The following is a 55,570-nucleotide window of genomic DNA, read 5'->3' as shown; positions in this document are numbered from 1 at the left end:
GGAGCGGGTGCACCAGGGCTTGGGCGAGATGCAGCTGCTGGCGCAGGGCGTGGGCGACCTGAAGCGGGTGCTGACCAACGTGAAAACGCGCGGCACCTGGGGCGAGGTGCAGCTGGAAATGCTGCTGGAGCAGGTGCTGACGCCGGAGCAGTATGCCAAGAACGTGGAGACGGTGGCGGGCAGCAACGCGCGCGTGGAATTCGCGCTCAAGCTGCCGGGCCAGGTGGCGGGCGGCGCGCCGGTGTGGATGCCGATCGACGCCAAGTTCCCGAAAGAGCAGTATGAGCGCCTGCTGGAGGCGGCCGAGCGGGCCGACGCCGAGGGCGTGGCAACGGCCGGGCGCGAGCTGGAGCGCGCCGTACGCGGCGAGGCCAAGACCATTGCGGAAAAATACCTGGCGCCGCCGCAGACCACCGATTTCGCCATCCTGTTCCTGCCGACCGAAGGCTTGTACGCAGAGGTGATGCGCCGGCCGGGCTTGGCCGATGAACTGCAGCGCGTGAACCGGGTCAGCATCGCCGGCCCGTCCACCTTGATGGCATTGCTGAACAGTTTGCAGATGGGCTTCCGCACGCTGGCGCTGGAGAAGCGCTCGTCGGAAGTGTGGCAGGTGCTGGGGGCGGTGAAGACGGAGTTTGGCAAGTTCGGCGACGTGCTGGCCGCCACCAAGCTGACCCTGGAAAAGGCCGCGCGCAACATCGAAACCGCCGAAGTGCGCAGCCGCCAGATGGCGCGCAAGCTGAAGACCGTGGAAGCGCTGCCCAGCGAAGCGTCCCAACTGATGCTGGGGCCGGACACCGATCATGACGCGGCGGACAGCTAGCTGGCGGCATGCTCGGCGGCTTACGCGGGGCAGGCCCCGCTAACCCGCCCTACGACGCACGAAGAGTAGGGCGGGTTAGCGGTGCAGCCGCGTAACCCGCCAGTGCAGCCAGCGGCTCGAACCAGCCCGTCGAACAGCACCACGTCCACCATATCGCCCGGCGCAGCGTCACCCTGGCTTGCGGCCAGGATCACCATGCAGTTCGCCTCCGACATCGAGCGCAAGATACCCGATCCTTGCGCACCCGTGATGCGCACTTCCTGCTCGCCGTTGCCATTGACGGCCACGATGCCGCGCTGATACTCCGTCCGCCCCGGCTTCTTGCGGATGGCAGTCGCGCTGCGCGCGCGCATCACCGGCAGCGCCTGTTGCGCCGCGTCGGCCCCCATCATCTGCAGCAGTGCGGCGCGCGCGAAGAAGTAGAACGCCACCATGGCCGCCACCGGATTGCCCGGCAGCCCGAACAGCAGGGCGCTGTGGCCGTTGGCCGCGATGCGGCCGAACGCCAGCGGCCGGCCGGGCCGCATCTCCAGCTTCCAGAACGCCACGTCGCCCAGCTCCGCCATGATCTGGCGGATGTAGTCGGCCGCGCCGGTCGATACGCCGCCGGTGGTGAGCACCACGTCCGCATGCGCGCAGGCGCTGCGCAGCGCGGCGCGCAGCGCGTCCGGGTCGTCCTTCACGCTGCCCATGTCGATGGGTTCGCAGCCGAGGCGCTGCAGCATGCCGAACAGCGTGTAGCGGTTGCTGTCGTAGATGCTGCCTGCGTCGAGCGGCTCGCCGACGGAGCGCAGTTCGTCGCCGGTGGAGAAATAGGCCACGCGCAGGCGGCTGTGCACGGCCACCTCGGCGATGCCCAGCGAGGCGATCAGGCCAAGGTCGGCCGGGCGCAGGCGCTTGCCTTTGCGCAGCGCGGGGGGAGCCTGCAGCCAGGTCCTCGCCACGGAAGCGGCGGTTGGCGCCGGGCGCGATGCTGCCGGGCGCCACGGTGACGCTGCCGTCGCCCACGGCGGCGGCCAATTCCTGCGGCAGCACGGTGTCCAGCCCGGCGGGCATGACGGCGCCCGTCATGATGCGCACGCATTCGCCGGGGCCGGCCGGTACGGCGGCGGGGCGGCCGGCGTAGGCGGTGGCCACGACCTTGAAGGTGGTGGGCGCGTCCGGCTTGAGGTCGGCGCCGCGGAAGGCGTAGCCGTCCATGGCGGAGTTGTCGTGCGCGGGGACGTCGATGGGGGAGATGATGTCGACGGCCAGCACGCGGTCCAACGCATGGCGCAGGCCGACTTTCTGGGCCAGCGGCGTCGGGGAGTGTCGGTGCATCTGCTGCACCAGGCCGCGGATGATGGCTTGCGCCTGTTCGACCGGCATGGCGTCCGGCGTGTAGCCGGCGGTGCCGGCGGCAGCGGCGACGGCCGCCAGCCCGGCAGCCGCGCCAGGCGCACCAGGCGCACCAGGCGCACCAGCCGCAGCTTCGGCGCCGTGGCCGCGTGCGGCCAGCGCTTCCATGTCCTTCAGGTCGCCCAAGGTGTTGATGTTGCGGAAGGCGGCGCCATCGCTGAACATCACTTCGGCCACCCGCACGGCTTTGTACCAACCGTCCATGCGGCGCGCCCCGCTGTCGAGATAGGCGCTGAGCTGCGGCAGCACACTGGTTTTCATCAGGCTGAACACGGGATGCACGCGCTGATAGCTGTCGCCGCTTTCGTCGGACTCGGTGGTGACGGCCACGGCCAGGTCGGCGTCCTGCTCGCGCAGGGCGGCGTGCAGGCGTTCGGCCAGGTCGGCGGGCAGGAAGGGTGAGTCGCAGGGAGCGGTCAGCAGCAGGTCTGTGGTGCAGTGCCGCAGCGCCGTTTGCAGGCCGGCCAGCGGGCCTTCGAAGCCGCTCAGCTCATCGGGCCACACCGGCACGCCCATCGCTTCGTAGACCGCCTGGTTGCGGTTGGCGCTGATGGCCACGCTGGCCACTTGCGGCGCCAGGCGCTGCAGCACGTGCGCGGCCAGGGTGCTGCCGTGGAAGGGCTGCAATCCTTTGTCGACGCGGCCCATGCGGGTGCCGCGTCCGCCGGCAAGGATCAAGCCGGTGATGTTGCCGGTGACGCTGTTTTTCACGCTCAAACTATCCCCCGATATATGACATCTCGACTTTTTTGGTGATGCCCGCCGTCTGGCTGGTGCGCAGTTCCGAGTAACGGTCGCCGCGCGCCTGCCACAGGTGGCTGACGGCGCCGGCGATCTGCTCGTCGCTGCTGCCATCGCGCAGCAGGGCGCGCAGGTCGTGTCCGCGCGTGGCGAACAAACAGGTGTACAGCTTACCCTCGGTGGAGAGGCGGGCACGGGTACAGTTTTGGCAGAAGGCCTGGGTTACACTCGAAATCAGGCCGATCTCGCCCCTGCCGTCGCGGTAGCGCCAGCGCTCTGCGGTTTCGGCGGCGTAGTTGGCGGCGATGGGCTCGATCGGCAGCTCGGCGCCGATGCGGCGCGCCACCTCGGCCGACGGCACCACCTCATCCAGCTTCCAGCCGTTGGAGGCGCCCACGTCCATGTATTCGATGAAGCGCAGGATGAACGGCGTGTTCTTGAAGTAGCGCGCCATCGGCAGGATCTCGTGGTCGTTCATGCCGCCCTTGACCACCATGTTCACCTTGATCGGCCCCAGGCCCACGCGGTGCGCCACGTCCAAGCCGTGCAGCACGTCGGCCACGGCGAAGTCCACGTCGTTCATGCGCTTGAAGATGGCGTCGTCCAGCGCATCCAGCGACACGGTCACGCGCTGCAGGCCGGCGTCCTTCAGCGACTGGGCCTTTTTCGCCAGCAGCGAGCCGTTGGTGGTCAGCGTGAGGTCGAGCGGCTTGCCGTGCACGGTCTTCAGCTCGGCCAGCATGCCGATCAGCTTTTCGATGTTCTTGCGCAGCAGCGGTTCGCCGCCGGTCAGGCGCAGCTTTTCGACGCCGTGCGCGATGAAGATTTTCGCGATGCGCGTGATCTCTTCAAAACTGAGCAGGGAGGAGTGCGGCAGGTAGTTGTAATCCTTGTCGAACACTTCCTTGGGCATGCAGTAGACGCAGCGGAAATTGCAGCGGTCGGTGACGGAGATGCGCAGGTCGTGCAGGGGACGGGCGAGCTGGTCCCGCAGGTCGCCGGTGGGCGCTTGCAGGACGGCCGGCACGACAGCCGCTTGCGAGCGGTTGTCGGTAAAGAGGATGATTTTTTCGGACATGCGGATACGATAGCACGATGGCACCCGGCATGCTGCTGCCGCTTGCATACTCGCAATAACAATGCACCACAATGAAAAGGGGAAGCGCGCGGCTTCCCCTTTTTAGTTGGCTACCCGGCCATTAACGGCGGGTGTCTACCTGGATCAGCGGCTCGTCCACTTGCGGCGGCAGCGGCTTGCGCTCGCGTGGCACGCGCACCGGCGTCGCGGCAGCTTGCGACGCGGCTTCCTGCGCTGCGCGCAGCTTGGCCGGGTCGGTGGCTGCCAGCGTCAGGCCGGCGGCTTCCAGGATCGCGTTCAGGTCGGCAGGCTTGGCGGCCGGGGCCGGAGCTGCTGCCGGAGCTGGAGCGGATGCCGGAGCCGGAGCCGGAGCCGATGCGGCGGCTGGTGCGGCTTCCACTGCGGCTTCAACTGCCGGGGCGCTTGCGACTGGCGCGGCTGCCGGCGCTGGCTCGGCTGCTGCGGGAGCGGCCTCTGCTGCTGGTGCGGCTGCCGGCTCGGCGGCCGGTGCAGCTGGTGCTGCTTCGGCGGCTTGCGGTTTCTGCTCGAAAGCGTACTCGGCTGCAGGAGCAGGCTCAGGCGTCACTGGGGCAGCTTGCGCTGCGGCAACGACTTGGGCGGCAACTGCGGTGGCCGGTGCTTCAGCTGCCACCGGGGCGGCAGCGGCGGTTTCCACCGCAGGCGCCGGCTCGGCTGCAACTTCGGCTGCAGCGTCGGCTACAACAGCAGCCTTGGCTGCGGCCGGAGCGGCTTCCGCCGCAGGCACCGGCGCATCCACGGCCACGGTCGGATCGACCGGAGCGGGAACGGCGACCGGGGCTTCAGCCACGGCGGCGCTGGCTTCGGCGGCAAGCGGTGCTGCCTCAGCGACGGTCGGATCGGCCGGTGCTGCGATGGCAACCGGTGAAGCTACCTCAGGCGCTGCTGCCGGAGCGGCTTCGCCTTCGGCCGGGGCCACGGTGAAGCTGATCACTGGTGCGGATTCGCCTTCGGCCAGTTCCGCGCCCTCGACGCCCTCGGCGCCTTCGCGCTCGCGGCGGTTGCGGTTGCGGCCGCCACGGCGGCGGCGGCGGCGCGGCTCTTCGCCGTCCAGCGCTTCGCCATCCTCGCCTTCAGGGCCGGCGTTCGCTGGTACCTTCACTTGTGCTTCGCCCGCCGGTGCGGCGGCTGCTGGCGCGCCGGTCAGGGTCACGGCTGCGGCGGCTGCGCCTGAGGTCAGCGCCAGTTCGTCGGCTTTCACCTCAGCAACTGGAGCCTTGTCGCCGCGCGGTTCGCGCGGTGGACGCGGGGCGCGCTCCGGACGTTCGGCACGCTCAGGACGCTCGGCGCGTTCCGGGCGCTCGGCGCGCTCAGGGCGTTCAGCACGCTCCGGACGCTCGGCACGCTCAGCGCGCTGGGCCGGGGCGTCGGCCGGCTGGCCTTCACGCGGTTCGCGCGGTGGACGCGGCGGACGGGCTGGACGGCCTTCACGGGCTTCGGCCGGCTTGGCTGCCTCGTCGGCGCCCGAGCGCACGCCCGGTTCGCGTTCTTCACGCTCGCGGCTGCCTGGCTTGCCGCTGCGGCTGCGGCCGCGCGGGCCACGGGCGTTGCGGTCGCCGCGCTCGGCGCCCGGCTTGGCAGCCGGGGCTGGTGCGGGCGCTGCTGCCGGCTCTTCCTTCTTCGGCGAGAAGAAGGAGAACAGCCTGGCGAAGAAACCTTGTTCGGCTGGCGCGGCCAGTACCGGCGCGGCCTTGACCGGTTCCGGTGCAGGCTTGCGCTCCACCACTGGGGCAGGCTGGGCCGGGGTAATGGTCTTGACGACGGCTTCCTGGCGCGGCTTGGCTTCTTCCTTCTGGCGCTTGTTGTAGGCCATATCGGTTTCGGCTTGCTCGGCCATGGTGTAGCTGGCGGCGTGGTCTTCCAGGCGCGGATCGTCGTGCTTGATGCGCTCCAGCTTGTAGTGCGGCGTGTCCAGATGCTTGTTCGGGATCAGGATCACGTTGATGCGGTGGCGGTTCTCGATCTTCAGCACTTCGCCGCGCTTTTCGTTCAGCAGGAAGGCTGCCACGTCCACCGGCACTTGCACGTGGATGGTGGCCGAGTTTTCCTTCATCGCCTCTTCCTGGATGATGCGCAGCACCTGCAGGGCGGACGATTCCGTGTCACGGATGTGGCCGGTGCCCGAACAGCGCGGGCAGGTCACGTGCGACCCTTCGGACAGCGAAGGACGCAGGCGCTGGCGCGACAGTTCCATCAGGCCGAAGCGGGAAATCTTGCCCATTTGCACGCGGGCACGGTCGTGGTGCAGCGCGTCCTTCAGGCGCTGTTCCACTTCGCGCTGGTTCTTGGCCACTTCCATGTCGATGAAGTCGATCACGATCAGGCCGCCCAAGTCGCGCAGGCGCAGCTGGCGGGCCACCTCTTCGGCCGCTTCGCAGTTGGTGTTGAAGGCGGTGGTCTCGATGTCCGAGCCGCGCGTGGCGCGGGCCGAGTTCACGTCCACCGACACCAGCGCTTCGGTGTGGTCGATGACGATGGCGCCGCCCGATGGCAGCGGCACGGTGCGCGAGTACGCGGTTTCAATCTGGTGTTCGATCTGGAAGCGCGAGAACAGCGGCACGTCGTCGCTGTAGCGCTTCACGCGGTGCACCATGTCCGGCATCACGTGGCTCATGAACTGATGAGCTTGTTCGTAGATAACGTCGGTGTCGATCAGGATTTCGCCGATGTCCGGCTGGAAATAGTCACGGATGGCGCGGATGACCAGCGACGATTCCTGGTAGATCAGGAAGGCGCCCGAGGCGGCCTTGCCGGCGCCTTCGATGGCGCGCCACAGCTGCATCAGGTAGTTCAAGTCCCACTGCAGCTCTTCGACATTGCGGCCGATGCCGGCAGTGCGGGCGATCACGGACATGCCTTGCGGCAGGTCCAGCTTGTCCATGGTTTCGCGCAGTTCCTGGCGTTCTTCGCCTTCGACGCGGCGCGATACGCCGCCGCCGCGCGGGTTGTTCGGCATCAGGACCAGGTAGCGGCCGGCCAGCGAGATGAAGGAGGTCAGGGCCGCCCCTTTGTTGCCGCGCTCCTCTTTTTCCACCTGCACCATGATTTCCTGGCCTTCGCGCAGGGCTTCCTTGACGGAGGCGTTGCGCACGTCCACGCCTTCGCGGAAGTAGCTGCGCGCCACTTCCTTGAACGGCAGGAAACCGTGGCGGTCTTCGCCGTAGCTGACGAAGCACGCTTCCAGCGACGGCTCGATGCGGGTGATGACGCCTTTGTAGATGTTGGACTTGCGCTGCTCACGGCCAGCGGTTTCGATGTCGATGTCGATCAGTTTCTGACCGTCGACGATGGCAACGCGCAACTCTTCTTGCTGCGTCGCATTGAACAACATGCGTTTCATTTTTATTAACTCCGCGGCCCGAAGGCCATCTCTTGCCGTTCCCTCGGGAACGGCGTGATACCAGGGATATACGCGGGAGTAAGGAGGCGGAGGGGTTTTGCCTCGTCATGCGGCGCAGCAACGCGGTAGCGTTGCGGCCGCAAAGGGCGCATGAGGCCGAGCGTCATGCCGAGTGTGCGCACTGCTTGCAACTCATCCAGCAGGCCAGCGGCCGAGGTGAGTCGGCCGGGGCGGGCGGGGCAGGCAGGCGTGCGCAAAGCGTCGAGCCATGGCATCTTGTATGGTGCCTGGCGAAAACGGCAAGCGTAATCAGCTTCATCAACCAGCGAGCAACGACTGTGTGCTTGCTCGCCGGACTTATCCTAACAATCCAGCCAATCTAATCCCAGCACCCGTGCCCGCTACCCGATGGCGACAGTGGTCGCCACCCTGATGACCGCACGAGTGTGCGTATACATTTATTTCCACTGAATTTGCTAAATAAGCGAGGCCAGCGGTACGCCCCTGTGTAAAATGTGCTTTTATTCTTACACGTACAGCAGCTTAAACTGCGGCAAAACGATTATATATTCAAAATGAAGGACTTAGAGAGATTTTCTGGGAAGAACGGCCGAAACATGGTCCAGAATGCGGCGCAAAAGCCGCAAGCCGCCGTCCCCACACAGGTCCTGCCGCAAGCACAATTCCTGACGATAGGCGAAGAAGACGCCGGCCAGCGCATCGATAACTACCTGTTGCGTATTTGCAAAGGTGTGCCGAAAAGCCATATCTACCGCATCCTGCGCTCGGGTGAAGTGCGTGTGAACAAGGGGCGCATCGATCAATTGTACCGCCTGGTACAAGGTGACGTGGTGCGCGTGCCGCCCGTGCGCGTGGCGGAAAAGGCCGAATCGAACGTGCCGGCCGCCGAGTTCGACATCATTTTCGAGGACGCGCACCTGCTGGTGATTGACAAGCCGGCCGGCACCGCCGTGCATGGCGGCTCGGGCGTGTCCTTCGGCGTCATTGAGCAGCTGCGCGCCTCGCGCCCGGACGCCAAGTTCCTGGAACTGGTACACCGGCTGGACCGGGACACGTCCGGCCTGTTGTTGCTGGCCAAGAAACGTTCGGCGTTGACCAATCTGCACGAGCAGATGCGCGACGGCCTCACCGACAAGCGCTACCTGACCCTGGCGGTGGGCGACTGGAAAAATGCCCGCCAGCATGTGAAGTCGCCGCTGAAGAAGTATTCCACCGCCGACGGCGAGCGCCGCGTGTCGGTGTCGCCGGACGGCTTGCCGTCGCACACGGTGTTTACCTTGCTGAAAAAATATCAGCAGTTCGCGCTGCTGGAAGCCGAGCTGAAAACCGGCCGCACGCACCAGATTCGCGTTCATCTGGCATCTTCGGGCTTCCCCATAGCAGGTGACGACAAGTACGGCGATTTCGCACTCAACAAGGCGCTGCAGAAAGCCGACGCGACGCGCGGCGCGCTCAAGCGCATGTTCCTGCACGCCCATCAGATTACGTTTACCCACCCGGAAACGGGCAAAACCATGACACTGAACGCGCCGCTGGCAGCCGAATGCGAGCGATTCTTGGTAAGCTTGGGTAAACCATTGAATTCATAAAGAGGAGCCGGCGGCAGGCAGCGCCGGAATACATGGCAAGAAAGCAATTTGATCTGATCGTGTTCGATTGGGATGGCACGTTGATGGACAGCACATCGACGATCGTCCGTTGCATCCAGGCCGCCGCCAAGGATCTGGGCCTGCCCATTCCGGGCGAGGAGGCAGCCTCGCACGTGATCGGCCTGGGCCTGTACGAGGCCATGCAGGCGGTCATGCCCAACATCGATCCCAAATACTATCCGCGCATGGTGGAGCGCTACCGCTACCACTACCTGTCCAAGGATCACGAGCTGACGCTGTTCAAGGGCGTGGGCGAAATGCTGCAGGAGCTGTCCCAGCAGGCGTATTTCCTGGCCGTGGCCACCGGCAAGAGCCGCGTCGGCCTGAACCGCGCGATGAACGCGGCCGGGCTGCTGTCGATGTTCGACGCCACCCGCTGCGCCGATGAAACCTTCTCCAAGCCGCATCCGGCCATGCTGCAGGAGCTGACCCGCGAGCTGGGCCAGGACCTGAAGCGCACCGTGATGATAGGCGACACCAGCCACGACTTGTTGATGGCCAACAACGCCGGCGCGGCGGGCGTGGCGGTGGAGTACGGCGCCCACCCGGTTGACCAGCTACAAGCCTGCAATCCGATGTACTCGGCCAAGACCGTTGCCGAACTGCACCAGTGGCTGAACGAGAACGCCTGATGAGCGAGAGCGTGGAAATCCTGATCTGCGCCGCCGACGCGGTGCAAGACCTGGGCCGCGGCGTGCGCTTTCCGGTCACGGCCGGCGGCGAGGACGCCACCGGCTTCGTGGTGCGCTACGGAGGCAAGGCCTACGGCTATCTGAACCGCTGCGCCCACGTGCCGATCGAACTGGACTGGAACCAGGGCGAATTCTTCGAGTCGAGCAAGCTGTACATCATGTGTTCCACGCACGGCGCCGTCTACATCCCGGATAGCGGCCAGTGCGCCGGCGGTCCGTGCCGTGGCGGCCGGCTGCGTCCCATCGCCGTGGTTGAGCACGACGAACAACTTTACTGGCAGCCGGACGACTACATCCGGCCCGCCCGCGCCTGAGCGGCGCCCCCATCCCGAGTTAAGATTCCATGAGCGACAATACAAGCGACACCAATAACAGCGGCGCGCCCGCAACCCCGGCCCCCTCCGTGGCCGGCTTGAACTGGGAACGCGAGGTGCTGGAGAAGCTGGTGCTGTCCACCGTGCGGGAACGCCGCGCCAACCGGCGCTGGAGCATCTTCTTCAAACTGATGACGTTAGTGCTTATATTTGTCGCGATCGCCGCTTATTTCGACTTTACCTTCCCCGGCAGCGACTCCGAAACGCTGGGCCGCCACACGGCCCTGATCGAGATTGAAGGCGATATCGAGACCGAAGGCAGCGGCTCGGCGGCGGTCGTCATTCCCGCGCTGAACAAGGCTTTTTCCGACCACGGCTCGGTGGCGGTGGTGCTGCACATTAACAGCCCGGGCGGCAGCCCGGTGCAGGCCGGCATGATCGTCGACGAGATCCGCCGCCTGCGCAAAGGTTATCCGGCCAAGCCGCTGTATGTGGTGGTCAATGAAATCTGCGCCTCGGGCGGCTATTATATTGCCGCCGCCGGCGACAAGATCTATGTCAACAAGGCCAGCATCGTCGGCTCCATCGGCGTGCTGATGGACGGCTTCGGCTTCAACGGCATCATGAACAAGGTCGGGGTGGAGCGCCGCTTGCTGACGGCGGGCGCGGACAAGGGGTTTATGGACCCGTTCACGCCGCTGAGCGAGAAGCACCGCGCGCACGCGCAGACCATGCTCAACGAGATCCATGCCCAGTTCATCGATGTGGTGCGCACCGGGCGCGGCAAGCGCCTGAAGGAAACACCGGAAACGTTCTCCGGCCTGTTCTGGACCGGCGCGCGCGCCATCGACATGGGCCTGGCGGACGGCCTGGGCACGGTGGACACCGTGGCGCGCGATGTCATCCACGCCGAAGACATTGTCGACTACACCCAGCATGAAGGCTTGCCGGAGCGCGTGCTGAAGAAATTCGGCGCCGCCATGGGGGCAGGCGCCATGAAGGCAGCCGTGCACAGCGCCGCGCCGGCCGTGCGCTAAGTGCGTCCGCGCACAGTACAACATTGACAATACTGCTTGATTTCTACTTGTATTCTTTACGAGGTGGGCTATATTGGTGTTGTAGTTCTTTCCTAGGGAGGCCGCATAAACAGCTTAACTCGTTGTCTGCACAAGTTTGCCGTAAGTCAGAAACGAACTACTCAACCGCATCGCTGATGCGGACCCGAGAGAATTTCAATTCCTCGCATTGAGTCCCGTAACGGGACATGAGAACGGCGGCGTCATTGCCGCTGTTTTCATTTCTGAATCCGCCGTCCGCCAGCCAGTCCATGAAGTGCTGCTGGGCAGCCGCGTGCCAGTCGGCCTGCGGCATTGCGGCCGGGGCCATGCCGGCCGCGTCCAGCCGCCAGCGTTCCACGCCGAGGCGCGTGGCGTGCGCCGCCAAGTGGCGGCTTGCCGATTTCTGCGAGCTCATCTTGCATCCTTTCCGACAGCACTAGGGAAATTCCTACAGTGGAGCCAGTGTAGCCGAGCAAAATGCGCGGGCTTTGATCTGCGTCAAGCTGTGTTTGAAATCTGGTAAAGTCTCGCCCTATGAGCAAATTATCCTTAGACCGCATCCTGCAATCCCAGGGTTTCGGCACGCGCAAATACTGCCGCGCCCTGATCGAAGACGGCGAAGTCAGCATCGCCGGCGAAGTCCACGACAACTATAAAGCCAGCATCGAGACCGATGGCCTGGTGCTGACCATTTTCGACGAAGAGTGGGTGTACCGCGAACACCTGTACATCGCGCTGAACAAGCCGGCCAACTACGAGTGCTCGCGCAAGCCCAGCCACCATCCCGGCGTGCTGACCCTGCTGCCCGAACAGTTCAGCTGGCGTGAGGTGCAACCGGTCGGCCGGCTCGATCACGACACCACCGGCATGCTGCTGATGTCCGACGATGGCCCCTTTATCCATGCACAATCGTCGCCGAAGCGGCACGTTCCCAAAGTCTACCAGGCCACCACGCAAGAGCCGGTGACGCCGGAACTGGTGGCCCAGCTGCTGGCCGGCGTGCAGCTGCACGATGAACCGGCACCGCTCGCGGCCCTGGTGTGCGAGCAGCGCGGCGAGCACCAGCTGGAAATCGTGCTGGAGCAGGGCAAGTACCACCAGGTCAAGCGCATGCTGGCGGCCGCCGGCAACCACTGCAGCGCGCTGCACCGCTCCGCTATCGGCCAGCTCCAGCTGGCGTCCCTCGGCCTGGAAGAGGGCGAATGGTGCTACCTGTCGCCCGAACAGCTGGCGCTGCTGGCCCCTGCCTGACCCTGCCTGACCCTTTCCGACCCCGATTTTTCCCCACAGTAATATCAAATAGCCGGGCTTTTGCCGCCTTCCTCCATGGATGGCGGCGGCAGGCGCGCAGCGATAATTGCTCCTGATATCACGGCAATTGCGGGCGGGAGCGCGGCATGGCAGAAGAAAGCGAAAGCGAAAAGACAGAACCGGCGTCACAGAAGCGCCTCGAGCAGGCGCGTGAAGAAGGCGACGTTCCCCGATCGCGTGAAGTCGCCACGTTCACCGTGCTGATGACGTCCGGCGCCATGCTGTGGATGTTCGGCTCCAGCCTGGTGCGCGACCTGTCCTCGGCCATGGTGTCCGGCCTGGCGCTGAGCAAGGAACAGATCTACAACTCCGATGTGCTGCTGGCCCGGGTCGGCGTGGACGTGGGCCGCGTGCTGCTGGCCTGCTTGCCGCTGGGCGTGGCCGTCATGGTGGTGGCGCTGATCTCGCCGCTGCTGGTGGGCGGCTGGCTGTTCAGCGGCAAGGCCATCACCCCCAACCTGATGAAACTCAATCCCATGCGCGGCCTGGGCAATATGGTGTCGACCAATGCGCTGGTGGAGCTGGTCAAGGCCATCGCCAAGACCATTGTGGTCGGCTTCGTGGCCTACCTGGTGGTCATGAAGCAGAAAGACGCCGTGATCGGCCTGGCCATGGAACCGTTCAAGCTGGGCAGCGCCCACATGCTGGACATGCTGGGCATGAGCTTTTTGTTCATCGTTGGCGCGCTGGGACTGATCGCCGCCATCGATGCGCCGTACCAGATGTGGCACTACGCTAACAAGCTGAAGATGACGCGCCAGGAAATGATCCAGGAATCGAAGGAATCCGACGGCAATCCGCAGATCAAGGGCAAGATCCGCCAGCTGCAGCGTGAGATGGCCAAGCGCCGCATGATGGCCGACGTGCCGACCGCCGACGTGGTGGTGACCAACCCGACCCACTACGCGGTGGCGCTGAAGTACACCGAAGGCTCGGGCGCGCCCAAAGTGGTGGCCAAGGGCACCGACGAGGTGGCGGCCAAGATCCGCGAACTGGCGCGCGAGCACAAGGTGGCCATCCTGGAAGCGCCGGCGCTGGCGCGTGCGCTGTACAAGCACAGCGACATCGGCGACGAGATCCCGCAGCGCCTGTACGCGGCCGTGGCCGAAGTGCTGGCCTATGTGTTCCAGCTGCGCGCCTTCAAGCCGGGCGGCCGCTACCCCGACCGTCCAAGCAAGCTGGACGTGCCGAACGACATGGACCCGAACCACCCGGACTACGAAGCGGCCAAGCTGGCCAAGCAGCAAGCCTTGCAGAACAAAACCGATAACAAAACGGATAACGGAGCACAGCAATGAACAGCATCAGACTGCCAGAATGGATGAGCCGCACCTTCGGCGGCATGAGCAGCGCCGGCAGCAAGAGCCTGGCCGCGCCGGTGCTGATCATCATGCTGCTGGCGATGATGGTGTTGCCGCTGCCGGCCTTCGTGCTGGACCTGTTCTTCAGCTTCAACATCGCGCTGTCCATCATCGTGCTGCTGACCGCGCTGTACACCGTCAAGCCGCTGGACTTCATGGCCTTCCCGACCGTGCTGCTGGTGTCCACCATGCTGCGCCTGGCGCTGAACGTGGCGTCCACCCGCGTGGTGCTGACCGAAGGCCACACCGGCGCGGCGGCGGCCGGCAAGGTGATCGAAGCCTTCGGCCACTTCCTGATCGGCGGCAACTACACGGTCGGTATCGTCGTGTTCATTATTTTGACCATCATCAACTTCACCGTCGTCACCAAGGGTGCCGGCCGTATCGCCGAAGTGGGCGCGCGCTTCGCCCTGGACGCGATGCCGGGCAAGCAGATGGCCATCGACGCCGACCTGAACGCCGGCCTGATCGGCGAAGCGGAAGCGCGCAAGCGCCGCAGCGAAGTGTCGATGGAAGCCGAGTTCTACGGCGCCATGGACGGTGCCTCCAAGTACGTGCGCGGCGACGCCATCGCCGGCATCCTGGTCACGGTGATCAACATCGTCGGCGGCCTGCTGGTCGGCCTGATCCAGCACGACCTGGCTTTCGGCGAAGCGCTCAAGACCTACACCCTGCTGGCCATTGGTGACGGCCTGGTGGCGCAGATCCCGTCACTGGTGATCTCGATCGCAGCCGGTATCGTCGTCTCGCGCGTGGCCAGCGAGCAGGACATCGGCACCCAGGTGATCGGCCAGCTGTTCGCCAAGCCGCAAGTGCTCTACATTACCGCCGCCATCATCGGCGGCATGGGCCTGATTCCCGGCATGCCCAACCTGGTGTTCCTGCTGCTGGCGGGCGTGCTGGGCGGCGCCGGCTATCTGATGGACAAGCGCGCCAAGGAACGCGCCGGCGGCGGGGGCGGGGCGCCCGGCACGCCGGCCGCCGAAGCGGCCGCGGCCGCGGCGGCGGCGGCAGCGCCCGCGCCCGAGCAGGAAGAAGCCAGCTGGCAAGACATCCTGCCGGTCGACACGCTGGGCCTGGAAGTGGGCTACCGCCTGATCCCGTTGGTCGACAAGACCCAAGGCGGCGAGCTGCTCAAGCGCATCAAGGGCATCCGCAAGAAGTTCGCGCAGGAAGTGGGCTTCCTGGCGCCGCCGGTGCACATCCGCGACAACCTGGAACTGAAGCCGTCCGCCTACCGCATCGCGCTCAAGGGCGTGGAAGTGGGCGCGGGCGAAGCGTTCAACGGCCAGTTCCTGGCCATCAACCCTGGCATGGCCAGCGGCACCTTGCCCGGCCTGGTGACCGAAGATCCGGCCTTCGGCCTGCCCGCCATCTGGATCGACGCCAGCCTGCGCGACCAGGCGCAGACCATGGGTTACACCGTGGTCGATGCCGGCACCGTGGTCGCCACCCACCTGAACCACCTGATCACCACGCACGCGTCCGAGCTGCTGGGTCGTGCCGAAGTGCAGGCGCTGCTGGACCACCTGGGCAAGGAATCGCCCAAGCTGGTGGAAGACCTGGTGCCGAAGATGCTGTCGCTGTCGACCCTGCAGAAGGTGCTGCAGAACTTGCTGTCCGAAGGCGTGCACATCCGCGACATGCGCTCGATTATCGAAACCCTGGCCGAGCACACCGTGCACACGCAGGACCCGAACGAGCTGACCGCGCTGGTGCGCATCTCGCTGGGCCGCGCCATCGTGCAGCAGCTGTTCCCGACCGGCGGCGAGCTGTCGGTGATGACCCTGGACAACCGCCTGGAACGCCTGCTGATGCAGGCGCTGGCCGCCAGCGGCCCGGACGGCGCCGGCATCGAGCCCGGCCTGGCCGACACCATCGCCCAGCAGGCGCAGGCCGCCGCCGCGCAGCAGGAAGCGCTGGGGCTGACGCCGGTGCTGCTGGTGCCCGGCCCGCTGCGCACCTTGCTGTCGCGCTTCCTGCGCCGCGCGCTGCCGCAACTGAAGGTACTGTCGCACGCCGAGATCCCGGAAACCAAGACCATCCGCGTCACCGCCCTGGTCGGCGCGCAGTAAAGAATAAGGGGCGGTTTTCGCCCCTGTTCCCCCGATCGTTTCTCCTGTGCACCAGTAATAATGCAAGCATGAGAGTGAGCCGCGTCCGACTTGAAGTCGCGGCACTCGTGTAACAGGGGAAACCGGTCATGAACGTCAAAAAATTTACTGCACCTACATCGCGCGAAGCGCTGCGCAAAGTACGCGAGGCCCTGGGGCCGGATGCGGTGATCTTGTCGAACCGTCCTACCGATGGCGAAGTGGAAATCCTGGCCCTCGCCAACGACGACGCCGCTTCGCTGGCGCTGCCATCCCCGGACTCGCCGATGGCGCGTCCCGAACCCTACCTGGATTTGCCCGAGACGCCGTCCTACCTGGCGCCGCTGGCGCCGGCCGCCGCCATCGCGCCCGCGCCTGCGGCGCGCCCCGCACCGCGCATGGCGGCACCGGCGCCGCGCATCCCCGTGCCGGCACCTGCCCCGGCGCCCGCGCCGTCGCTGGACATGGAGCGCATCAGCGCCCTGGTGGCCGACGCCGTCAACAGCGCCAAGGCCAACGCGGCCGCCGAGATGAGCGGCATGATGAACGAGATCCGCGCCATGCGCGGCATGATGGAAACCCAGCTGGCCGAGCTGTCCTGGGGTTCGACCCAGCAGCGCGAGCCGCAAAAGGCCGCCGTGCTGCGCGAACTGCTGGCGGCCGGCTTTTCGGCCAGCCTGGCGCGCTACCTGATCGACAAGCTGCCGGCCAGCCGCGACGCCGCCGACAGCCTGCGCTGGATTAAAACCGTGCTGACCCGCAACCTGTCGGCCATCGCCAACGAGGACGCGCTGATCGAGCAGGGCGGCGTGTTCGCCCTGGTCGGCCCCACCGGCGTCGGCAAGACCACCAGCACCGCCAAGCTGGCCGCGCGCTGCGTGATGCGCCACGGCCCGGACAAGCTGGCGCTGATCACCACCGACGCCTACCGTATCGGCGCCCACGAACAGCTGCGCATCTACGGCAAGATCCTGGGCGTGATGGTGCACTCGGTGAAGGACGAGGCCGACCTGCGCATCGCGCTGAAAGAACTGAAGAACAAGCATACCGTGCTGATCGACACCGTCGGCGTGAGCCAGCGCGACCACATGGTGGCCGAGCAGGTGGCCATGCTGCAAGGCACGGATGCCAACGTCAAGCGCCTGCTGTGCCTGAACGCCACCTCCACCCAGGAAACCCTGAACGAAGTGGTGCGCGCCTACCAGGGCAGCGGCCTGGCCGGCTGCATCATGACCAAGCTGGACGAAGCCGCATCCCTTGGCAACGTGCTGGACGTGGTGATCCGCCAGAAACTGAACATGTTCTACGTGTCCAGCGGCCAGCGGGTGCCGGAGGACCTGCACCTGGCCGACCCCGCCGCCCTGATCGAGCGCGCCTTCCGCCTCAAGCCGGGCAGCGCCGCCAGCCAGTACGCCGACAGCGAACTGCCGCTGGTGATGGCCGCCGCCGGCCATGCGGCCAACGCAGCCAATGATTTCGCGCTGCGCGAGGTGCGCCTTGGCTAACTTCGATTTCGACCAGGCCGAAGGCCTGCGCCGCATGCTGGCTGGCCCGCAGCCGCGCATCGTCACCTTCCTCTCCGCCACCCCGCAGGACGACAAGGGTTCCATGCTGGTCAACCTGGGCGCCTCGCTGGCGCGCGCCGGCAACGACGTGCTGCTGGTGGATGCCTGCGCCAGCGCGCACGGCGTGGCCTCGCGCCTCGGTGTGGATGACGGCGCCAGCCTGCTGGACGTGGCGCGCCAGGAGTGCGGCCTGAACCAGGTGATCCACCAGGTGCCGCAAGGCTTCGGTGTGGTATCCATGACACGCGGCGTGGCCCGCTCCGGCCCGGACGAGACGCGCCGCCTGGCCAAGGCCTTCGACGTGCTGGCCAAGCAGACCGGCCTGGTGATCGTGGACGGCGAGTTCGACGGCGAGGCATTCCCGGTGCCGGTGATGGCCAGTTCCGACATCGTGGTGCAGGTCTCGAACAGCGCCACCTCGATCAAAAACGCCTACAGCATGATCAAGCGCCTGAACCACGAACTGGGCCGCCGGCCCTTCGGCATCGTGGTAACGGGCGCATCCGAGGCCGAAGCAAAGGTGGTTTACGATAATATGGCGCAAGCGGCGAGCCGATACCTGGCCGTGACCCTGGTTTCCATGGGTTCGGTGCCGGCCGACGAGTACCTGCAGCGCGCGGCGCGCCTTGGGCGCGCGGTGGTCGATGCGTTTCCGCTGGCCGGTGCATCGGTCGCGTTCCGGCAACTGGCAGGCCGTTTGGCGCTGGCCGGTGCGCCTCAATTCCGTACGGGGAGTAGCAACCATTTTAGCGTCTGAGAAAAACTAGAACGATATGTACACGGCCAAAGGGAAAGCGGACAAGAACTCGCTGCTGACGGAGCACATGCCGCTGGTGAAGCGGCTGGCCCACCATATGAAGGCCAAATTACCACCCAGCGTAGAGGTGGACGACCTGGTCCAGGCCGGCATGATAGGCTTGCTCGATGCTATCAACCGCTACGAAGAAACCCACGGCGCCCAGTTTGAAACCTATGCGGTGATGCGCATTCGCGGCGCCATGCTCGACGAGCTGCGCAACAGCGACTGGATGCCGCGCAGCATGCGCCAGGACATGCGCAAGATCGAAACCGCCATGGCCACGCTGCAGCAGCGCCTGGGCCGCCCGCCGAGCGAATCGGAAGTGGCCAAGTCGCTCAAGCTGTCGCTGGCCGACTACCAGGAAATGCTGTCCGAAGGCGGCGGCCACCAGCTGATCTACTACGAAGACTTCCGCGACGACGAGGGCGGCGAAAGCTTTCTCGACCGCTTCCACAGCGACGAGGACGCCGACCCGCTGCGCGCGCTGCTCGACACCGATTTCCGCCAGGCCGTGATCGACGCCATCGACGCGCTGCCGCCGCGCGAGAAGATGCTGATGGGCTTGTACTACGAAGAAGAATTGAACTTGAAGGAAATCGGCGCCGTCATGGGCGTCTCCGAATCACGCGTATCGCAGCTGCATACGCAAGCGGTAGCGCGGCTGCGCGCCTCGTTACGGGAGCAGGCATGGACTGGGCCAGCATAGCAGGACTGATACTGGGCGTGGCCGGCGTGCTGATCGGCCAGGGCCTCGAAGGCGGCAAGCTGAGCTCGCTGCTCCAGCCGGCCGCGTTCGCCATTGTGGTGATCGGCACCCTGGGCGCGGTGCTGCTGCAGACCAGGCCGGCCACCTTCGTGCGCGGCCTGCGCATGGCGCGCTGGATCGTGGCGCCGCCGCCGGACAGCCGCATCACGCTGGCGCGCGAGATCGGCGCCTGGAACGCCACCGCCAAGCGCGACGGCATGCTGGCGCTGGAGCGCCACATGCTGGCCTCGAAGGACAAGTTCAACGTCAAGGGCCTGCGCCTGATCGTCGACGGCATCAATCCCGACAAGCTGCGCAACCTGCTCGACACCGAGATCAGCGCCTACGAGGCGGCCGAGCGGCAAGCGGTGCGCATCTGGGAGTCGGCGGCCGGCTACTCGCCCACGATCGGCATCCTGGGCGCCGTGCTGGGCCTGATCCAGGTGATGGAAAACCTGGCCGACCCGGCCAAGCTGGGCTCGGGCATCGCCATCGCCTTCGTCTCCACGATTTACGGCGTGGGCCTGGCCAACCTGGTGTTCTACCCGATCGCCAACAAGCTCAAGAACATCGTCACGCAGCACGTGCACCAGCAGGAGATCGCCGCCGCCGTGTTCTACGACATCGCCACGGGCGACCACAGCCGCGTGATCGACGAACGCATCGCCACCCTGCTGCGCGAGTACCACTGACATGCAGCGCCGCGCCCGCAGGAAGTTCGACGACGAGCCGGAAAACCACGAGCGCTGGCTGATCTCCTACGCCGACTTCATCACCCTGCTGTTCGCCTTCTTCGTGGTGATGTACTCGATCGCCGCCGTCAACACCGGCAAGTACAAGATCTTCTCGGACGCGCTGGGCGACGCCTTCGGCGGCCAGGGCTCGGCCAAGCCCATCAACACGCAAGTGCAGAACCTGCCCCATCCCCAATCCCGCGCTGCGCCGGCGCACCGAGCTGTTGCGCAAGGAAAAGGAGCAGATGACCAAGCTGGCGCAGGACCTGCTGTCGACGCTGGCGCCGCTGGTCAAAGAGGGCAAGGTGCGGGTCACGCAGAACAGCCGCGGCGTGAGCGTGGAAATCAACGCCAGCGTGCTGTTCGACCCCGGGGCGGCCGTGCTGACGGCCAGCTCGCGCGAAGCCTTGCGGGCGGTGGCCGTGCTGCTGAAAGAAGACCCGCATGCCGTGCAAGTCGAAGGCCACACCGACAACCAGCCCATCCGCAACAACAACTTCCCCTCCAACTGGGAGCTCTCCGCCTCGCGCGCCGGCGCCGTGGTGCGCCTGTTCATCGACGCCGGCGTCGCCCCGGCGCGGCTGACGGCAGTCGGCCACGCCGACAACTACCCCGTTGCCCCGAACGACCAGCCCGAAGGCCGCGCCCGCAACCGCCGCGTCGCCGTCACCATCCTCTCCGGCATCCCCGACCCCGCCACCGAAGTCCCCACCACCCCCCCTTGAAAATGGGGTCAGGGTTAATTATCCGAGCAACTATTTCCTGAAAAATGGGGCCAGGGTTAATTTTTCGGGAAACTATTTCCCAATTAATTAACCCTGACCCCATTTTTTTTGCGGCGGCGCCAGTGCCAGCCGAAGCCTGCGCCGGCTATGCCGAGCAGCAGGCCGCTGATGGGGGCCGGTATCGGCAGACTGGTTTCGGCGGCCGCCGCCGTGCCTTCGCGCAGCTCGGCCGGGAAGGGGCGCGGCGGGACGGGGACGATCTGCCACTGGGATTCGTCCTGCGGCGCGCGCGCCAAATATTCGTCGATGGAGAACACGGGCGCGGAGCCGAACGCGCGGCTCGATGGCACTTGCGGGATGCGCACCAGTACCAGCGCTTCCACGTCGGCCTGCAGCTGCTGCTCGTAGGCGCTCAGCGGGCGGCCGGGGGCCGGGCTGTCCAGCAGCGTCAGCAGGTCCTGGCCAAGCGCGGCGAAGGCGACGGCGGGGTAGAGCCGGGTCTGCTCTTCGGTGAAATAGTCGTAGGCCTTGCGCCCACTGGCCAGGCTGAGGTCTTTGGCGGCCTTGTAGCCGTAGGCGCCGATGGCTTTCAGGCGACTGGTCGGGCCTTGCTCGGGCACGTGCCAGCCGAGTGCCTTGAACACGTCCATGCTGATGCCGGCGCAGTTGGCGGCGGCGTGGCGGTAGCTGAATTCGTGCCGGTAGAAGCGGCGGAAGGTGGCCTGGATGCGGCTCTGGTAGGCCTGCGCGGTGCGCGCGTCGCGCAGCACGGCCACCAGCATGGTCGAGGGCCGGTAGTATTGCTGGCCGCTGTTGAGGTCCATCAGGTAGTTGTCCATCGGAACCATGGCGGCAATGATGCCTTTCTCGCTGTAGCTGTCGAGGTTGTAGAAGTTGTTGACCATCCAGTCGGCCCATTCGCCGCGCTGGCCCAGGCGGCCGGTGGCGACGGCGAAGTGGCCACCGTAGGCTTCGTCGTCGTCGCCCTGGGCGCCGTTGAGCATGATGGCCAGCACGGCTTTGCCGGCCCAGTCGCGTACGGCGCCGGGCTGGCGTTCCCAGACCAGGCGCGTGGCGTAGCTGCTGCGCGCGCCGCCGTTTTCGCGGCGCACAAAGGCGGTCAGGCTGTCGCTGGGCGAGAGCGGCTGCGGGCGCAGCGCGGCGGCGTCGATGGTGTAGTCGCGCGGCCAGATGGTGCGCGCTTCGAAGACGGGCTGGCCGGACTGCTCGCGCAGGGTGCCGCGCACGCGCACGTCGCGCTGGCGGAAGAAGTCCAGCGTGCTGGCGTCGAAGTAGGAACGGTTGGAGGCGATCTTGGGCGCCAGCCGCATGGGCAGCGGCGCTGCGCCGGCCGCGTGCAGCGCCTGGCCGGAGGGCGCCAGGCGCGCTTGCGGCACCAGTTGCGGCGCGCCCAGCCAGACCAGGTCGGGCAGTGCGGGGGCCCCGGTGCGCGATGGCTGGTGTGGCAGGGCCAGGCCTTCTTGCTGGAAGTACCACAGGGCTTGCCCGGGCGCGCAGCCGTCGCAGCGGCCGTCGCCGTAGCGGAACTGGCTGCCGTCGTAGAGGCCGAGGCGCTCGCCGTCGAGCGCGGCCGTCACCGGCACGGCTGGCGCAGGTGTGGCCGCGGCCGCTGCGGCGAGGGTCAGCGCCAGGGCGCCGGCGGCAAGGGAGGTAAATGTTTGCATGAATGCATTATGCGAGTCTCCGCATAAAATGCATCAGCGCAACTGACGAGAATCAATGATGATTGATGTGCATCAACCGGCCAGGAAGCCGCGGCGCGGCGTGGCGGAGGTGGGTTGGCCGCTGGGGCCGTAGAAATTGCCTTGGGTCTGGGGGCGCAGCGCTTGCAGCGCGCCCTGGGTGTGACTGAGGTGCTTGCTGATGAGGGTGCCGTTCACGCGGTTCAGTTCTTTGGCCTGGCGCGTCTGTTCCAGCACCTGGGTCCACAGCGGGGCGGCCGCGGCGTCGCCGCTGGCGGCCAGCCAGGCTTCCATGCCGGCTTCTTCCGCCTTGTAGCCTGCCGCGCCCAGCGCATTGTGGCGCTGGCTGGCCAGCACGGCCATGTCGTTGACCAGGGAAGATTTCCGTGGCGTCAATGCCGTCAATCCATCGATGTCCGCCGCCAGCAGTTGCTGTTGTTCCTGCTTCAACACTTCCAGCAGTTCGGTAATAACGCGCTGTTCTTCGCGCAGGCTGGACATGGGCGTGACGGAGTGCATGATTTACCTATCTTTTACGTGAGTGCAGCAGATCCTTGACTGTCTCCAGCAAGCCGTCCGCCACTTTTTCCGAGTTGACCTGGAACTGCCCATCGGCAATCGCAAGCTTGATGCGTTCTACTTTTTTCGTGTCGAACACGGCGCTGCTGCCGGCGGCGCTGCTGGCGGCCATGGCCTGGCCCTGGGCCGACAGTTTTACGCTGTCGGTGCTGATCGGGGCGGTGCTGGCCTTGTCGGCGCCGCGCGCGGTGGTGTTCGTCGCAGGCGAGGCCGGCAGGCCGGGCGTGCTCTTGACTGAGTCGTTAATTTTCACAGCAATATCCTCATCTGTTTGGGGTATAAAAACCCCGGGATCTGAGTCATTAACGGCGCCGTGACCATAAACTTTAGCGATTTCAGAACGCTACTTCCACCAATCCTCCGGCTTTCGCCACCCCGCTGACCTGCTGTCCGCCAGCGGTCCGCACCTGCACCATCTGTCCTTCGGACGCGGTGGCGACCGCGCGCGCCTCGGCCGACACGCGGAATCCGGCGCCGCCCGACACCAGCCGCACCAGTTGCCCGGCCTGGATCACCGGCTTGCTGCGCAGCGTGTCGAGCCGCATCGGCGTGCCGGCCGCCAGGGACGCGTTGCTGCTGCGGCCGACCACCTGGCTGATGTCGGTGGCTATGCCTGCTGGCAAGGTTGTCAAATCGCCCTTGACCAGCACCAGCTGGCCCGCTTCGATGGCCTGGCCCTGGGCCAGCGGCACGGCGCTGGCCACGTAGTCGGCCTGCACGGTCACATTGGCTTGAATATACACCGTCCACGCGGCAGGGGCCGCACAGCGCACGCCCACCGTGGTTTTGCCCCAGGCGCGCGCGCCGGGCATGAAAAGGTCTGCAGCTGGGGGCAGGGGGCCAGCGCCATGCGCTGGTCGATGGCGCCGACGCTGACGGCCACCGTACCGGGCAAGCCCACCGTTTGCGTCTGCAGGAACTGCTCCACGGCTTGGCGCACGGCGCCCAGGTCCTGGCGCGCCGGCGCGGCCGGCGGCTGGGCCGTGGCGTGGGCGGCGGCGCTCAGCAGTAATAAGGCGGTGATCAGTGTGCGTGTCATGGCGGTTCCCTTCGAATGTGGCCATGATAGCCGCCGCGCGCGTGGCCGAAGCGGGGAATAAGACGGCAAATCCGGGGCTGCTCCCACGATCAAGCAGCCGTGCCCGTCCGTATCATCGATCCTGTCACCAATAGAAAGTGGGCGGGAGGTTGCGATGTTAGGGAAACTGGACGAATTCATGCGCTTTAACGAGACGGCCCTGAGCCTGCGCTCGCAGCGCCAGACCGTGCTGGCGTCTAACATCGCCAACGCGGACACGCCGAACTACAAGGCCAAGGACATCGATTTCACGGCCGCGCTGACCAGTGCCATGGCCGGCGCGGCCCAGCCTTTGAAGACGACAGCGGCCAAGCATTTCCCTGTCCCCCAGCAAGGAGCTGGCACGCTGCCCGACGGCACGCCGCTGCAATACCGCGGCATCGTGCAGGGCGCGGTGGACGGCAACACGGTGGACATGGATGTGGAACGCAACCAGTTCGCCGACAACGCGCTGCGCTACGAAGCGGGCATTACGCTGATCAATTCCCAGATCAAGGGCTTGATGGCGGCGATCCAGGGAGGTCAATAATCATGTCGCTGTTTAGTATTTTCAATGTTTCCGGTTCGGCCATGAGCGCGCAGGCGCAGCGCTTGAACGTGGTGGCCAGCAACCTGGCCAATGCCGACAGCGCCACCAGCGCGAGCGGCGAGGCCTACCGTGCCAAGCAGGTGGTGTTCGAGGCGCAGCCGGCCGCCAATGGCGGCGCGTCCACCGGGGTCAAGGTGCAGCGTGTGATCGAGGATCCGTCGCCGCTCAAGCAGGTGTACGACCCCAAGCATCCGATGGCCGATGAGAAGGGCTATGTCAGCATGCCCAATGTGAACGTGGTGGACGAGATGGTCAACATGCTGTCGGCCTCGCGCTCCTACCAGACCAACGTGGAAACCATGAACGCGGCCAAGACCTTGCTGCTGAAGACGCTGACCATCGGTCAATAAACATAGAATAGAAAGAGAAATCGATGCCTACTGCCGCCACTACCGCCGCACCCGTCAGCGACGTGCTGCTGAATGCCGTCAACCCGAAAAAAGCCGCCGCCACCGACAGCGTGCAGGCCGATACCGACAAGTTCATGACGCTGCTGGTCACGCAGCTGAAAAACCAGGACCCGATGAGCCCGCTGGACAACGCGCAGATCACCAGCCAACTGGCGCAGCTGTCCACGGTGACCGGCGTGAACAAGCTGAACACCACGCTGGAGTCGCTCAAGTCGAGCTACCAGTCGGCCGAGAACGTGCAGGCGGCCGGCATGATCAACCACGGCGTGCTGTCCGAAGGCAAGAATGTCGGCTTGGCGGACGGCAAGGCCATCCTGGGCATCGACCTCGGCTCGCCGGCCGACACGGTGGACATCGTCATCAAGACCGCCGCCGGCAAGGAAGTGGCCACCATCCAGCTGGAAGACCAGCCGGCCGGCACCCTGCCCATCACCTGGGACGGCAAGCAGGCCAACGGCACCACGCTGCCCAACGGTAACTACGTGTTCAGCGTCGAAGCGCGCTCCGGCGGCAAGGTCCTGAAGGACGCCATTGGGCTGCAGTTCGGCGTGGTGGCCAGCGTGTCCACCGGCGCCGGCGGCGTCAAGCTGAACGTGCCCACGTCCGGACAGCTGAGCATGTCCGACATCAAGCAAATCCTGTAACCACTCTGTAACCACTTCGTCACCCACAACGCATAGGGGAAATCATGTTCCAACAAGGACTCAGCGGCCTGAATGCCGCAGCCAAATCGCTGGACGTCATCGGCAACAACATCGCCAACGCCAGCACCGTGGGTTTCAAGGGCTCGCAAGCGCAATTCGCCGACCTGTACGCGAACTCGCTGAACGGCGTGAGCGGCAATAACGCCGGCATCGGCGTGTCGGTGTCGCGCCTGGCGCAGCAGTTCACGCAGGGCAATATCGAAACGTCCAACAACCCGCTGGACATTTCCATTAACGGCGGCGGCTTCTTCCGCACCACTACGCCCAGCGGCGGCGTGCAGTACAGCCGCAACGGCCAGTTCCAGCTCGACAAGACCGGCACCATCATCAATGCCCAGGGCAATGCGCTGACCGGCTACCCGGTGACCAAGGACGGCGTGGTGCTGCAGGGCGCGCCCGGCCCGATCAAGATCGACACGGCCGACCTGGTGCCGGTGCAGACCACCAAGGCCAACTTCGAGCTGAACCTGGACTCGCGCAGCAAGGTGCCGGAGAAGGTGCCGTTCAACGCGCTCGACCCGCTGACCTATAACAAGCAGACTGTGCTGGACGTGTATGACAGCCTGGGCAATGCGCACGTGATGTCCACTTTCTACGTCAAGACCGACGCCAACACCTGGGACGTGTACGTGGCCAGCGACGGTGTGGAGCAGGCGGCAGCGGCCGTGGCTGCCATCGTCAACAACGACGCCACGCTGAAACCGCTGCGCGCGGACTATCAGGCTGCCGTGCTGACCGGCGACCCGGCCGCGATCGCCGCCGCCAACACCGCCTATTCGCTTGCCGCCGGCACGCTGATGGCGGCCGAGCTGGCCGGGCTGCCCAACGTCAGCCAGGCCCAGATCGACAGGCTGAATGCCGCCTTCAACGGCCCCACCGACGTCGGCGCCATAGTCGGCACCAATCCGGACAAGATCAACGAGGCGCTGGCGGCCGCGGTGTCCGCGCCCGCCAGCAAGGTGGGCACGCTGGTGTTCGACCAGAAGGGCTCGATCAGCACCACCGCCATGGCAGGGTTGACCCCGCCGCAGTCGCTGCCGATCAGCATCACCCTGCCGATTTTCCCGGATACCGGTTCCATCGAGCCGCTGGTGATTGAAACCTCGTTCACCGGCACCACCCAGTACGGCACGGCCACCAGCGAGAAGGCGTCCACGCAGGACGGCTACTCGTCCGGCCACCTGGAGCGCTTCGCGGCCGGCGCCGACGGCGTGATCCTGGGCCAGTACAGCAACGGCAAGTCGCGTCCGCTGGGCCAGATCGTGCTGGTCACCTTCGCCAACCCGGACGGACTGACCCCGCTGGGCAACAACGCCTGGGCGGAAAGCTCGGCCTCGGGCACGCCGCAGGTGGGCACGCCTGGCACCGGCGGCAACGGCCAGCTGCGCTCGGCCTCGGTGGAAACGTCGAACGTGGACCTGACGGCCGAACTGGTCAACATGATCACGGCGCAGCGCGTCTACCAGGCCAACTCGCAGACCATCAAGACCCAGGACCAGGTCCTGCAGACGCTGGTCAACCTGCGTTAATAAGATAAGGGAAGGCAGCCATGGACCGCCTCGTCTACACCGCCATGACCGGCGCCAGGCATATCCTGGAGCAGCAGGCCACCACGTCGAACAACCTGGCCAACGCCACCACCACCGGCTTCCGCGCCCAGCTGGACTCGTTCCGCGCGGTGCCGGTGCAGTCGGAGGGCTTGCCGACGCGGACCTTCGTGGTCGATTCCACCGTTGGCGCGGACTTCCGCGCCGGGCCGATCCAGACCACCGGGCGCGCGCTCGACGTGGCCTTGCGCGGCGATGGCTGGATGGCGGTGCAGGCGGCCGACGGCACCGAGGCGTACACCCGCAACGGCAGCCTGAAGGTCAGCGAGAACGGCCTGCTGCAAACCACCAGCGGCCAGACCCTGATGGGCGAGAACGGCCCGGTCGCCATTCCGCCGCAGACCGAGGTGGCCATCGCCGCCGACGGCACCGTCAGCGCCATCGACACCAGCCAGACCAAGCCCGGCCCGGCCAACGTGCTGGGGCGCATCAAGCTGGTCAATCCGGACACCAAGGGCCTGGAGCGCGGCACCGACGGCCTGTTTCGCCAGAGCAGCGGCTTGCCTGCCGCGCCGGACGTCAACGTGCGCTTGGTGGACGGCGCGCTCGAGGGCAGCAACGTCAATCCGGTGGATGCCATGGTCAACATGATTTCGCTCGGGCGCCAGTTCGAAACGCAAATGAGCTTGCTGAAGAATGCCGAGAATAACGCCGCGAAAGCCACCCAGATCCTCGCTTTGACTTAACGCTGCCCCCTGCATAATGGTGGCGTGGAAAAAGCTCCGGCTGCCACGCCATTAAGGGAGAAAGCAAATGATACGATCGCTGTGGATAGCCAAGACCGGCATGGAAGCGCAGCAGACCGCGCTGGACACGGTTTCCAACAATCTGGCCAACGTCAGCACCAACGGTTTCAAGAAATCGCGCGCCGTGTTCGAGGACTTGCTGTACCAGAACGTGCGCCAGCCCGGCGCGCAATCGTCGCAGCAGACGCAGCTGCCGTCCGGCATGCAGGTGGGCACCGGCGTGCGCCCGGTGGCCATCGAGCGCATCCACACCCAGGGCAACCCGCAGGCGACCGGCAACGATAAAGACCTGATGGTCAACGGCAACGGCTTCTTCAACGTGCTGCTGCCCGACGGCACCACCGGCTACACCCGCGACGGCTCCTTCCAGCGCGACAGCAACGGCCAGATGGTGACCTCCAGCGGCTTCGTGCTGCAGCCGGCCATCACCATCCCGATCAACGCCAACAGCATCACCGTGGGCCGCGACGGCACCGTGTCCGTCACCCTGCCGGGCCAGACCGCGCCGCAGCAGATCGGCAGCATCCAGCTGTCCACCTTCATCAATCCCACCGGCCTGGAATCGAAGGGCGAGAACCTGTACGTGGAAACCGGCGCCTCCGGCGCGGCCCAGAACAACACGCCCGGCACCAACGGCACCGGCGTGATCCTGCAGGGCTACGTGGAAACCTCCAACGTCAACGTGGTGGAGGAGATGGTCAACATGATCCAGACCCAGCGCGCCTACGAAATCAACAGCAAGGCCATCACGACCTCGGACCAGATGCTGGCCAAGCTGTCGCAGCTGTAAGGAGTGCTCCCATGAAAACGTACGCTACCGTTGCGACTCTGCTGGCGCTGGCCGGCTGCGGCACCGCGCCGACCTCCATCGTGCAGGGCGAGACCACCGCGCGCCCGCTGACGCAGGCCCAGATGGCCGCGCCGACCAACGGCGCCATCTTCCAGGTGCAGGCTTACCGTCCGCACTTCGAAGACCGCCGCGCGCGCCTGGTGGGCGACGTGATCAACATCGTCATCACCGAGCGCACCTCGGCCGGCAAGAACGGCGCCAGCGCCGGCGGCAAGTCGGGCAGCGTCAACTTCAAGGCGCCGGGCCAGCTGGCCGGCACGTTCGGCAGCCAGATTACCACCAGCGCCGACAACAAATTCGCCGACAACGCCAGCCAGAGCGCCAGCAACACCTTCACCGGCACCATGGGCGCCACCGTGGTCGAGGTCCTGCCGAACGGCAACCTGATCGTGGCCGGCGAGAAGCAGATTGCGCTGGACAAGGGCGTGGAGTACATCCGCTTCTCCGGCATGGTCAATCCGGACACCATCGGCAGCGGTAACACCGTGGCCTCGACCGCCGTGGCCGATGCGCGCGTGGAATACCGCACCAGCGCCAAGATCGACCGCGCCGAAATGAACTCCATGGCGGCCCGTTTCTTCCTCAGCGTCCTGCCTTTCTGATCATGAACAAATCGACCCGACTCCTCGCCGCCGCGCTGGCCGCCCTGTGCGTGCTGGCCGGCGCCGCCCCGGCGGCCCACGCCGAGCGCCTGAAAGACCTGGCCAGCGTGGCCGGCGTGCGCCAGAACCAGCTGATGGGCTACGGCCTGGTGATCGGCCTGGACGGCACCGGCGACCAGACCACCCAGACCCCGTTCACGGTGCAGACCGTGATGTCCATGCTGCAGCAAATGGGCATCACCCTGCCTGCGGCCAACACCTTGCAGCTGAAGAACGTGGCTGCCGTCATGGTGACCACGTCGCTGCCGCCGTTCGCCCAGCCGGGCCAGCTGATGGACGTGACCGTCTCGTCCATGGGCAACGCGAAAAGCCTGCGCGGCGGCACGTTGCTGATGACGCCGCTCAAGGGCGCCGACGGCCAGGTGTACGGCATGGCGCAGGGCAATGTGCTGGTGGGCGGCGTGGGCGCGCAGTCGGGCGGCGCCTCGGTGGTGGTGAACCACCTGAGCGTGGGCCGCATTTCCGGCGGCGCCACGGTCGAGCGCGCCGTGCCGAGCGCGCTGGGCGAGGGCAACCAGATCCGCCTGGAACTGAACACCACCGATTTCTCCACCGCCAGCCGGGTGGTGGACGCCATCAACGACAAGTTCGGCGCCGGCATCGCCTACGCGCTGGACGGCCGCGTGATCCGCGTGCAGTCGCCCTCCAGCAGCGACCAGCGCGTGGCCTTCATCGGCACGCTCGAAAACCTGCAGGTGAACCCGGCCCAGATGGCCGCCAAGGTCATCATGAACGCGCGCACCGGCTCGGTGGTGATGAACCAGGCCGTGTCGCTGGAAACCTGCGCCATTTCGCACGGCAACCTGACGGTGTCGGTCTCCACCGATACCCAGGTCAGCCAGCCGGGGCCGCTGTCCGGCGGCCAGACCGTGGTCACGCAAAATCCGACCATCGACATCAAGAAGGACAGCGGCAAGGTGATGCTGGTCAAGGGCGGCGCCCAGCTGTCGGACGTGGTCAAGGCGCTCAACGCCATCGGCGCCACGCCGCAGGACTTGCTGGCCATCCTGCAGGCAATGAAGGCCGCCGGTTCGCTGCGCGCCGAACTCGAGATCATTTGAGGACGCCGCCATGATACGCCAGAGCCCGAGCGCGGTTCCCGCCTCAAACGACCTGAGCAACACGCTGGCGGCCGACGTCAAGGGCGCCGGCGCGCTGCGCAAGGGCGCCAACGCCGGCTCGCCGGAAGCGCTGAAGGGCGCGGCCACCCAATTCGAAGCCATGTTCATCAACATGATGATGAAGAGCATGCGCGAGGCCTCGCCCGGCGAAGGCATGCTGGACAACCAGCAGACCAAGATGTTCACGTCCATGCTGGACCAGCAGACCAGCCAGAACCTGGCCAAGAAGGGTGTCGGCCTGTCCGACATCCTGGTGCGGCAGTTGTCGAAACAGAACGAGCAGGCGCTGGCGCTGGGCGCCGAGCCGGCCGCGTCGGACGCGTCCGGCATCCACAACGCCGGCAACGTGGCCAGCGCGGCGGTGGCGGCAAAACTGCAGCGCGCCATCGAGGCGGCCGGCGGCGCGGCGGCGGCGTCCAGGGCCGAGGCCCAGGCCGGCGTGCCCGGCGGCAGCGCGGCCGCCATGGACAGCGGCAAGGGGTCCCAGGCGGCCCATGTGCGCGCCTTCCAGTCCAAGCTGGGCAGCCACGCCGACGAGGCCGCCAAGGCCACCGGCATCCCGGCCAAGTTCATGCTGGGCCAGGCCGCGCTCGAGAGCGGCTGGGGCAAGCGCGAAATCAAGGGCCGCGACGGCAGCAACAGCCACAATCTGTTCGGCATCAAGGCCGGGCCGGGCTGGAAAGGCAAGACGGTCGAGGCCGTCACGACCGAATACGTGAACGGCAAGCCGCAGCAGCGCGTGGAGCGTTTCCGCGCCTACGACAGTTATGCGGATAGTTTCAAGGATTACGCGAAGTTGCTTACTGATAACCCGCGCTACGAAAAAGTCCTGGCCAGCGCCGGCGACGCCAGCAAATTCGCACACGGCCTGCAGAAAGCCGGCTATGCCACCGACCCGCAGTACGCCAGCAAACTGACGCGCATTATCCAGCAATCGCTTGCCTGAATTGCCTGAAGCATAACAAAGGGCGCACTGTTGCCCACATGAATTTCAAGTTTTGGCAGCCGCTGCCGTAGACTAACCAGATAAAGAAAGTAAACACCATGTCCAGTCTTCTCAGCATCGGCAAAAGCGGCTTGCTGGCGGCACAGGTAGGCCTGTCCACCACGGGGCACAATATCGCCAACGCCAACGTGCCGGGATACAGCCGCCAGACCGTTGTGCAGTCCAACACGCCGCCGCAGGGCAGCGGCAACTTTTTCATCGGCACTGGCACCGAGGTCACCCAGATCAAGCGCCAGTACGACGATTTCCTGACCAAGCAGCTGCTGGGGGCGGAAACCAATGCCGCCAGCCTGAACAGCTTCTACGCCCAGGTCAGCCAGATCGACAACTTGCTGGCCGACAGCACCTCCGGCCTGTCGCCGGCGCTGCAGGATTTCTTCAAGGGCGTGCAGGACGCCACCGCGAACGCGGCCACGGACGCCTCGCGCAGCGCCATGCTGTCCACCGCCAACACGCTGGCGGCCCGCTTCCAGGGGCTGAACGACCGCCTCAACGAGATCAGCGACGGCGTCAACAGCCAGATCACGGCCACCGTCACCCAGATCAACTCCTATGCCGAGCAGATCGGCAAGCTGAACAACGACATCGCCGGCCTGACGGTGGACCCGTCCAAGGCGCCGAACGACCTGCTGGACCAGCGCGACCAGCTGATCAGCGAGCTCAACAAACTGGTCAAGGTCAACGTGGTCAAGGGCGACTCGAACACGCTGACCGTGTCCATCGGCACCGGCCAGCCGCTGGTGATCGGCAACCGCAATTTCGAACTGGCCACCACGCCTTCGCTGACCGACGTCAGCCGTGTGACGGTGGGGTATTCGACCGGCAACCAGATCTCGCCGCTGCCCGAGGGCGCGCTGAGCGGCGGCCAGCTGGGCGGCCTGCTGGAGTTCCGCAGCGGCGCGTTGGACCGCGCGCAGAATGAGCTGGGCCAGGTGGCAGCCGGCCTGGCGGCCAGTTTCAACGCGCAGCACAAGCTGGGCCAGGACCGCAACGGCGCGCTGGGCGGCAATTTCTTTGCCGATATTAACGCCTATGTCGGCGTGGACAGCCGCAACTCGGACCTGAGCACGGCCGTCATCAGCGGCGTGGTGAAGGACGCCAGCGCGCTCACCACCAGCGACTACGACCTCAATTTCGACGGCACCAACTACGTGCTCACGCGCGCCTCGGACGGCCAGGCCACCATCCTGACCTATCCGCAGACCACCGGGCCGCAAATGGTGGACGGCGTGGAATACACGCTGAGCGGCACGCCCGAGCCGGGCGACCACTTCCAGATCCGTCCGACCTTCCAGGCGGCGTCCGATTTCAAGGTGGCGCTGACCGACGTCGGCAAGATCGCGCTGGCCGCGCCCATCGTCACCAACGCGCCGCTGGCCAACACCGGCAACGGCAAAATCACCCCGGGCACGGTGGATGCCAACTACCTGACGCCGGGCAATCCGCTGACCGGGCCGGTCACCCTGAGCTACGACGCCGCAACGGGCGAGCTGAGCGGCTTCCCGGCCACGCAGGACGTGGTGGTGACGGCCAACGGCGTGAGCACTACCTATCCGGCCGGCACCAACGTGCCCTACACCGACGGCGCCAGCATCAGTTTCGGCGGCATCAACATCGCCATCAGCGGCACGCCGGCCAACGGCGACACTTTCTCGGTCGCCCCCAACACCGGCGGCACGCGCGACAACCGCAATGGCGCCTTGCTGGGCGACCTGCAATCGAAGAATATCCTGAACGGCGGCAAGACCACCTACCAGAGCGCCTACGCGTCCATGGTCAACTTCGTCGGCAACAAGACCAGCGAAGTGATGATAGGCGCCAGCGCGGCGGAAGCGGCGGTCAAGCAGGCGTCCAACGCGCAACAGAGCGTGTCGGGCGTTAACCTGGACGAGGAAGCGGCCAACCTGCTGCGTTACCAGCAAGCCTACCAGGCCTCGGGCAAGGTGATGCAAATCGCCAGCACGCTGTTCGACACGCTGCTGAGCCTGGGCAACTAAGTATGAGAAGCAAGGAAGAGCGATCATGAGCATGCGCATCAGTTCCAAGACCATCTTTGACAACGGCGTGGGCCAGCTCGGCACGCTGCAGTCATCGCTGGCCAAGACCCAGCAGCAGCTGGCCACCGGCCGCCGCGTGCTGACCCCGGCCGACGACCCGATCGCCTCGGCGCGCGCGCTGGAAGTGACGCAGTCGCAATCGATCAACACGCAACTGGCCACCAACCGCTCCAACGCGCGCGCCTCGCTGTCGACCGAGGAAGTGGCGCTGAGTTCGGCCACCGCCTTGTACCAAGACATCAAGAAGCTGGCAGTGGACGCCGGCAACGGCACCATGACCAATAAGGACCGCGAATCGCTTGCGGTGGAGCTGGAAGGGCGGCTGCAGGATCTACTGGGTATTGCCAATACGGCGGACGGCTCTGGCGGCTACATCTTTTCCGGCTTCAAGGACAGCATTCCGTTTTCGCTCACCCCCACTGGGGCTGCCTACCAGGGCGACCAGGGCGAGCGCGTGCTGCAGGTGGGATCGTCGCGCAGCATCAGCATCACCGATTCGGGCACCGCCATTTTTGAGAACAACAACACCGGCAACGGCAGTTTCAAGACCGGCGCCGATCCGGCCAATTACGATCGCGGCGGCACCGGCATTATTTCGCCGGGCGCCGTGACGAACGCCAGCGCGCTGACCAACCACCAGTACGCCATCAACTTTACGGTGGTGCCGGCCACGCCGGGCGTGCCCAAGGTGACCACATACACGGTGATGGACCTGACGGCGGGGACGCCGGTACCGCCCGCGCCGGACCCGGCCGACCCCATCCCCTATGTGAGCGGCCAGAGCATCAGCTTCGACGGCCTGCAGTTCGAGATCAAGGGCGATCCGGCGGACCAGGACAGTTTCACAGTGGACCCGAGCGACAAGAAATCCGTGTTCGAGACCATGAAGGAGCTGCTGGCGGCGCTGCGCCAGAACGGCGAAGGTCCGGCGGGCCAGGCACGCCTGAGCAACGTGCTGAACCAGGTGAATTCGAATATCGACAACGCCTCGGACAACCTGCTGTCGGTGCGGGCCTCGCTGGGCGCGCGCCTGAAAGAACTGGACTACCTGGACAGTTCCGGGGACGACCTGAACATCCAATACGCCACCACCTTGTCCAACCTGACGGAAGTGGACACCATCCAGGCCATTTCCCTGTTCACCCAGCAGCAGATCAACCTGGAAGCGGCGCAGAAGTCGTACAAGACGCTGACAGGCTTGTCGCTGTTCAATTACATCGGCTGATTACATCCCCTGGCCGCGCGGCGCGGCCGGCGCCGGCTGCGGCGGGCGCGGCTCGCGCTCGGCCCAGCTGCGCGGGAACTGCCGTGCGCTCTCTATGCCCTGGTTGAACAGCTTCTCCAGCGGCGTGGCCATGTAGGGCAAGGTCATGGCCAGCACCAGGAAACCGATACCCAGCGTGATCGGGAAGCCGATGCCGAACAGGTTCAGCTGCGGCGCGGCCCGCGTCAATATCCCCAGTGCCACGTTGGTAATGAGCAGCGCGGCCACGATGGGCAGCGCCAGTTGCATGCCGGCGCTGAACACCCGTCCGCCCCAGTCCGCCACATGCTTGAAGCCGCCGCCGGCGACCGGCACGCCGGACACCGGCAGCGTCTGGAAGCTCTCGGCCAGCGCCGACAGCAGCACCAGGTGGCCGTTCACCGACAGGAAGGCCAGCGTGGCCACCAGCGCCAGAAACTGGCTGATGGCCGACGAGCGGCCCTGGGTGTTGGGATCGAAGAAGGTGGCAAAGCCCAGGCCCATGGTCAGGCTGCTGATCTCGCCGGCCATCTCAATGGCGGCCAGCACGATGCGCAAGGTGAAGCCCATGGCCACGCCCACCAGCAGTTCCTGCACCAGGATCAGCAGGCCGGCATAGGACATGGGGTCGGCGGCCGGCATGGCCGGGACGGTGGGCGCGATCACCATGGCCAGCAGCACGCCCAGCGCCACCTTGACGGTGGTGGGCACGGCGCGGTTGCCGAACACGGGCGCGGCGGAAATCAGGCCGAGGATGCGCGTGAGCGGCCACAGCAGGGAGGCGATCCACGTGTTGATGTCGGCGGTGGAGAGCGTAATCACCGGGCGCAACCGCTAGTTGACCAGGCCGGGGATGCCTGTGAACACATTGCGCATATAGTCCAGCATGACCGACAGCATCCACGGCCCGGCCACCACCAGCGCCACGAACACACCCACCAGCTTGGGGATGAAGGACAGCGTGGCTTCGTTGATCTGGGTGGCGGCCTGGAAGATGGACACCACCAGGCCGATCACCAGCGCCACCAGCAGCATGGGCGCGGCCACCATCAGGGTCACCTCCATGGCGATGCGGCCCATCGTCATGACGCTTTCGGGTGTCATGCGCGCTCCTTCATCAGTAGAAACTCTGGGCCAGCGAGCCGATCAGCAGTTGCCAGCCGTCCACCAGCACGAACAGCATCAGCTTGAAGGGCAGCGAAATGACGGCGGGCGACATCATCATCATGCCCATGGACATCAGCACCGACGCCACCACCATGTCGATGATGAGGAAGGGGATGAAGATGGCAAAGCCGATCTGGAATGCGGTCTTCAGTTCGCTGGTGACGAAGGCGGGGATCAGCACGCGCAGCGGCACGTCTTCCGGGCCTTGCAGCGCCGGTGTGCGCGACAGCTTGACGAACAGCGCCAGGTCGGCCTGGCGGGTCTGCCTGAGCATGAAGGACTTGAGCGGCGCGGCGCCTTTCTCCAGCGCCTGCTGCATGGTGATCTTGCCGTCCTGCAGCGGCAGATAGGCTTCGCCGTAAATCTTGTCGAGCACCGGCCCCATCACGAACAGGGTCAGGAACAGCGCCAGGCCCACCATCACCTGGTTGGGCGGCGCCGACTGCGTGCCCATGGCCTGGCGCAGCAGCGACAGTACGATGATGATGCGGGTAAAGCTGGTCATCATCAGCAGCGCGGCCGGGATGAAGGTCAGCGCCGTCATCAGGATCAGCGTCTGCAGCGACAGGCCGTAGTTGGTGCCGCCGCCGCCGGCCGGGGTGGCCGTGAAGGCCGGGATGGTCGGATCGGCGCCGGCCCACAGCGGCACGGCCGCCAGGCCCGCCGCCAGCAGGCACTTCAGGACGGCGGCGGACTTGCCTTGCTTATTTGCCATTACGTTTTTCTATCGTCTGTTTGAACCATTCGGCGAAGTTGGCGCCGGGCAGGGCGCCGGGCGCGCCCGTGGCGTTGTCGAACGCGGCAGCGTTTTCCTGGCGCGGCAAGGTGGCCAGCGAGTTCATGCGGCCGGGCGAGGCGCCCACGACGATCCAGTGCTCGCCCACTTCCACCACCAGGATGCGCTCGCGCGCGCCGACGCTGAGCGCGCCGACCAGCTTGACGTTGGCGCCGCCGGTGATGGTTTTCGGGCCGAAGCGCTTCAGCAGCCAGGCCAGGCCGACCAGCAGGGCCAGCACCAGGATCAGCGAGAAGACCGTAGTCAGCAGGCTGCCGGTGGCGGTGGGCGCCTGTGCCGGGTCGATGCCGGCCGGGGCAGGGCGGGCGCCGGCCAGCGCGGCTTGCTGTTCGGGCGTGGCGGCCGGCAGGGAGGCAGGGGCGGCCGGCGCCGTGGCGGTCGCGTTGCCGGCGTTGGCCATGCCGGTGGTGGCCGCAGCGGTGGTCGCCGCGGTGGCGGCAGCGGCGGCGCTGCCCGCTTGCGCGGCGGCGGGCAGGGCGGCCGGGTCGGGCGCGGCGGCGGGCTTTGCGGGGGACGAAATCGAACCGGAGGCGGTTTGCGCCGCCAGCGCCGGGGTTGCGGCGAACACGGCGGCCGCAGCCAGCGCGGCCAGGGCGGCCGTGGACGCGGCAAACGGGAAAGCAGGCTTCATTTATTCAGTTTTCGGATGCGTTCGGAAGGCGTAATGATGTCGGTCAGGCGGATACCGAACTTGTCGTTCACCACCACCACTTCGCCCTGGGCGATCAGGCAGCCGTTTACCAGCACGTCCATCGGCTCGCCGGCCAGGCCGTCCAGTTCCACCACCGAGCCCTGCGCCAGCTGCAGCAGGTTCTTGATGGCGATCTTGGTGCGGCCCAGTTCCACCGTCAGCTGCACCGGGATATCGAGGATGAAATCGATATCGTTGTGCGTCTCGGTCTTCGAAGGCTGCTTGGAAAAGTCCTGGAACACGGCCGCCTGCGCGGCCGCCTGCTGGTTCTGCAGCGCCTCGGCTTCCGCCTTGGCCTGCTCGGCGATCGCGGCGCCCCAATCATCATCCAAGCTTTGATCGTCTTGATTATCCGACATGTTTCTCTCCAGAATTACTTAGTATTATCGGCGTTCGCCAGTAATTTCTCTACTTTTAATGCGTACTGGCCGTTCAGCACCCCGTAGGTGCAGTCCAGCACCGGCACGCCGTCCACGGTGGCCTCTATGCTTTCCGGGATATTGAGCGGGATGATGTCGCCCACGCGCATGTTCAGGATTTCGTCGAACGACACCTTGGCCGTGCCCAGCGAAGCGACCAGCTCCACCTCGGCGATCTGGATCTGCTGCGTCATCAGGCGTATCCAGCGCTTGTCCACTTCCAGCGCCTCGCCCTGCAGCGAGGAGGTCAGCGCGTCGCGGATCGGTTCGATCATCGAATACGGCATGCAGAAGTGGATCTGGCCGGACACCGAACCCAGCTCCACCGTGAAGGTGGACGCCACCACCACCTCGTTCGGCGTGGCGATGTTGGCGAACTGCGTATTCATTTCCGAGCGGATGTACTCGAATTCCACCGGGTACACCGGCTCCCACGACTTGGTGTAAGCCTCGAACACGATATCGAGGATGCGCAGGATGATGCGCTGCTCGGTCTGCGTGAAGTCGCGGCCCTCGACGCGGGTGTGGAAGCGGCCGTCGCCGCCGAACAGATTGTCCACCAGCAGGAACACCAGGCCCGGGTCGAACACCATCAGCGCGGTGCCGCGCAGCGGCTTCATGTGCACCAGGTTGAGGTTGGTCGGCACCACCAGGTTGCGGATGAACTCGCTGTATTTGGAGACCCGCACCGACCCCACCGACACCTCGGCGCTGCGGCGCAGGAAGTTGAACAGGCCCACGCGCAGCAGGCGCGCGAAGCGCTCGTTGATGATCTCGAGCGTCGGCATCCGGCCCCGGACGATGCGCTCCTGGGTGGCCAGGTTATAGGTTCTGACTCCCGCGACTTCTTCCGGCGCCGCAGCGTCGTCCTGGTCGCCATTGACGCCCTTTAAAAGGGCATCAACTTCTTCCTGGGAGAGAAAATTATCAGCCATGGCTTTCTACTGGTTGGGCTTTGCTAATACGGGTTACTGAATGATGAAGGAGGTAAACAGCACCTCCGTCACGTCCTGCTGCGGGCCGCGGTCTTCGAACGGCGCGCGCACCTGCTCCATGATTTCGGCGCTCAGCTGCTGCTTGCCTTCGGGCGTGTTGATCTCGGACGCCTTCTTGCTCGACAACAGCAGCAGCAAACGGCTGCGCACCTTGGGCATATTGTTCTTGATGACTTCCACTTCCTCCAGGCCGCCCACCTGCAGGGTGAAGGCCAGCTGCAGGTACTGCTCGCCGTTTTCCGGCTGCAGGTTGACGGTGAACGGTTCTATCGTCACGTACACCGGCGGGCCTGCCTTGTGCGAGGCGGCTTTCTTTTGCTTGGTGGGCGCTTCGTCGCCGCCCTTGAGCATGAACCAGGCGCCGCCGCCGCCGGCTGCGGCCAGCACGGCAACCAGGCCGAGGATCAGCACCAGCTTCTTCGAATTGGCCGGAGCGGCAGCCTCTGCCTTAGGTTCCGCTTTTAATTTTGGATTCGCTTTCAAAGTTACCCTTGCAGCTCAAGTGGATCATGTCGCCATTATGGCACGCCTTGGGTGCCGGTCAGGATGGTCAGGCGAAGGTATCGACCATGCCGAGCGCGCGCTGGCGCGGCGCCGGCGCAACAGGTGCGCCATCGTCGCTGCCGCTGTCGCCGCCCATGCCGGCGCGGCCGCCCCGGCCGCCGCCTTGCTGCGCCGACCGGGCCTGCGCCTGGTCGAAGCCGTTGTTTTGATCCGACATGCCGGCCGACACGGTGGCGTTGCCCAGCTGGATGCCGGCCTCGCTCATCATTTCACGCAGGCGCGGCATGGCCGCTTCCAGCGCGGCGCGCACTTCCGGCTGGGCCGAGGTGAAGCTGGCGCTGGCCGAGTCGTTCGACACGTTCAGCACCACCTGCAGCGGGCCTAGGTCGGGCGGATTCAGTTCCAGCGTGGCGCTCTGCTCGCCGCCGCCCACCATCCACACCACTTTCTGGCCCACCTGCTGGTCCCAGGCCGAAGTGCCCACGCGCGCCGGCAGCTGGTTCGATGCGGCCGGGTTGGCTGCGCTGGCGGCCTGGGTGGTGGCCAGCTGGGCTTGCGCGGCGGGCGCCACGGTGGGCTGCGCGGCGGCGGCTGGCGCGGCGTCCTCCAGCAGGGCGGCGAAATCGGTTTTGGCGTCGCGCGCGGCGGCCGGCAGGGCATCGGCGCCCGGCTGGGCGCTGCCGGCCCGGGCTTGCGCCGCGGCGTCCGGCGCGGCTTGCGCGCGGCCGCTGCCGGCATCGGTTGCGTCTTGCGGCTGCGCGTCGGCCCGGTGCTTGGAGGCAGCCTCCAGCGCGGCCTTGATGGCGGCAGCGTCGATGGCCGATGGGGCTGCGTCGGCAGTCTGTGTCTCCAGCGCGATGGCGCCATCGGCCTGCGCGGCGGCCGCTTCCGGCTGGACCTGTGCGGCGTCCGGCAGCAAGCCTGCAAGCGCATCGGCGGGCTTGGCGGTGGCGGTGGCGCTTGCGGTTGCGCCTGCGGCGCCGGCGTCCGCCGCGCTGGCGCTTGCCGGGGCAGCTTGCGGATTGAAGGCTGCCATCAGGGCCAGCATGGCGGCCATCGGATCGGCCGCGGCTTGCGCTGCCGCGGCTTCCGCTGCGGCTGCATCGGCGGCGCCGGCGGCAGCGTCACCGCCTGCTGCTGTGCCGCTGTCCTGGCCTGCCTGGGCATGTGTGCTGGCGTCCGGCGGCGCGCCGCCTGCCGCCTGGGCCGCGCCATTGGCGGCGCCGGCCGGCTGGCCGTCCGTGGCTGCGTCGGCCGGACGGGCGGACGGGTTCGCGGCGGTGCCGGACTTGGCGGACGCCGCCGAAGCATTGGCCGCGTTCGCGGACGCAGTGGCGGCGTTGGCATTCGCGGATGCGTTGGCCGGCTGCTGCGGCGCTGCCGGCTTGGCTTGCGCGGCGGAACGGGCCTGCTGGTTCTGGCTGGCGGCGCGGCTGGCGTTTTGCTGCTGGGCCGGCTTGGCCGGGCTGGCCGCGCCGGCCGGCGCTGCCTGGCGCATCCACGCCTGGCGCTGCTCGATCTGGCGCGTCAATGCCTGCTGGAACTGGTTGTCCGGCGCCGGCGACGCGGCCCTGGCCGCTGGCGCGCCGGAATTCGCACCGGTGCCGGTGGTGGTCGTGATGAGCGGTGTCTGCATGTTGGCGCCGTATGGTGATGTACTTGAATTAACGTTTATAGAATGATTGCCTTGCGGCGTGTTCGTCCATGGCCTTCTGGTCGCGCTTGGCTTCCTGCTTGAGCGCCTGCGCCTGCGCGCGGTCGTTCAGCGTGGAGTAGGACATGCGCTTGCGCTCCGCGTCCTGCCACATGCATTTCTCCTGCTCGCCCTTGCGCTGGCTGTGGCGCAACACTTCTTCCTGGCCTTTGATCGCGGTGTCCAGCTTCTCCATGAAAGCCTGGAAGTTGCGGTAAGCCATGGGCGTGATGCCGGCCAGCTGGCTGGCTTCGAAACGCTTGCCGTATTCGTCGCGGTAGCCCACCAGCATGTTCAGTTTCTCCTCGGCGTCCGCTACCGCCTTCAGGGCCATGCCCAGGCGCTTGGCGGCGTCGTCGGTTTCGCGGCGGGCCAGTTCGATCAGTGTTTCAAGTTGAGATTGGGAGGCCATGATGGTTCATTATAGGCTTCCGGCGTAGCCGTCAATCAATCGAACAGAGCGGACAATTGCCCCAAACTCTCGAGCATATCGACGCGCTCCGTGATCTGTTGTTGCAAAAAGTGCTCAATACTTTCATGCAAGCTGATGGCCTGGTCCAGTACCGGATCGCTGCCGGGACTATAGGCGCCCACGGCGATCAGGTCGCGGCTGCGCTCGTAGCGCGAGAACAATTGCTTCAGGTGGCGCGCGCGGGTCTGGTGCTCGTGCGAGGTGATCGAATGCATGGCGCGGCTGATCGATTGTTCGATGTCGATGGCCGGGTAGTGGCCCGCCTCGGCCAGGCGCCGGTTCAGCACGATGTGGCCGTCCAGGATGGCGCGCGCCGAGTCGGCGATCGGGTCCTGCTGGTCGTCGCCCTCGGTGAGCACGGTGTAGAAGGCGGTAATCGAGCCGCCGCCCATTTCGCCGTTGCCGGCCCGCTCCACCAGGATGGGCAGCTTGGCGAACACCGACGGCGGATAACCCTTGGTGGCGGGCGGCTCGCCGATGGCCAACGCGATTTCGCGCTGCGCCATGGCATAGCGGGTCAGCGAATCCATGATCAGCAGCACGTTCTTGCCCTGGTCGCGGAAATACTCGGCGATGGCGGTGGAGTAGGCCGCGCCCTGCATGCGCATCAGCGGCGGCGTGTCGGCCGGGGCCGCCACCACCACGGAGCGCGCCAGGCCTTCCTCGCCCAGGATCTGCTCGATGAATTCTTTTACTTCACGTCCCCGTTCGCCGATCAGGCCCACCACGATCACGTCGGCCTCGGTGTAGCGCGCCATCATGCCCAGCAGCACGGACTTGCCGACGCCGGAGCCGGCGAACAGGCCCATGCGCTGGCCGCGTCCCACGGTCAGCATGGCGTTGATGGAGCGCACGCCCACGTCCAGCGTTTCCACGATGGGCGCGCGGCCCAATGGATTGGCCGGGCGCACGTTGATCGGCGCGCTCTCGGTGGTGTGCAGCGGACCGAGGTTGTCCAGCGGACGGCCGGCGCCGTCCAGCACGCGGCCCAGCAGTTCCGGGCCGACCGGCAGGTGGCGCGCGCGGTCGCTGGGGCGGCGGCGCGGGTGCGTGACGCTGCCGGGGCGGGGAATGGTCGGTTCGATGGGGAACACGCGGGTGCCGGGCACGATGCCTTCGACGTCGCTTTGCGGCATCAGGAACAGGCGGTCGCCTTCAAAGCCCACCACTTCGGCTTCCACCTTGCCGCCGGACGGCAGTGGCACGGTGCAGGCGGCGCCCACCGCCAGGCGCAGGCCCACGGCCTCCATCACCAGGCCTGCCACGCGCGTGACGCGGCCCGACACTTGCATCGGCTCCACGAACTCGGTCAGTGCGGCGCAGTCGTTCAGGTAGGCGCGCCAGCGGCCGGCATGCAGATTGGGTTGGGAGGCGCCGGCCATGTCAGTCCAGCCAGCCCACGTCTTTGCCCAGCGCATAGGTCAGGCGCTGCCAGCGGGTGGAGGCCTGGGCGTCGATCTGGTTGCTGGCGGTGTCGATCTTGCAGCCGCCGCGTTCAATCTGAGGGTCTTCGATGACGCGCCAGCCGCCCTTGTCCAGCTCCTCGCCTATGCCTACGCGCACGGTTTTCGCGTCCTCCGGGTTGAGCATGAGCAGCGCGGGCTGCTGCAGCACCGGCAGGTATTCGATGGCTTCGCGCACGATGGGCAGGATCAGTTCGGGCTTGACCTGCAGCGACTGCTTGAGCATGCCCTTGGCCAGCTGCAGCGCCAGTTCCAGCACCTCGGCCGAGATCAGCTGGTCGGCGTCCTGCAGCGCGGTGCTGAAGTTGCCGGCCAGCTCGCGCAGCGGCGCCAGTTCCAGGTCGGTGGCTTCCTTGCCCAGTGCAATGGCGTCCGCATGGCCCTCGGCGTGGCCGGCCGCGTAGCCCTTGTCGTAGCCGTCGATGCGGGCCTGCTCGCGGATGGCGGCCAGTTCTTCCTCGGTGGGGTAGTCGGGAGGAGGCGGTTCCTGTTCCAGGTATTGGTCCTGCTCGGCCTCCGCGTGCACGGGCGGCGGCGCCAGCGCGGCCTGCGCGGCCGCTTCCGCTTCGCGCGCGGCCACCGCACTGGGGCGGAAGTCGCCAAAGGACTTCATTTCCCAGCGCTGGAAGGCGGTCTGCTGTTCTTTCGGTATCTGTGCCATGTAACTCTATCAACTTAGACGAAGGAATCTTCGCCTTTGCCGCCCAGCACGATCTGACCTTCGTCGGCCAGACGGCGCACGATCTGTAGGATCTGCTTCTGCTGTGTTTCCACTTCGGACAGGCGCACCGGTCCTTTCGATTCCAGGTCTTCGCGCATCATTTCGCTGGCGCGCGCCGACATGTTCTTGAAGATCTTGTCGCGCAGGTCCTGCGAGGCGCCTTTCAGCGCAATGATCAGCATTTCCGACTGCACTTCGCGCAACAGCAGCTGGATGCCGCGGTCGTCGATGTCGATCAGGTTGTCGAACACGAACATCTCGTCCATGATCTTCTGCGCCATGTCGTTGTCGTAGTTCTTGATGTTGTCCATCACCGAACTTTCCTGCTCGCCGCTCATGAAGTTCAGAATCTCGGCCGCCGCGCGCACGCCGCCCAGGGTCGATTTCTTGATGTTTTCATTGCCCGACAGCAGCTTGGTCAGCACGTCGTTCAGCTCGCGCAGCGCGGCCGGCTGCACGCCGTCCAGGGTGGCGATGCGCAGCACCACGTCGTTGCGCAGGCGGTCCGTGAAGTGTCCCAGGATTTCGCAAGCCTGGTCGCGCTCCAGGTGCACCAGGATGGTGGCGATGATCTGCGGGTGCTCGTTGCGTATCAGTTCGGCGACCGATTGCGAATCCATCCACTTCAGCGATTCGATGCCGGAGGCGTCCTTGCCGCCCAGGATGCGCGACAGCAGCACCGACGCCTTGTCGTCGCCCAGCGCCTTGGTCAGCACCTGGCGGATGTACTCGTCCGAATCCAGGCCCACGGTGGAGGCGGCCGCCACCTGATCGCGGAAGTCGTCCAGCGTGTCGACCACTTGCTCGTGCGGCACGTTTTTCATCGTGGCCATGGCCGCGCCCAGCTTCAGCACCTCGCGCGGGCCGAGGAATTTCATCACCTCGGCCGCTTCGCTCTCGCCCATCGCCAGCATCAGGATGGCCGCTTTTTGCAGTCCGGTAGAATCAGTCATTTGCGCCTATCCATGCTTTGATGACGTTGGCGACGATGCGCGGATCGTCCGCGGCCAGTTTCTTCGCCAGCGCCAGGTTGTCGCGGTATGTCCGCGCGGTATTTTCTTCCATTTTAGCCATTTCCTCGGCCATGATCTCTTCCGGCGTCGGCCCCACCGGCTCCTCGATGACCGGCTCTTCCGGTTCAGGCTCGGGCTCGTTGATCTCGTCGATCTTCTTGAACACCGGCCGCATCATAGGCCGCACGATGCGCAGCAGGATGTACAGCAGGATCAGCGCGGTGATCAGGAACTTGGCCAGCTCCTTGGCCAGCGGCAGGTTGGCCGGGTCGCGCCACCAGTCCAGCACCACCGGCGGCTCGAAGGGCTTGTCGACGCCGTCGAACGGCGCGTTGGCCACGCTCAGCGAGTCGCCGCGCTCCTGGCTGTAGCCCATGGCTTCCTTCACCAGGCTCTGGATCTTGGCCATTTCCTCCGGCGTGAACGGCTTGATGGTGACCTTGCCGGTCTTGGCGTCCACGATGCGGCGGTAGTTGATGACCACGCCCACCGTCATGCGCTTCAGGCCGGCCATGGCCTTCTGCTCGTAGCGCACGGTCTTGTCGACTTCGAAATTGGTGGTCGATTCCTTGTGGTTCGGCAAGCCGTTGGCGGCCGTTGCCGTGCTGCCCGGCGGCGTGCCCGGCGCCGGGGCGGCGCCCGGCGGCGTGGTGGTCAGCGGCGCGGTGGCCGTGCCAGGCGGCTGGTTCGACAGCGCGCCCGGCACGCCGTTCGGATTGGCGTTGCCGGCGCCGTTGGTCTCGCTGCTCTGCTGGCTGCGGATGGCGGACGCTTCCGGCGGAGAATTCGGCTTGTACGACTCGGCCGCCTGCTCGACGGCGGCGAAGTCCACGTCGGCCACCGCCTCGGCGCGCACATTGCCTTCGCCGACGATGGGCAGCACGATGGATTCCACCTGCTTGATCACCTGCTTCTGCAGTTCTTGCACGTATTTGAGCTGGCTGGCGTCCAGGTTCTTGTTGGCGCCGGCGCCGTTCTTGTTGGTGTCCGACACCAGGTTGCCGGCCTGGTCCACCACAGTCACGTTGGACGGCATCAGCTGCGGCACTGACGAGGCCACCAGGTGCACGATGGCCTGCACTTGCGCCGGCTCGATCTGGCGGTTGGGATGCAGGTGCAGCATCACCGAGGCGGTCGGCTTCTGCTGCTCGCGCACGAACACGCTGTCCTTGGGCATGGCCAGGTGCACGCGGGCCGAATCGACCGCCGCGATGGACTGGATCGAGCGCGCCAGCTCGCCTTCCAGCGCGCGCTGGTAGTTCACCTGTTCGAGGAATTGCGACACGCCCAGCTTCTGGTTCTCCATCAGCTCGAAGCCCACGTTGCCGCCCTTGGGCAAGCCCTGCGCGGCCAGCTTCAGGCGCGCGTCGTGCACCTGCTCGGTGGGCACCAGGATGGCGGTGCCGCTTTCCGAGAACTTGTGCTTGATCTGCATCTGGTCCAGCGCCGCCGTGATGGCGCCGCCGTCGCGGTCGGTGTAATTGGAGAACAGCACGCCGTAGGCGGGCGGCTGGTTCCACAGCCACAGCGCGATGATGATGGCGATCACGCCGGCCGCGCCGGCGCCCATCATCACCCGTTTGCCCAGCGTGGTCTGGAAGAAGGGCGGCTTGGCCTCGGGCTGGGCCGGGTCCGCTGCTTCGTCGATCTCGATTTGTTCCGCTGCTGCTGCCATGGCTGGTGTGTATTCGTTGGTTTGAGGGAATGCGCCTGTTGCACATTATGGTGGTAAGCAGCCTCCGCCAATCGCAGGAAAAGCAGGCTGTTTACCGGCCTGCTTCTGGCAGCGGCTTGCCATGTGGACAGGTATTCTGGCAGCACTGATCATTGCGCCGCCTATTGTAGCGCGGCATCACCGCATGATTGTTCCGCGGAAGCAACAAATTTGGAGTTCACAATGAAAACAAGCGGCCTGGGCATAGACAGCAGCAGGATACAAGCGATGATGGAGCAGCTCAAAGCGCACGCGGCCAAGCCGCAGGCCAGCGTGCCGGCCATCCAGACCGAGGCGCCGGCGGCCAAGGTGCAGTTCTCGGACGCGCTGAAGGACGCCCTGGACGCCGTCTCGGCCAGCCAGAACAAATCGCAGGAGCTGGGCAAGCGCTTCCAGATGGGCGACGACTCGGTCAGCCTGTCGGACGTGATGGTATCGATGCAGAAAGCCAGCATCAACTTCCAGGCCACCATCCAGGTGCGCAACAAGCTGGTGTCTGCCTACCACGACATCATGAACATGCAGGTGTAAGAATAGTTGCCCGAAAATGGGGTCAGGGTTAGTTTTCCCGCAGGGAGAAAACTAACCCTGACCCCATTTTTTTAGCCGAGGCCGGCGATGCGGGCGTTGCGTTCGCGCTCCAGCTTGGTGATGTAGCGCTGCACGGCGTTGAGCGCGCCGCGCGCCATGTCGGTGAACTGGCAGCCGAGGCGGCGGTTGGATTTGTTGTTGAGCAGGGTCATGTCGAGGCAGTTGCGGATCTGCAGGCCGGTGACGATGGGGCCGACTTCCGGCAGCTCGATGCGGCAGTCGCCGTATTGTTTGCCGATGCTGTCGCCCAGCAGTAGCTTGTTGTCGAGGATGGCGATGCCGCCGCAGCTGATGTCGGCCAGCGGGAAGCTGCTGCTGCCGCCGCCCATCTCGGCCGGCAGCGGGATCACCACCCGCACCGGGTTGCTGACCGGCGTGCTCATGCGGTAATACTCGCGCCGCTGCAGGCGGATCAGCGTGGTGGGCACGGCGATCTTCAAGGCCGGCGCGCCTTCGAAGGTGCATTTTTCCACCCGCGCGCTGGCGAACAGGATGCGGATCTTGTCCAGCGTGGTTTCATAGGACAGCGACCTGGCGCCCAGGATGCGCTGGTTTTGCTCGGCGTTGATGGAGCAGTCGAGGATGACGCTGTTGCTGTCGGCGTCCACTTCCAGGATGGAGGTCACGCAGACGTCCGATTCGCCCTGCACCAGCATGCGGATCAGCTGGTTTTTCTCGCCTATGCTGCGCAGCAGCGCAATGATCTCCCTGCGCGATTCCACCTCGAAGTCGTGCCAGTTTTCCAGGTCCGCGTCTAGTCTGTTTGGTTGCATTATTCTTCTTGGTCTCTAAGTGGAGAGCTGGTATCCGGGGCCGGGGGCGGGGGCTGGCCGGACTTTTGCGCCGATTCAATATGATATAGCCACGCTAATAGTTCCGCAATTGTCCGGTAGAGGGCCGGCGGGATTTGCCGATCCAGGTCCACATCCATCAGCAAGGACACCAGTTCCTTCGATTCGTGGATGTGCACGCCGTGCTCGTTGGCCACGTGGATGATTTGCTCGGCCACCAGGCCGCGCCCCTTGGCCACCACCTTGGGGGCGGCTGTATCGTTCTTGTAGGTGAGGGCGACCGCGCTTTGCAGCGGGCGGCGCGGGGCGTCATTCGCCATGACCGGCTCCGGGCAGGGCGGCGACGGGCGGCACGGCGCCGGCGTCCGCGCCGACTTCTGCGCCGACGTCCGCCGCCGCGGCGCCTTCGGGCGCAATGGTCAGCGAGGCCAGCGGCGAGCCGGCCGCTTCCATGGCCTGCTGCAGCTGGCCGGCCCAGGCGCGCAGGGTGGCGGCGCTGTCGTCGTCGCCGGTCTGCACCTGGATGTGGACTTGCTCGCCCACCAGCGTGACGGCCGCCGAGATCTTGCCCAGCAGCGGCAGGCGGAAGCGCACGCCGCTGCGCCACACCGGCTCCGGCTCGCGGCCGTCGGCCTGTTCCTGCGGGCTGCCTTCGCGCTGGTCGCGCTGCACTTCCCATTGCAGGGGCTGGCCCGGCCAGGCCTGGCCGTTCCACAGGACGCGCTGCTGCTCGTGCGCGTGCAGCTGCTGGTTGATCATTTGCGCCGCGCTCAGGTCCGGGCCGGCCAGGGCGGCGCGGGCCAGGGTTTCGCTGGTCTGGGGGCCGCCGGCCTGGGGCTGGGCGGCGTGCGCGCGCTGGTTCTGCGGCTCGCGCATCAGTTCCTGCAGCGGACGCCTGCCTTCGGCCCACTCGGCCACGTGGGATTCGTAGAACAGGCCGCTTTCGCCGAGGGCGTTTTTCAGGCTGTGCGTGAGCTGGTCGGCGTCCGGCACGCCGGCCGAGATCAGCGGTGTTTTGCCGTTGATGGTGGCGGGAACGCCGGGCGCGTTGTAGGCGGCCGCCAGCGCGCTGGCGATGGTGCGGGCCGCGGGACTCAAGGTGGCGGCGGGGGCGTCGCGGCCGAGGTCGGGCAGCTGGTCGGACGGCGTGAGCGGGGCGCGGCCGAGCAGGGCGGCCGCCAGGCTTTGCGGGCGTACCTGGGCGGCGGCTTGGCCGGCTGCTTGCGCTGCGGATTGGGCCAGGGATTGCGCTGCTGACTGTGCTGGAGCCTGGCCTGCGCCGGACCCGTCCGCGCCCGGCTGGGCGCCCAGGCCAGCGCGTGCCTGCGCGGCGCCGGCGGCCGCGTTGGCCGCCGCATTGGCCGCATTGGTCGCCGCATTGGCCTGGTTGGCTGCGGGATTGGCGGCGCCGGGCTGGCGGCCGGACAGCGTGGCGGTGTCCTGCGACGGCAGGCGGCCTTGCGGCGCGGTCTCGGCGTTGTCGCCGGGCAGGCCCGATTCGGTATAGAGCTGGGCAGTTTGCGCCTGGGCGCCGGTGCCGACCTGGAAGGTGGGACGGGGCGTGACGGAAACCAGGGTCAGCGGCACTTCGGCGCCGACCTGGGCGCCGCCGGGCAGCAGCATGCGGGCCGAGTTGCCCGCCACCCGCACCAGGTAACTGCCGTCGTCATATTTGGAGAGGACTTCGCCCTTCAGCGGCTGGCCGACCAGGCCGCTGAGCGCGCGCTGGAACGCGGCCTGGCGCGCATCGCTGACGGGGACGGCCGCCGGCGCGGGAGACAGTGCGCCGACTGGCCTGACGCCGGTGGCGTCCAGACGCGGCGGCAACATGGTGGCTCCCTATCCCGGCTTAGACGCTGCCGTAGGCGTTGACCAGGCGCCTTTCGGTGCCGGTGCTGTTGATCAGGGCCGACAGTTGCGCCATCCACGGCATGGCCAGGTCGCGGATCTGGCGGTCGGCGTTCAGCATCTGGCGGATCAGCTCGACCTTGCGCTCGCGTTCCGCGCCCTGCATCGGGCGCGGATCTTCCTGGCCCTGCAAGGTGCGCACGTGGCTGGCGCAGCGCTGTTCCAACACCACCAGTTCGTCCCATTCGCCGCGCATGGCGTGCGCCAGCATCTGTTCGGTCAGCGATGCCATGTCGGCGTACACGGATAAAACTTCTTGATTCGTCATCATGGGTCAGGCGCTCGCGTATTTGCTCATGTGGGTGGGGGCGGCGGCGGACGGATGCGCCGGGGTGTCGCCAATCTGGTTCCAGGCGTCGCGCAGTTCGATAAGCAGGCGCTGCACCTCCTCGAGGATGGCCGGATCGTTCTTCAGGTTGGCCGTCAGCAGGCGGCCGCTCATGTATTCGTACAGTGCATCGAGGCCTTCGGCGATTTCTCCGCCCACCTTCTTGTCGAGCGCGGCGCGCAGGCCGCTGTCGATAATCATGATGGCCTTGGAAATGGCCTTGCCTTTTTCGCTGATATTGCCCGAACGCATATTCATCAGGGCGCAGCTGATCGATACCAGCGCGCCGTCAAACAGCATGACGATCAGTTTGTGCGGGCTGGCGGCTGCTACGCCGGTTTCCATGCCCACTTTTGCATAGGCGTTCACGCCGGTTTGCCTTGATCCGAACATACTCTATCTCCTGTCTGTGTGCTATTTGCTCAGGGCCGCGAACTGCTGGGCCAGGAACGATGCTGTGGTGGTCAGGCTGGACAAGGTGCTGTCGAGCGCCGTGTACTGCTTGCGGTAGCGCGCCTCGATATCGACCAGTTTGGCACTGAACGCGTCCTTCTGCTTGCCGATGTCCTTGACCGAATTATTCAGGCCGGTGGTGCGGCCGGAGATGATGCCGGCGGCGCCCAGGTAGCTCTTGGCCAGGTTGTCCATCTGGTAGGCGTAGCCCTGCGAAAAGCCGATGGTGCCGCGGCTGCCGATGGTGTCGCCCTTGATTTCCAGCTTCAGGCCGGCCGTGTCTGCGCCCGGCGCTCCGGTCAGCGTCTGGCCGTCGCCGGTGGCGGCATAGCCGCCAATGGTGCCGGCCACGTCCACGCCGTCGACCGAGGCGGCCGCACCGAAAATGTCGGACACGGCGGTGCCGGTGTCGCTGGTCAGCGTGATGTTCGATTTGGCGCCGTACTTGGTCGAGGCCACGTCCAGGGTGCCGTCGTCCTTGACCGTCACGGCCACGGTGGCGCCGTTGTCCGAGAAGCGGGTAGTGCCGTTGATCGAGGCCTGCAGCAGCGTCGCCAGCGCTTCCGGCGTGTAGCTGCCGGCGGCCAGCTTGACGCTGGCAGTGTTGGCGCCGGTGCTGGGCGTGGTGTCGTTCAGCTTGACGGTCCAGGTGGTATCGGCGGCAATCACCGTGGTGGCCGGCAGCGCCGCGGCGCTGGTCAGCTTGCCCTGACTGGCCAGACGGGTGATTTCCACCCCGTAGTCGCCAGCCTTGGTTTGCGCGGTGGAGCTCAGGAAGGTCACATTGCTGTCGCTGGTGCGGCCGACGGCGGCAAACAGGCCCGCGATATCGCCGAAGTTGCTGGTGATGGCTTTTTGCAGCTTGCCTGAATCGAGCGCCAGCGAGCCGTCCTTCTGGAACGCGATACCGACTTGGGACAGCGAGGTCAGCTTGCTGCCTTCCAGGCCGGTGATGGCGCTGGTCAGCTGCTTGCGCAGCTGGGTTTGCAGGGTCTGCACCGTGGAGTCGCCCAGCAGTACGCCGCCGGTCTTGGTTTCCGCGTTGTAGCCGTTCAAGCCTTTGATCTGGTTGTTCAGGTCGTTGTACGCCTTGACGAAGCCGTTGATCGACGTGGTCAGCGTAGAGGTGTCGCGCGCCACCGTCAGGCTGGCGCTGCCGATTTTGTTGGCGGTCAGCGAAATGCCTTCCAGCGCGCCGGTAATGGAGCTGCTGCCGCTGGTGACGGGGATGCCGTTCACCACTGCCTTGGTATCCTGGGCGGCGGTTTTCTGGCTCAGGTTCTGCACCCCGGCCGGGTCGTAGGCCAGCAGCGCCACCACGGCCGGGTCGGCGGGATCGGCGCCGTCGCCGGTCAGCGTGATCTTCATGTTCGAATTAGCCCCGGTGGCGCTGGAGTTGAGCACCAGGTGGAACGGGGTGCCGGTGCTGCCGTCGGACACGATGGAGGCGGTGACGCCGAAATTGGCCTTGTTGATGGCGTCACGGATGCCCTGCAGCGTGTTGTTGGTGCTGTCGATCACGATGTTGCCGCTGCTGCGCGTGCCATCCTGCGTGAAGGCGGCGCCCTGGTAGCTGCCACCCACGCCGGCGGTGAGTCCGGCCGCGGCCGGGTTGCTGCCACCCACGTTGATCTGGGTGCCGCTGGCCGACACCAGCGAGATCGAACTGGCCGCGATGGCGTTTGAACCGGTGTTGGCGGTGCCGCTGTTGTTGATGCCCCCGGTGACGGCACCGGTCACGGTTTCGGTGACGGCCAGGTTGGAGCCGTCTGCGTTGCTGAATTTCAGGTCGCCGGCAGCGGCCGTGCCGGTGAAGGTGATGTTGGCGTTGGCCAGCGCTTGTGTCACGCTGTTGCTGCCGCCCAGCAGGCTGTCGATCGAGGCCGCGTCGATGGTGTCGCCGGTGCCGGCGTTCTGGCTGAGCAGGTTGACGCCGCCGACGCTCAGCGTGTAGCTGCCGCCACCGGTGCCGGTGTCGACCGCGCCGAAGCTGGACACGCCGCCGCTGCCGAACAGCGTGGCGCTGGTGACGGTGGCCGCTGCCGTGGCCGACACGCCGGTGGTGGTACTTTTGGCATTGATGGCGTCGGCCAGCAGCTTGGCGCTGCGGGTACTGCCGTCGGTAGCAATAGCGGTGCCGTTGATGCTCAGCGCGCCGGGTGTGATGCCCCCGGTCAACACGCCGCTGCCCAAGGTACTGCCGCTGACGCCGAAGCTGCCGCCGCCCAGGGTGCCGAGCTGGATATTGATGGTGGTCTTGCCGCCCACGCCGATGGTGGTGGCGGCGGTCTTGTAGCCGCCCGAGGCCAGCGTCTGTGCCTGCGCGATCTGGCTGATGTCGACTTTGTACGTGCCTGGCTGGGCCTTGGAGGTGGCGCTGCCGCTGAGGATGGCGGCATCGCTGGAGGTGCTGCTGAGCGCCTGGAAACTGGACAGCGAAGTCAGGCTGGTCAGCGAGCTCTGGAACGTGCCCAGCGCGCCCGACAGGCTGCCGAAGGCGGTGACCTTGGCCAGGTAGCTGGCGGTCTTCTTGTCCATATTGGCCAGCGGCGCCGATTCCACGGACATCAATTTGGAAATGATGTCGTTGACGTTCAGTCCGTTGGACCCGATGCCGGGTGAAGAAATGCCCACGATGTGCTCCTAGCGAAAACGATAGATTAAGTGATTATCGGCATATTCAAAGAGGACTTGAGAGGGGGAAACCCGGGCCAGTTCGGAAGACGCTGAAAAAAGCGGCAGACGCGGCGCGGGCGCGCAGGGTCAGTCTACGCACCATGCTGCCATGGTGGAAAAAAAAACGGCGCGCCACAGGGGCACGCCGTCTGGCTGCTAGGCGGTCTGGCTGATCAGCAGGCCCTTGGTGGTGTCCAGCGACTTAGCGATCTGCAATGCCTCGGGCGAGGGGATCTGGCGCAGCACTTCCTTGGTGGTCTGGTCGACCACCTTGACGATGGTGCGCTTGCTGTCGTTGTCCACGGAAAACTCCAGGCCTTGCGACTTCGCCTGCGCCGATTTGTTCAGCTCGGACACGGCCTGGTTGACCTGCTCCAGCGTGGGCGCCGGTTCGGCTCCCCGCACGGCGGCGGCCGTTTCCAGCGGCGCGGCGGCGGGCGCACGGCCCAGCGCTTGCGGCGCCGTGCCGTCGGTGCCGGTGACCGGCCGCTCCGCGCCGCGCGCCGGCGAGGCCGCGCTGATGGAATCGATAGTCATGATGCTTCCTTTGTGAAAAATCCCCGGCGGACAAAGTCAGCCGGGGAACCAGTTGTCAACGATGGCTAACCATCAACTACGCGGTTTAGCCACGCAGCAGGGACAGCACGCCGTTCGGCAGCGAGTTCGCCTGGGCCAGAATCGCGGTGCCGGCTTGCTGCAGGATCTGGCCACGGGTCAGGCTGGCCGTTTCCGCCGCGAAGTCGGTGTCCTGGATGCGGCTACGGGAGGCCGACAGGTTTTCCGTGGTCGTCTGCAGGTTCGAGATGGTGGAGGCGAAACGGTTCTGGATCGCACCCAGCGCAGCGCGGTTGCTGTTGATCTGGTTCAGCGCTGCATCGATGGTCAGCAGGGCCTTGTTCGAGCCGTCTACCGTGCTTACGTCCAGCTTGTCCACCGATTCCAGGTTGGAACCGACGTTCGCGCCGCCAGCGATCACGTTCGAACCGCTGATCGAGAAGCCGCTGTCGGACGAGAATTCCACACGGCCGCCGATGGTGATGTCGGCCGAGGTCAGTGCCACGGTGGTGCTCGAAGCTGCACCGCCGATGTCGGCGCCGCGCACCAGGGCGTTGGCCAGGCCGGCGTTGTTGGCGCCCGGGGTGATGTGGATGTCGTCGCCGGTGATGTTGTCCAGTTGCAGCTCTTTCAAGCCGGTGGCCTGGTCGATCTTCACGGAGGCGGTCACGTTGGTGCTGCCGCTTTGCGCGTTGATGGCCTGGGCCAGTGCCGACAGGTCGCCGTTCTTGACCGAAGCGGAGATGGTGACAGCCGACGAATTCGAGCTCTTCAGGTCGAACTGGATCGGACCGTCGGCCACCACGCCGCTGGCGTCGGTACCGATGTATTGCAGGGTGGCCGTGGTTTTCGCCTGGGCGGTCACGCCGCTGGTGCTGCTCAGCGCATTGACTTTCTCGGCGATGGCGCGGGCGCTGTCCTTGGCCTTGGCGATCACGGTCGAGGTCACGCCGGAGCCCGAGTTGATGGTCATCGTTTCATCGGCGGTCAGCAGGTTGTCCGCAGTGGCGGTCGCTTGCGACAGCGAGGTGGCGGTGTCGGTTGGACGAATGGTGTTGTTGCCCAGGTCCGAGGCCTTGGCGCTCTGCACGCCGATGTTGATGGTCTGGTTGGAGTTCGCGCCCACCTGGAACTGGGTGTTGGTCAGCGAGCCGTCCAGCACGTTCTGGCCGTTGAACTGGGTGCTGGTGGCAACGCGGTTCAATTCCGACGACAGGGCCGATACCTCGTTCTGGATCGACTTGCGGTCCGAGGCGGAGTTCGAGCCGTTGGCCGACTGCACGGCCAGTTCGCGGATACGTTGCAGCAGGTCGCCGGCGGTGCTCAAACCACCTTCAGCCGTTTGCGCCAGCGAGATGCCGTCGTTGGCGTTGCGCGCTGCTGCAGTATTGCCCTTGATCTGCGAAGTGAAGCGTTCCGAAATTGCCAGGCCCGCTGCGTCGTCCTTGGCGCTGTTGATGCGCAGGCCGGACGACAGGCGTTGCAGCGAGGTGCCCAGAGCGGATTGCGACGAATTCAGGTTGCGTTGCGAGTTCAGCGAGGCAATGTTGGTGTTGATGGTTTGTGCCATGATGTGTTTCTCCGAAACTTGTACTGCTAGTTGGGCTGCATGCTCATTTCACTTTGGCCCGCCTCGCTGTTCCGAGACGATCAAGCCGCTGTTGTGTTCAGTAACGGTTGCCCCATGGGAAAATTAAGGGAGAAACAGGCGCTAAATTTTTTCGTTTCACCCTCAAATTCGCCCAGCAGTACACGCTTAAGCGGCGCGTTTCGGGCGAA

Annotated in this window: 54 protein-coding genes and 2 pseudogenes (1 of these 56 running past the window's edge); 25 read left to right on the top strand and 31 right to left on the bottom strand. The window is 66.0% G+C overall.

The window, feature by feature from the left end; all coding sequences use genetic code 11:
- A protein-coding gene (locus ACFJI2_RS20140; RefSeq protein WP_377701590.1) for a DNA recombination protein RmuC crosses the window boundary here: on the top strand, positions 1 to 823 show its 3' portion. The gene continues 443 nt to the left of window position 1, outside the view; the window shows 823 of its 1,266 coding nt (coding positions 444-1,266); its start codon lies beyond the left edge, outside the window; its stop codon occupies positions 821 to 823.
- A gap of 20 nt (positions 824 to 843) precedes the next feature.
- On the opposite strand, the gene ACFJI2_RS20135 is transcribed toward ACFJI2_RS20140, so the two are convergent.
- The 4 genes and pseudogenes from ACFJI2_RS20135 to ACFJI2_RS20120 all read right to left on the bottom strand — a co-directional run bounded on the left by ACFJI2_RS20135 (position 844) and on the right by ACFJI2_RS20120 (position 7,419).
- Positions 844 to 1,767, bottom strand: coding sequence for a molybdopterin molybdotransferase MoeA (locus ACFJI2_RS20135; protein WP_377701589.1), 924 nt, complete (start codon positions 1,765 to 1,767; stop codon positions 844 to 846).
- A gap of 31 nt (positions 1,768 to 1,798) precedes the next feature.
- Positions 1,799 to 2,869 (bottom strand): annotated as a pseudogene (gene mobA, locus ACFJI2_RS20130) (molybdenum cofactor guanylyltransferase MobA); the annotation flags it as partial.
- 70 nt (positions 2,870 to 2,939) lie between these two features.
- Positions 2,940 to 4,040: a GTP 3',8-cyclase MoaA gene (gene moaA / locus ACFJI2_RS20125; protein ID WP_377701588.1), complete on the bottom strand. Its 1,101-nt coding sequence runs from the start codon at positions 4,038 to 4,040 to the stop codon at positions 2,940 to 2,942.
- Between the two features lie 121 nt (positions 4,041 to 4,161).
- A complete protein-coding gene (locus ACFJI2_RS20120; RefSeq protein WP_377701587.1) occupies positions 4,162 to 7,419 on the bottom strand; it encodes an Rne/Rng family ribonuclease in 3,258 nt (1,085 codons plus the stop codon).
- A 617-nt stretch (positions 7,420 to 8,036) separates the two neighbouring features.
- On the opposite strand from ACFJI2_RS20120, the gene rluC reads away from it, so the two are divergent.
- The 4 genes from rluC to ACFJI2_RS20100 are packed head-to-tail and all read left to right on the top strand — an operon-like array spanning position 8,037 to position 11,132.
- The gene (gene rluC / locus ACFJI2_RS20115; protein WP_377701586.1) at positions 8,037 to 9,029 is read left to right on the top strand and encodes a 23S rRNA pseudouridine(955/2504/2580) synthase RluC; all 993 of its coding nucleotides are present in this window, start codon (positions 8,037 to 8,039) and stop codon (positions 9,027 to 9,029) included.
- Between the two features lie 32 nt (positions 9,030 to 9,061).
- A complete protein-coding gene (locus tag ACFJI2_RS20110; protein WP_377701585.1) occupies positions 9,062 to 9,721 on the top strand; it encodes an HAD-IIIA family hydrolase in 660 nt (219 codons plus the stop codon).
- Positions 9,721 to 10,095, top strand: coding sequence for a Rieske (2Fe-2S) protein (locus ACFJI2_RS20105; RefSeq protein WP_377701584.1), 375 nt, complete (start codon positions 9,721 to 9,723; stop codon positions 10,093 to 10,095). Before ACFJI2_RS20110 ends, ACFJI2_RS20105 begins: the two co-directional genes overlap by 1 nt.
- Before the next feature lie 29 nt (positions 10,096 to 10,124).
- Positions 10,125 to 11,132: a S49 family peptidase gene (locus ACFJI2_RS20100; RefSeq protein ID WP_377701582.1), complete on the top strand. Its 1,008-nt coding sequence runs from the start codon at positions 10,125 to 10,127 to the stop codon at positions 11,130 to 11,132.
- A gap of 157 nt (positions 11,133 to 11,289) precedes the next feature.
- Here the strand turns inward: ACFJI2_RS20100 and ACFJI2_RS20095 are convergent, their stop codons facing one another.
- On the bottom strand, positions 11,290 to 11,568 hold the full coding sequence (locus tag ACFJI2_RS20095; protein ID WP_049813908.1) for a hypothetical protein: 279 nt from the start codon (positions 11,566 to 11,568) through the stop codon (positions 11,290 to 11,292).
- Positions 11,569 to 11,687: 119 nt separating this feature from the next.
- Here ACFJI2_RS20095 and ACFJI2_RS20090 point away from each other — a divergent pair, with 119 nt between their 5' ends.
- The 8 genes and pseudogenes from ACFJI2_RS20090 (at position 11,688) to motD (ending at position 20,486) form a co-directional block, all read left to right on the top strand.
- Positions 11,688 to 12,404 (top strand): pseudouridine synthase, encoded by a 717-nt coding sequence (locus tag ACFJI2_RS20090; protein ID WP_377701581.1) that lies wholly within the window; start codon positions 11,688 to 11,690, stop codon positions 12,402 to 12,404.
- Positions 12,405 to 12,550: 146 nt separating this feature from the next.
- Entirely contained in the window at positions 12,551 to 13,762 is a 1,212-nt protein-coding gene (gene flhB, locus ACFJI2_RS20085) for a flagellar biosynthesis protein FlhB (RefSeq protein WP_377701579.1), read from the top strand.
- Positions 13,759 to 15,900: a flagellar biosynthesis protein FlhA gene (gene flhA / locus ACFJI2_RS20080; protein WP_377701578.1), complete on the top strand. Its 2,142-nt coding sequence runs from the start codon at positions 13,759 to 13,761 to the stop codon at positions 15,898 to 15,900. The genes flhB and flhA overlap by 4 nt, the downstream gene beginning before the upstream one ends.
- Positions 15,901 to 16,028: 128 nt before the next feature.
- A complete protein-coding gene (flhF, locus tag ACFJI2_RS20075) occupies positions 16,029 to 17,423 on the top strand; it encodes a flagellar biosynthesis protein FlhF (RefSeq protein WP_377701577.1) in 1,395 nt (464 codons plus the stop codon).
- The gene (locus tag ACFJI2_RS20070; RefSeq protein ID WP_025595520.1) at positions 17,416 to 18,240 is read left to right on the top strand and encodes an antiactivator of flagellar biosynthesis FleN protein; all 825 of its coding nucleotides are present in this window, start codon (positions 17,416 to 17,418) and stop codon (positions 18,238 to 18,240) included. The genes flhF and ACFJI2_RS20070 overlap by 8 nt, the downstream gene beginning before the upstream one ends.
- 16 nt (positions 18,241 to 18,256) lie before the next feature.
- On the top strand, positions 18,257 to 18,988 hold the full coding sequence (locus tag ACFJI2_RS20065; protein WP_025595522.1) for an RNA polymerase sigma factor FliA: 732 nt from the start codon (positions 18,257 to 18,259) through the stop codon (positions 18,986 to 18,988).
- Positions 18,970 to 19,719 (top strand): flagellar motor protein, encoded by a 750-nt coding sequence (locus ACFJI2_RS20060; RefSeq protein WP_025595523.1) that lies wholly within the window; start codon positions 18,970 to 18,972, stop codon positions 19,717 to 19,719. Before ACFJI2_RS20065 ends, ACFJI2_RS20060 begins: the two co-directional genes overlap by 19 nt.
- Position 19,720: 1 nt before the next feature.
- Positions 19,721 to 20,486, top strand: a pseudogene (gene motD, locus ACFJI2_RS20055) (flagellar motor protein MotD).
- A gap of 83 nt (positions 20,487 to 20,569) precedes the next feature.
- On the opposite strand, the gene ACFJI2_RS20050 reads toward motD, so the two are convergent.
- The 5 genes from ACFJI2_RS20050 to ACFJI2_RS20030 all read right to left on the bottom strand — a co-directional run bounded on the left by ACFJI2_RS20050 (position 20,570) and on the right by ACFJI2_RS20030 (position 23,807).
- A complete protein-coding gene (locus tag ACFJI2_RS20050) occupies positions 20,570 to 22,171 on the bottom strand; it encodes a hypothetical protein (protein ID WP_377701575.1) in 1,602 nt (533 codons plus the stop codon).
- Between the two features lie 72 nt (positions 22,172 to 22,243).
- A complete protein-coding gene (locus ACFJI2_RS20045; protein ID WP_377701574.1) occupies positions 22,244 to 22,708 on the bottom strand; it encodes a flagella synthesis protein FlgN in 465 nt (154 codons plus the stop codon).
- A 7-nt stretch (positions 22,709 to 22,715) separates the two neighbouring features.
- Complete coding sequence (flgM, locus tag ACFJI2_RS20040; RefSeq protein ID WP_025595528.1) at positions 22,716 to 23,021, bottom strand: flagellar biosynthesis anti-sigma factor FlgM; 306 nt, start codon at positions 23,019 to 23,021, stop codon at positions 22,716 to 22,718.
- An 82-nt stretch (positions 23,022 to 23,103) separates the two neighbouring features.
- The gene (gene flgA / locus ACFJI2_RS20035) at positions 23,104 to 23,580 is read right to left on the bottom strand and encodes a flagellar basal body P-ring formation chaperone FlgA (RefSeq protein ID WP_377701573.1); all 477 of its coding nucleotides are present in this window, start codon (positions 23,578 to 23,580) and stop codon (positions 23,104 to 23,106) included.
- Entirely contained in the window at positions 23,490 to 23,807 is a 318-nt protein-coding gene (locus ACFJI2_RS20030; protein ID WP_377701572.1) for a hypothetical protein, read from the bottom strand. The genes flgA and ACFJI2_RS20030 overlap by 91 nt, the downstream gene beginning before the upstream one ends.
- Positions 23,808 to 23,961: 154 nt before the next feature.
- Between ACFJI2_RS20030 and flgB the strand changes: the two genes are divergently transcribed.
- From flgB to flgL, 11 genes are all read left to right on the top strand, one after another.
- On the top strand, positions 23,962 to 24,375 hold the full coding sequence (flgB, locus tag ACFJI2_RS20025; protein ID WP_107872734.1) for a flagellar basal body rod protein FlgB: 414 nt from the start codon (positions 23,962 to 23,964) through the stop codon (positions 24,373 to 24,375).
- Positions 24,376 to 24,377: 2 nt separating this feature from the next.
- Positions 24,378 to 24,785: a flagellar basal body rod protein FlgC gene (gene flgC, locus ACFJI2_RS20020; RefSeq protein ID WP_025595533.1), complete on the top strand. Its 408-nt coding sequence runs from the start codon at positions 24,378 to 24,380 to the stop codon at positions 24,783 to 24,785.
- A gap of 23 nt (positions 24,786 to 24,808) precedes the next feature.
- Complete coding sequence (locus ACFJI2_RS20015; RefSeq protein WP_377701570.1) at positions 24,809 to 25,489, top strand: flagellar hook assembly protein FlgD; 681 nt, start codon at positions 24,809 to 24,811, stop codon at positions 25,487 to 25,489.
- A 44-nt stretch (positions 25,490 to 25,533) separates the two neighbouring features.
- Entirely contained in the window at positions 25,534 to 27,078 is a 1,545-nt protein-coding gene (locus ACFJI2_RS20010; RefSeq protein ID WP_377701569.1) for a flagellar hook protein FlgE, read from the top strand.
- Between the two features lie 20 nt (positions 27,079 to 27,098).
- Complete coding sequence (flgF, locus tag ACFJI2_RS20005; protein ID WP_377701568.1) at positions 27,099 to 27,842, top strand: flagellar basal-body rod protein FlgF; 744 nt, start codon at positions 27,099 to 27,101, stop codon at positions 27,840 to 27,842.
- Positions 27,843 to 27,909: 67 nt separating this feature from the next.
- Positions 27,910 to 28,692: a flagellar basal-body rod protein FlgG gene (flgG, locus tag ACFJI2_RS20000; protein WP_025595540.1), complete on the top strand. Its 783-nt coding sequence runs from the start codon at positions 27,910 to 27,912 to the stop codon at positions 28,690 to 28,692.
- A gap of 11 nt (positions 28,693 to 28,703) precedes the next feature.
- A complete protein-coding gene (locus ACFJI2_RS19995) occupies positions 28,704 to 29,354 on the top strand; it encodes a flagellar basal body L-ring protein FlgH (protein ID WP_025595542.1) in 651 nt (216 codons plus the stop codon).
- Positions 29,355 to 29,356: 2 nt separating this feature from the next.
- Complete coding sequence (locus tag ACFJI2_RS19990) at positions 29,357 to 30,475, top strand: flagellar basal body P-ring protein FlgI (RefSeq protein WP_107980876.1); 1,119 nt, start codon at positions 29,357 to 29,359, stop codon at positions 30,473 to 30,475.
- A gap of 10 nt (positions 30,476 to 30,485) precedes the next feature.
- Positions 30,486 to 31,481: a flagellar assembly peptidoglycan hydrolase FlgJ gene (gene flgJ, locus ACFJI2_RS19985; RefSeq protein WP_377701567.1), complete on the top strand. Its 996-nt coding sequence runs from the start codon at positions 30,486 to 30,488 to the stop codon at positions 31,479 to 31,481.
- 98 nt (positions 31,482 to 31,579) lie between these two features.
- Entirely contained in the window at positions 31,580 to 33,538 is a 1,959-nt protein-coding gene (gene flgK / locus ACFJI2_RS19980) for a flagellar hook-associated protein FlgK (protein ID WP_377701566.1), read from the top strand.
- A gap of 25 nt (positions 33,539 to 33,563) precedes the next feature.
- Positions 33,564 to 34,823 (top strand): flagellar hook-associated protein FlgL, encoded by a 1,260-nt coding sequence (flgL, locus tag ACFJI2_RS19975; protein WP_377701565.1) that lies wholly within the window; start codon positions 33,564 to 33,566, stop codon positions 34,821 to 34,823.
- On the opposite strand, the gene fliR is transcribed toward flgL, so the two are convergent.
- From fliR to fliF, 13 genes are all read right to left on the bottom strand, one after another.
- A complete protein-coding gene (gene fliR / locus ACFJI2_RS19970) occupies positions 34,824 to 35,663 on the bottom strand; it encodes a flagellar biosynthetic protein FliR (protein ID WP_377701564.1) in 840 nt (279 codons plus the stop codon). It abuts the gene before it with no gap.
- Positions 35,664 to 35,675: 12 nt separating this feature from the next.
- Positions 35,676 to 35,945 carry a flagellar biosynthesis protein FliQ gene (gene fliQ / locus ACFJI2_RS19965; RefSeq protein ID WP_025595552.1) on the bottom strand — a complete coding sequence of 90 codons (270 nt, stop codon included), beginning with the start codon at positions 35,943 to 35,945 and terminating at the stop codon, positions 35,676 to 35,678.
- A 13-nt stretch (positions 35,946 to 35,958) separates the two neighbouring features.
- Positions 35,959 to 36,723 carry a flagellar type III secretion system pore protein FliP gene (fliP, locus tag ACFJI2_RS19960; RefSeq protein ID WP_107872718.1) on the bottom strand — a complete coding sequence of 255 codons (765 nt, stop codon included), beginning with the start codon at positions 36,721 to 36,723 and terminating at the stop codon, positions 35,959 to 35,961.
- Positions 36,713 to 37,435 carry a flagellar biosynthetic protein FliO gene (fliO, locus tag ACFJI2_RS19955; RefSeq protein ID WP_377701563.1) on the bottom strand — a complete coding sequence of 241 codons (723 nt, stop codon included), beginning with the start codon at positions 37,433 to 37,435 and terminating at the stop codon, positions 36,713 to 36,715. Before fliO ends, fliP begins: the two co-directional genes overlap by 11 nt.
- Positions 37,432 to 37,854, bottom strand: coding sequence for a flagellar motor switch protein FliN (fliN, locus tag ACFJI2_RS19950; protein WP_025595558.1), 423 nt, complete (start codon positions 37,852 to 37,854; stop codon positions 37,432 to 37,434). Before fliN ends, fliO begins: the two co-directional genes overlap by 4 nt.
- A 14-nt stretch (positions 37,855 to 37,868) precedes the next feature.
- Positions 37,869 to 38,849 carry a flagellar motor switch protein FliM gene (gene fliM, locus ACFJI2_RS19945; protein ID WP_025595560.1) on the bottom strand — a complete coding sequence of 327 codons (981 nt, stop codon included), beginning with the start codon at positions 38,847 to 38,849 and terminating at the stop codon, positions 37,869 to 37,871.
- 33 nt (positions 38,850 to 38,882) lie between these two features.
- Positions 38,883 to 39,392, bottom strand: coding sequence for a flagellar basal body-associated protein FliL (fliL, locus tag ACFJI2_RS19940; RefSeq protein ID WP_377701562.1), 510 nt, complete (start codon positions 39,390 to 39,392; stop codon positions 38,883 to 38,885).
- Between the two features lie 67 nt (positions 39,393 to 39,459).
- The gene (locus ACFJI2_RS19935; RefSeq protein ID WP_377701561.1) at positions 39,460 to 41,049 is read right to left on the bottom strand and encodes a flagellar hook-length control protein FliK; all 1,590 of its coding nucleotides are present in this window, start codon (positions 41,047 to 41,049) and stop codon (positions 39,460 to 39,462) included.
- Positions 41,050 to 41,077: 28 nt separating this feature from the next.
- On the bottom strand, positions 41,078 to 41,518 hold the full coding sequence (gene fliJ / locus ACFJI2_RS19930; RefSeq protein WP_377701560.1) for a flagellar export protein FliJ: 441 nt from the start codon (positions 41,516 to 41,518) through the stop codon (positions 41,078 to 41,080).
- 35 nt (positions 41,519 to 41,553) lie between these two features.
- On the bottom strand, positions 41,554 to 42,960 hold the full coding sequence (gene fliI, locus ACFJI2_RS19925) for a flagellar protein export ATPase FliI (RefSeq protein ID WP_377701559.1): 1,407 nt from the start codon (positions 42,958 to 42,960) through the stop codon (positions 41,554 to 41,556).
- A gap of 1 nt (position 42,961) precedes the next feature.
- Positions 42,962 to 43,702, bottom strand: coding sequence for a flagellar assembly protein FliH (locus ACFJI2_RS19920; protein WP_377701558.1), 741 nt, complete (start codon positions 43,700 to 43,702; stop codon positions 42,962 to 42,964).
- Between the two features lie 14 nt (positions 43,703 to 43,716).
- Positions 43,717 to 44,715: a flagellar motor switch protein FliG gene (gene fliG, locus ACFJI2_RS19915; protein ID WP_056393983.1), complete on the bottom strand. Its 999-nt coding sequence runs from the start codon at positions 44,713 to 44,715 to the stop codon at positions 43,717 to 43,719.
- Positions 44,708 to 46,450, bottom strand: a complete 1,743-nt coding sequence (gene fliF, locus ACFJI2_RS19910) for a flagellar basal-body MS-ring/collar protein FliF (RefSeq protein WP_377701557.1) — start codon at positions 46,448 to 46,450, stop codon at positions 44,708 to 44,710. Before fliF ends, fliG begins: the two co-directional genes overlap by 8 nt.
- Positions 46,451 to 46,672: 222 nt before the next feature.
- Between fliF and fliE the strand changes: the two genes are divergently transcribed.
- Positions 46,673 to 47,020, top strand: coding sequence for a flagellar hook-basal body complex protein FliE (gene fliE / locus ACFJI2_RS19905; protein ID WP_107980870.1), 348 nt, complete (start codon positions 46,673 to 46,675; stop codon positions 47,018 to 47,020).
- 71 nt (positions 47,021 to 47,091) lie between these two features.
- Here fliE and ACFJI2_RS19900 read toward each other — a convergent pair whose 3' ends face one another.
- The 8 genes from ACFJI2_RS19900 to ACFJI2_RS19865 form a co-directional block, all read right to left on the bottom strand.
- Entirely contained in the window at positions 47,092 to 47,853 is a 762-nt protein-coding gene (locus ACFJI2_RS19900) for a flagellar brake protein (protein WP_377701556.1), read from the bottom strand.
- Positions 47,853 to 48,191, bottom strand: a complete 339-nt coding sequence (locus ACFJI2_RS19895) for an EscU/YscU/HrcU family type III secretion system export apparatus switch protein (protein ID WP_377701555.1) — start codon at positions 48,189 to 48,191, stop codon at positions 47,853 to 47,855. Before ACFJI2_RS19895 ends, ACFJI2_RS19900 begins: the two co-directional genes overlap by 1 nt.
- A complete protein-coding gene (locus ACFJI2_RS19890) occupies positions 48,181 to 49,701 on the bottom strand; it encodes a flagellar hook-length control protein FliK (protein ID WP_377701554.1) in 1,521 nt (506 codons plus the stop codon). Before ACFJI2_RS19890 ends, ACFJI2_RS19895 begins: the two co-directional genes overlap by 11 nt.
- 19 nt (positions 49,702 to 49,720) lie before the next feature.
- On the bottom strand, positions 49,721 to 50,050 hold the full coding sequence (locus ACFJI2_RS19885) for a flagellar protein FliT (protein ID WP_377701553.1): 330 nt from the start codon (positions 50,048 to 50,050) through the stop codon (positions 49,721 to 49,723).
- A gap of 3 nt (positions 50,051 to 50,053) precedes the next feature.
- Positions 50,054 to 50,500, bottom strand: a complete 447-nt coding sequence (gene fliS / locus ACFJI2_RS19880) for a flagellar export chaperone FliS (protein ID WP_377701552.1) — start codon at positions 50,498 to 50,500, stop codon at positions 50,054 to 50,056.
- Positions 50,501 to 50,521: 21 nt separating this feature from the next.
- Positions 50,522 to 53,194, bottom strand: a complete 2,673-nt coding sequence (fliD, locus tag ACFJI2_RS19875; RefSeq protein WP_377701551.1) for a flagellar filament capping protein FliD — start codon at positions 53,192 to 53,194, stop codon at positions 50,522 to 50,524.
- Between the two features lie 198 nt (positions 53,195 to 53,392).
- Positions 53,393 to 53,773, bottom strand: coding sequence for a flagellar protein FlaG (locus ACFJI2_RS19870; RefSeq protein WP_377701550.1), 381 nt, complete (start codon positions 53,771 to 53,773; stop codon positions 53,393 to 53,395).
- An 85-nt stretch (positions 53,774 to 53,858) separates the two neighbouring features.
- Positions 53,859 to 55,361 (bottom strand): flagellin, encoded by a 1,503-nt coding sequence (locus ACFJI2_RS19865; protein WP_377701548.1) that lies wholly within the window; start codon positions 55,359 to 55,361, stop codon positions 53,859 to 53,861.
- Positions 55,362 to 55,570: the final 209 nt, after the last annotated feature.

The sequence above is a fragment of the Pseudoduganella sp. UC29_71 genome (assembly GCF_042693265.1).
Classification (GTDB): Bacteria; Pseudomonadota; Gammaproteobacteria; order Burkholderiales; family Burkholderiaceae_D; genus Rugamonas.
The sequence above is the reverse complement of the archived record's forward strand: the minus strand, read 5'-3'. Positions and strand labels throughout refer to the sequence as shown.

Bases quoted from the DNA above. Each gene is read 5' to 3' on its own strand.
- fliF (WP_377701557.1), bottom strand. From the start codon at position 46,450: ATGGCAGCAGCAGCGGAACAAATCGAGATCGACGAAGCAGCGGACCCG.
- ACFJI2_RS19990 (WP_107980876.1), top strand. From the start codon at position 29,357: ATGAACAAATCGACCCGACTCCTCGCCGCCGCGCTGGCCGCCCTGTGC.
- ACFJI2_RS19870 (WP_377701550.1), bottom strand. From the start codon at position 53,773: ATGACTATCGATTCCATCAGCGCGGCCTCGCCGGCGCGCGGCGCGGAG.
- ACFJI2_RS20045 (WP_377701574.1), bottom strand. From the start codon at position 22,708: ATGCACTCCGTCACGCCCATGTCCAGCCTGCGCGAAGAACAGCGCGTT.
- fliJ (WP_377701560.1), bottom strand. From the start codon at position 41,518: ATGGCCTCCCAATCTCAACTTGAAACACTGATCGAACTGGCCCGCCGC.
- flgG (WP_025595540.1), top strand. From the start codon at position 27,910: ATGATACGATCGCTGTGGATAGCCAAGACCGGCATGGAAGCGCAGCAG.
- ACFJI2_RS19865 (WP_377701548.1), bottom strand. From the start codon at position 55,361: ATGGCACAAACCATCAACACCAACATTGCCTCGCTGAACTCGCAACGC.
- fliI (WP_377701559.1), bottom strand. From the start codon at position 42,960: ATGGCCGGCGCCTCCCAACCCAATCTGCATGCCGGCCGCTGGCGCGCC.
- flhB (WP_377701579.1), top strand. From the start codon at position 12,551: ATGGCAGAAGAAAGCGAAAGCGAAAAGACAGAACCGGCGTCACAGAAG.
- rluC (WP_377701586.1), top strand. From the start codon at position 8,037: ATGGTCCAGAATGCGGCGCAAAAGCCGCAAGCCGCCGTCCCCACACAG.
- ACFJI2_RS20095 (WP_049813908.1), bottom strand. From the start codon at position 11,568: ATGAGCTCGCAGAAATCGGCAAGCCGCCACTTGGCGGCGCACGCCACG.
- ACFJI2_RS20120 (WP_377701587.1), bottom strand. From the start codon at position 7,419: ATGAAACGCATGTTGTTCAATGCGACGCAGCAAGAAGAGTTGCGCGTT.
- ACFJI2_RS20060 (WP_025595523.1), top strand. From the start codon at position 18,970: ATGGACTGGGCCAGCATAGCAGGACTGATACTGGGCGTGGCCGGCGTG.
- ACFJI2_RS19995 (WP_025595542.1), top strand. From the start codon at position 28,704: ATGAAAACGTACGCTACCGTTGCGACTCTGCTGGCGCTGGCCGGCTGC.
- fliE (WP_107980870.1), top strand. From the start codon at position 46,673: ATGAAAACAAGCGGCCTGGGCATAGACAGCAGCAGGATACAAGCGATG.
- ACFJI2_RS20065 (WP_025595522.1), top strand. From the start codon at position 18,257: ATGTACACGGCCAAAGGGAAAGCGGACAAGAACTCGCTGCTGACGGAG.
- fliQ (WP_025595552.1), bottom strand. From the start codon at position 35,945: ATGACACCCGAAAGCGTCATGACGATGGGCCGCATCGCCATGGAGGTG.
- ACFJI2_RS19885 (WP_377701553.1), bottom strand. From the start codon at position 50,050: ATGATGACGAATCAAGAAGTTTTATCCGTGTACGCCGACATGGCATCG.
- flgB (WP_107872734.1), top strand. From the start codon at position 23,962: ATGTTAGGGAAACTGGACGAATTCATGCGCTTTAACGAGACGGCCCTG.
- moaA (WP_377701588.1), bottom strand. From the start codon at position 4,040: ATGTCCGAAAAAATCATCCTCTTTACCGACAACCGCTCGCAAGCGGCT.
- fliM (WP_025595560.1), bottom strand. From the start codon at position 38,849: ATGGCTGATAATTTTCTCTCCCAGGAAGAAGTTGATGCCCTTTTAAAG.
- ACFJI2_RS20010 (WP_377701569.1), top strand. From the start codon at position 25,534: ATGTTCCAACAAGGACTCAGCGGCCTGAATGCCGCAGCCAAATCGCTG.
- ACFJI2_RS20015 (WP_377701570.1), top strand. From the start codon at position 24,809: ATGCCTACTGCCGCCACTACCGCCGCACCCGTCAGCGACGTGCTGCTG.
- fliP (WP_107872718.1), bottom strand. From the start codon at position 36,723: ATGGCAAATAAGCAAGGCAAGTCCGCCGCCGTCCTGAAGTGCCTGCTG.
- flhF (WP_377701577.1), top strand. From the start codon at position 16,029: ATGAACGTCAAAAAATTTACTGCACCTACATCGCGCGAAGCGCTGCGC.
- flgC (WP_025595533.1), top strand. From the start codon at position 24,378: ATGTCGCTGTTTAGTATTTTCAATGTTTCCGGTTCGGCCATGAGCGCG.
- ACFJI2_RS20090 (WP_377701581.1), top strand. From the start codon at position 11,688: ATGAGCAAATTATCCTTAGACCGCATCCTGCAATCCCAGGGTTTCGGC.
- flhA (WP_377701578.1), top strand. From the start codon at position 13,759: ATGAACAGCATCAGACTGCCAGAATGGATGAGCCGCACCTTCGGCGGC.
- flgK (WP_377701566.1), top strand. From the start codon at position 31,580: ATGTCCAGTCTTCTCAGCATCGGCAAAAGCGGCTTGCTGGCGGCACAG.
- ACFJI2_RS20110 (WP_377701585.1), top strand. From the start codon at position 9,062: ATGGCAAGAAAGCAATTTGATCTGATCGTGTTCGATTGGGATGGCACG.
- flgL (WP_377701565.1), top strand. From the start codon at position 33,564: ATGAGCATGCGCATCAGTTCCAAGACCATCTTTGACAACGGCGTGGGC.
- ACFJI2_RS20105 (WP_377701584.1), top strand. From the start codon at position 9,721: ATGAGCGAGAGCGTGGAAATCCTGATCTGCGCCGCCGACGCGGTGCAA.
- ACFJI2_RS20050 (WP_377701575.1), bottom strand. From the start codon at position 22,171: ATGCAAACATTTACCTCCCTTGCCGCCGGCGCCCTGGCGCTGACCCTC.
- fliS (WP_377701552.1), bottom strand. From the start codon at position 50,500: ATGTTCGGATCAAGGCAAACCGGCGTGAACGCCTATGCAAAAGTGGGC.
- ACFJI2_RS20100 (WP_377701582.1), top strand. From the start codon at position 10,125: ATGAGCGACAATACAAGCGACACCAATAACAGCGGCGCGCCCGCAACC.
- ACFJI2_RS20030 (WP_377701572.1), bottom strand. From the start codon at position 23,807: ATGACACGCACACTGATCACCGCCTTATTACTGCTGAGCGCCGCCGCC.
- ACFJI2_RS19890 (WP_377701554.1), bottom strand. From the start codon at position 49,701: ATGTTGCCGCCGCGTCTGGACGCCACCGGCGTCAGGCCAGTCGGCGCA.
- ACFJI2_RS19935 (WP_377701561.1), bottom strand. From the start codon at position 41,049: ATGCAGACACCGCTCATCACGACCACCACCGGCACCGGTGCGAATTCC.
- fliG (WP_056393983.1), bottom strand. From the start codon at position 44,715: ATGACTGATTCTACCGGACTGCAAAAAGCGGCCATCCTGATGCTGGCG.
- ACFJI2_RS19920 (WP_377701558.1), bottom strand. From the start codon at position 43,702: ATGGCACAGATACCGAAAGAACAGCAGACCGCCTTCCAGCGCTGGGAA.
- ACFJI2_RS19895 (WP_377701555.1), bottom strand. From the start codon at position 48,191: ATGGCGAATGACGCCCCGCGCCGCCCGCTGCAAAGCGCGGTCGCCCTC.
- flgJ (WP_377701567.1), top strand. From the start codon at position 30,486: ATGATACGCCAGAGCCCGAGCGCGGTTCCCGCCTCAAACGACCTGAGC.
- ACFJI2_RS19900 (WP_377701556.1), bottom strand. From the start codon at position 47,853: ATGCAACCAAACAGACTAGACGCGGACCTGGAAAACTGGCACGACTTC.
- fliO (WP_377701563.1), bottom strand. From the start codon at position 37,435: ATGAAGCCTGCTTTCCCGTTTGCCGCGTCCACGGCCGCCCTGGCCGCG.
- flgA (WP_377701573.1), bottom strand. From the start codon at position 23,580: ATGCCCGGCGCGCGCGCCTGGGGCAAAACCACGGTGGGCGTGCGCTGT.
- fliN (WP_025595558.1), bottom strand. From the start codon at position 37,854: ATGTCGGATAATCAAGACGATCAAAGCTTGGATGATGATTGGGGCGCC.
- flgF (WP_377701568.1), top strand. From the start codon at position 27,099: ATGGACCGCCTCGTCTACACCGCCATGACCGGCGCCAGGCATATCCTG.